Here is a 57,671-nt window from a genome sequence, read left to right as displayed (position 1 = left end):
CCCAACCATGTCTGCCTTCATGCCCAGCATGACCACCACTTCTTCTTCCTACTTTTTGCCACAATACTTTACAAACAACTTCGTCACCGCCATTACCACCCGGACCACCGGCCTCAGGGAAGCCATTGGCACCTGGAATTTGAACAAAGTGAAGTCCAAAAGGAGCACTTCCCGTTTCTAGAATAGGGTTTATAGCTTTCCATTTAAATGTAATATTACCAACACTGCCACCAGCACCACCAATAGCACCAGCGCCACCATTTCCGCCATCGCCACCTGCGTTGCGATCACATTTTGCATCACTACCGGCCTGGCCTCTTCCTCCTCTTCCTCCATGGCCGCCACTTTGGGCCACAAGAAAGACCGTTAACTTATCAAGTCTTGAGATATTGGCATCAATTACGAGATGGTTAATAGAATTGCGTCCACTTCTTCCATTTTCGCCATCGCGTCCATCACGACCACGATCACCGCCACCATATTCAGGTTTATCATCTTGAGAATAATCAACTCCATTTTTACCATTTGCAGCGCGTGCAACGTGTTTTTGCCAATAATAAGTTCCAGGGTTCCCAACATTTTGTAAAACACCTGTGTTCTCATCAAATGTTTGACCAAGATAGGCCTCACCTTTTACGATTAAATTATCTATGACTAGTTTTACACTTTTATTTGAAAATCGCTCAGGTACGAGAAAGTATGATTTATCGTTTAAAATGAGATATTCGAGATGGGCCTTATAAACTTGTTCTTTTTTATCGAGTTCGAAATTGCGAAATGAGAGGATTTGACCAGCAGAAAGCTCAAGGCCATCTGCTAGAATGGCCTGAGAAAATACGAAGAATATTATTGCAAATAGTTTTTCCATATTAAATTTATTCTTTGATTTACCGACTCCAGTTGATCAAGAGCTACTTGAATTTCTACTGGCGCGTCTCTTAAGTCCCTACCGTAATCAATTAAATAGTTTCTTAGTGTCGTCACTTCTTCAACAGACTCATAACCCAGCTTTTGTTGAACAGTGACATCATCACCTTTTAAATGGGGCAAAAACAATCCTAGTAAAGAGCCCATCGCAATCATATTATCTCTTTGCACCATGAATAATCTTGAATTCACGGCAATATCTTGACTAAGGTTAACTACTGCTTGGAAGATTTTTCCTTTATCTAAAGCATTATTTCCAAGATCAACGAGTATTTCTTCTTCAATTTTATCAATCTGACCTAAGTATTTATTCCTTAATTGCTTGGCCTCATCTTCTAAATTTTCGATTCTGACAAACAAACCTTCAAGTTGTTCAGCATAAATATCTAGGGCCCCTCTTACATATTCATTTGATGAATTCAAGCAGCCATAATCAATAATTGGGGCCACAGGAAATTCATTTTTTATATATCGCTCAATTTCCACGAGACTGTTTTCACAGTAATTTGCTGATGCTCCAAATGAAGCAATTAACATGCCAACAAAGATAAGATATTTCATTAAGGTTCTCCCTTTAGATAATTAAAAATTAATGGCCTTAAAGTTCAGTAAGCTGTCAAAAACATAGATCTTTCCTGTCAATTGATCAGACTTTAGACAGTTTTGAACCATGCTTTTATTCACTGGAAGTGTGTACTTGATTCCATCTTCTACGCGCTTGGAAGTAATGCTTGAGCTGTAGCGGAAACCATTACACTTATGTCCTAGAGCACTTATAGGATTCGAAGTTACAAAGGCACCATTATCGTCTACATTTCTAATAACAAATTCGAAAATATTGTATTCTGAATCCAACTCTTTGTAGCTAACTTCAACTTTAAAATTATCTTCTTCAGCACTAGTCATATCAATGCTCTCGATAATTTCAAAAGAGCGCTCTCTAAGAGATGTGCGCTCATTTTCACGAACCATTTTTAATTCATGATTGAACCAAAATTCATAAGTTCCCATTTTTTTGGGACCGATATCGAGAATATTTGCCGTTAGATTTTGAATAGGTGCTTCTGATACGTCTTGGGCATAGTTTTGATACTGGGCCCTATCTTCTTTAGAAACTGTGATTGTATCAAAAAGAATATTCTTTTTATTGCCACCTTTTCTGTCATAGATATTATGAGGAAGGATGCGCTCTACATCTTTAAGACTTAAAATTTCAACGCTAAGAGATCTTTCACCATTACTAATATTTAGCTTTGGATTAGTCCCTGAAGTATCAATAGTGACACCTTTGATCGTAGAACCTTCTATCAAAGTGATTTCAGCAACACGCTCACCACTTGCCCTATCTCTTAATATATTGCCAACCGCTGTTTCAAAGTAGAGTGTTTCAGGATCGTAGAAGAAGTCGAGTCCGCCAGCACTAATTTTCTTAACTCTCTCTAAGGAAACTTCTGTCATAGAAGCTGTTGCGACGAGATTTGTAATATTATCATTGCTAACGCTGCTCTTTCGGCCAGATTCATTACAGGCCACAAGTGCAGTTGATAAAATCAATAATGGAATCAAATTCTTAATCATAGAAATACTCCTTAATAACTAGAAACTATAGTCGTTCAGGAATATTTGTATATTGAAAGGGTACTATTTATAAGGCCGTAAAAGAATTAGACACGAAGATCTTCTTTTATAAAAAGACCTTCGTGGAAAAAGCTATCTAGTTATAACTGTTGAAGTTTTGCAAATTCGGCAAGACCACTAATAACAGATTGGAAGACTTCTCCTCCAGATATTTTATTGGCGCCAAATACATTTCTAAGCATTTCTTGAATATAAGGTGACTGACCCGTCCCCCCTGTAATGTAGACTCTTTGAATATCTTTTGGTTCAAGATCGTTTTGAGTGAATGATTCCAACATTGAATCCTTAATTTTTGCCACCACCTCAGAAATAGATTCTTTGTAATCCCCTTCTGAAATATCTTCGTGGATTTTGATTCCTGGGTGTAAAAATTGGAAATGACCTACAGGCGTTGAACTGAGATCAATTTTGGTTTTTTCAATTTCTCTATAGATTGGGTAGGCCAATTGCTCCTCTACTAAAATAAAGAGTTGTGACAATTGTCTCTTATACTCTTCATTTACGCTGTATGTTTGAATTTCTTTTAAAAAGTCCCAAGTTTCTCTTTCACGTAAAACTGAAATATGAGCGGGTGAACAAAGAATGTTCATAAGTTTTTTAGGAAATTTTAAAAGACCATCATTAAAGGGAATACGATATTCAATGCGAGAGCCAAAGTGTGGAGAAATAAACTCCTTCATCATACGACCATCGAGGGCATCTCCAGCTAAAAAAACACCACTCATCCCCATAACGTCATCTGTAGAATAATTTCTATTGTGAACTTTCAGGATGGTAAAATCAGACGTCCCCCCACCAAAGTCCGCAATCATTACAAGTTCCTCAGTTTCACTTTTAGCAATACTTAAACCGGCGGCAAGAGGCTCTGGGCAAAAGAGAATTTCATCAAAGCCTGCAAGTTTGGCCGCGGCCATCATTCTTTGTTCTGCCAGTTTATCTTTTTCATCATCTAATGAATAACGAGCAGGACGCCCAAGAACGACATTTTTAATATCTTTACCAGTCGCTTTGTCGGCCTGTTTTTTCATATGTTTCAAAAATGTAGAAACAAGTTTTTCGATGGGCATCATCTGTCCGTGAACTTCAGTCCCTTTAAAATTTGATTCGGCCAGAAATTTTTTAATAGATCTAAAAAAGCGTCCTTCTCCGTCATTTTCCTCACGCATTTCAATAGCATGTTTACCAAAATACCATTCACGTAATGTTGGTGTAAAAATGAGGGACTTAAGCATAACGTCTCCGTCATGGTCCATGGGGATTAGTTTAGAAACTCCAGACGCATCAATATGTGCAAGTAAGGAGTTCGAAGTACCAAAGTCGATGGCATAAAATTCTTTCACGGTCGCGCTCCTTACTTTAAGAAAAGAGACCATTATAACAAACTGGACCTTATTAGTAAATCGCGAAGAGATGGTCTTATCGCAAGATTTAAGCTATAATTTGAAAATGTTTATAGATATCATTATCCCCACATACAACCGCTCTAGAACAATTATTAGGGCCATCGAATCTGTTCTTGGCCAGACGTATAAAGACTATAATTTGATTATTGTTGATGATGGTTCCACTGATGACACGAAAGATATCGTTAAACCTTATTTAGAAAAAAAGAATATTCATTACCTCTTCCAAAAAAACAAAGGTGTAAGCGCAGCACGAAATTACGGCATTGAGCATTCATCGAGCGAATGGATCGCATTTTTAGATTCAGACGATGAGTGGCTCTCTCATAAATTAGAAAAACAAAATCAATTTCACTTATTAAATCCCAAGATCAACTTTATTCATAGTAACGAGAACTGGATTAGAAATGGTATGAGAGTGAACGCTCCAAAAAAATTCGATAAAAGCAATGATCGAATTTTAGAGAGATCGCTTGCCACTTGCCTTATATCGCCTTCTACCGTTTTAATGAAAAGAGAATTGGGAAGTCAATTTAACTTTTTCAACGAAGAAATGACGATCTGTGAAGACTATGATCTGTGGCTAAAAATTCTACTCAAAGAAGAAGTCGGCTTTATTTCAGACTACCTCATTAATAAGTATGGTGGTCATGAAGATCAACTTTCAACAATGTATGATGCCATGGACTACTGGCGTGTTAAGTCTCTGATAAATATTTTAAATGAAAAACACACAGATGATGAAGTTAAAAGAAAGCTCATTGAAGATGAAATTGAAAAGAAATCCTCTATCTTGCTTAAAGGGCTTCAAAAACATAATCAAATACAAAGATATAATGAACTTCTGAGCCTTTTAAATGGGCCGAAATAAAGGAATATTTCCCAATCTATAAAGATGTTCATAAATGTTCATTGGAATAAAACTGATTATTCCTTATTGTCTCCAAAAAAAAGGAGAACAAAATGAAAACACTATTGATCACAGTTCTAACACTTGCCTCTCTATCAAGTTTTGCCAATGACAGAGTTGTCAAAAGCGTTGGAGGTTGTACAGATTATCTCTTTGCTTCTGAATACGAACACAAAAGATCGGCCGTAGAAGATTATAGGGCCAATGCTGATAGAAAATGTGCCAATGCAGGCTACTCGAGCTGGACGACGATCTACTCTAAATGGACGCCAGGTATAAACATAAGATTTATGTGTGTACGTGGAAAAGTTCGCTGCCACGATTAAGATAATGATTGGGACCCAAGAATTTGGGCCCCATTCTTCATTTGACGACATCACTTCTCATAATGATAATCTAAGTATTAAAAAAAAGGATCGTTTATGAGTGATATATTAGAACAAATTGATAATGGTATTTTAACTTTAACATTCAATCGTCCCGCAAAGAAAAATTCCATTACATCAGATATGTATGCCACTCTTGCCAAAGCTTTGCGCCAAGGGGCCACGGATCCAAAAATAAAAGTGGCCATCATCCAAGGTCAAGAAGAGGTCTTCACTGCAGGAAATGATCTTGCTGATTTTCTAAAAAATGCAGCGGATTCAACTTCTGCGCCCGCCTGGGATTTTATGTTGGCGTTAATTGAATTTCCAAAACCTCTTATTGCAGCTGTTTCAGGAGTTGCAATTGGAATTGGTACAACACTGCTATTTCATTGTGATCTAGTTTATGCCAGTGACACAGCAAAATTTATGCTTCCATTCGTAAATTTAGGACTATGTCCAGAAGCGGCCTCAAGCTTTTTACTACCTCGACTTATAAGTCACCAACAAGCGGCCAAACTTCTTATGTTCGGCGATATGTTCTGTGCACAAGAGGCCATGAGTCTTGGAATAATTAATGAGATTGTAAAATCAGAAGATGTAAATGCCCACGCCTTGGCCCAGGCCAATCGCCTTCTGGAAAAGCCACTTGTTTCTTTGATGGAAACAAAAAGACTTATAAAATCGCCACTTATTGGCGAGATGAAAAAGGCCATAGATGAAGAGTGTGAAGCATTCGCCTCTTTGCTCAAGGGAGAGGCGCTTAAAGAGGCCGTGGCGGCCTTTGGTGAGAAAAGAAAACCAAGGTTTTCTTAAGGTAAGATAATGTTCATGTTCAGTAAATGTTGGTGTATCATAAGCGAATAATTAATTTTACTGAATATACATGGCAGAAAAATCTCACACTAAAAATGCATTCATAAAATTTGTCTTCTTAATCGTTGGCCTATTTCTCTCTGCCTGGTTTTTTAAACTTACAAATGAAAAGCAAAATTTAAATGCCAGAGCAGGGATTCGAAAACAACTCGAACAATCGGCCGCACAAATAAATTCTGAGTTAAGTGTATCAACTGAAGTCCTTTACTCTCTTTCAAACCTATTAATTACATTCCCCGATTTAAATGCATCACAATTTGATCAATTCACTAGAAATTTAAGCACAAGAAAAGATTCTATCCTAATGGTTGAATGGCAACCAAGAGTTTTGGCCTCTGAGAGACAGGCCTTTATCAAGGATGTCATTTCTAAGGGTGTTAAAGATTTTAGACTTGTTGAACCTGATAAAAATGGAAAATTAATTGATGCAAAAAAAAGGCCCGAGCACTATCCAGTTCTTTACGGGATAACGACTAGAGGACACAAGCTCTCCATAGGTCTCGATCTCGCCTGGTCACCAGAGCGAATGCAATCAAAGTTCGAGTCAAGGGATGCTGGTGCACCTATGGCCTCTAATACATTTCCAGTTATGCACTCTAACACCACTGAAAACTCCGCCCCTGGTTTTGCGATCACCCTTCCCGTGTATAAATTGGGAGTTATTCCCAAAACTCTTGAGCAAAGAAAAGAATTATTAAGAGGCTATCTTGCCTCAGTCATTTATCTCGATGATTTCTTATCTCAACTCAGAAAAGAAATTAAAAGAAATCAATTGGAAATAGAAATTACTGATCTTGCGACTGACGAGCGCATAACAAAAAAAATATTACATAAAGATGACAATCTAAGTGAGATCAAAATCATTGATGTCTACGGTCAAAAATGGAAGCTTGAAGTATTTGCGACAGATTTATTTCTTGCTAGTTATGTGGATATTCCGCAGTATTTCTTTCCTGTCGCCCTCTTTATCTTTACGATAGTTCTGTTTTTCTTTCTTTGGCACAATGAGCGACAAAACAATGAACTGCTAAAGACAAGATCAGAACTGCAAAATGCCCTCATTAAAGCAAATGTTGCCACAGATTCTAAAACGATCTTCTTGGCCAATATGAGTCACGAAATCCGCACTCCCATGAATGCGATTTTAGGATATGCTAACTTAATTAAAAATGAATCTCGCGAGTACACAAGACTTGAGTACATTGAAAGAATGGAAAAAAGTGGTAAGCATCTTTTAAAAATCCTCGAAGATATATTACATGTCTCTAGCCATGAGATAAGTAAGATTCAATTGAAAAAAGATAATTTCAAACTTAAAGAACTAATCTCAGATGTGACGAACATCATGATGACAAAATTTACTAAATCAAATGTTAAGTTTGAATGCTCTATGATAGGTGAAGAGTTAAACTTATATGGCGACCCACTCAGACTAAGACAGATTCTCATAAATCTTTTAAATAACGCATACAAATTCACAAATGAAGGCTTTATCATTCTTACCTGTGAATCAACTAAGGATGAGCGTGGTCAAAACCTTGTGACCTTCACAGTAAAAGATAGCGGAATAGGAATCGATGAAAAATTTATTTCTCATATATTCAATCCTTTTAGCCAGGAGAATGAAACCTATCGCCGAAACCAAGGAGGAGTTGGTCTAGGACTCTCTATTGTCTACAATATTGTTGAGATGATGGGTGGAAAAATTGAGATCAATTCAAAAAAAGGTGAAGGAACGACATTTACACTCAACATTCCTTTTGAAGATGCAAAAGTCAAAAGTGTAGAGACACGCTCAACAACTGAAGCAAAGATAAGTCTTGATAACTTATTAACTGGTAAAAAAATCCTTGCGGCAGAAGATGATGAAGATGCGAGATTTCTTATTGATCACTATTTAAAAGACCATCAACTTGAAATCGACTATGCAAAAAATGGAATCGAACTCTTAGAAAAATTCAAAGAAAAAAGCTACGACTTAATTCTTACAGATATTCAAATGCCCGAGTTAGATGGAATTAGCGCTCTGAAAACTTTGCGTGAAGATGGGGTGACAACTCCTATTGTAATTATGAGTGCTCACGCCTTACCTGAAGAGCACGAACAAGGAATTAAAGCTGGGGCAAATGACTTTATCACGAAGCCAATAAACAAAAAGAAATTGATTACGGCCATAAGAAAGTATCTCGAAGCGTAAAAATTGAATTAAAATTTTTGTGCAATATCTTGAAGCTTATATTTTTTAAGTTCATCTATAAACTGACGATTGGCCTTCTTTAAAATTGACTTCAATTTACATGATGGACTCAACAAACACTTATTAGATTCACTATTAAAGCATTCTACGAGTTCAAACTCTTCAAAATTTAAAACGATTTCACCAACACTTTTTTGGAGGGTGTGAGGATTAAGGGAAACTCCGCCTGTGGGACCAGTTGAAGAGTGAACATAATTAAGTTCAGATAATCTATTCACCACAACACTAAGGTGATTTTTTTTAATATCATAAAACTCAGCAATTTCTTTAATCGTTGCCTTGTCCTTATTCTGTAAAAAAATCAAAACTCTAAGGGCGTAATCTGTCTTCGATGTTAATTTCATTCAAAATCCAATAATTGTTTTTCAAATAATTTATAACACAACTGGTTAAACATGTGAAGATCTACCCCCATTATAGATTAAGATAAGTAGAATCTTCACTGCGCTTAATATTTTGAGACAAACGGGTCACTCAAAATAGACCTTGAAGGAACACCTGCAAGAAAAATCGTTTGCTTCAAGCTCTTTACAATAACAGGATCACCACAGATCATGACAATCGTATTTGAAGCTTCAAAGTTAAATTTTTTAACAAATTCAACGATATCCCCCTTGATAAATCCTTCTCTCTCATCACCTTTTAAAAAAAGAGGATAGTAATCAAACGAATGATTCTTTTGTTCTAATTCTTTTAGGCGCTCACAATAGTAAAGGCCATCAAATGTAAAACTGCCATGAATGAGATTGATTTTTTCAACGATACTCGATTCAAGCGCATCTTGAACAACACCATAAAGTGGAGCAAGACCAGTCCCAACTCCTATTAGTAAAAGATTTTTCCCTTTCATCTCAGTTGTGAGACTACATTCACCATTGGCCTCAGATATTTTGATTTTTTCATTGATTAATTGTTCATCATAAAACCAATTTGACAGTATACCATTGGGCACTTTTCTAATATGAAGCTCAAGCTCTGAATCACCTGTACGGCCAGCGATTGAATATGAACGGCAATGACCATCACCTCTAACGATATTTATAAATTGCCCGGCCGTAAAAGAGAAATCCTGTAGAGGTCGAACTTTTACCACCACAACTGAATCCGAAACTCTTTTCTGATCGACAATAATTGCATCGATGAATAGAGTATTGGCATCTGGTGAAAAGACCTCCATCCTATCAGCAACCTGCTGCTGACATGATAGAAATAAACCCGCTTTCTTTTTTGAATCACTCAATCCTTTTTGTGATTTTCCTTCAATTTCTGACGTTGTTTTAAGAATGCAGGAATGGCAAACTCCACTTTTACAAGAATTCGTAACAGAAACACCAAGACGTAAGAGACAGTCTAAGACCGTCTCTCCTTCTTTCGAAACAAATTCTTTGCCTTCAAAAGTAATAGTCCCCATTTGGTCTATCCTTCTTTGCCTAAAACTTGTCCTCTTACACTTTCTGCAATGGCAGCAACTTCACCAATCAAGTTATCACCAACACCCAATTCTTTTAAAGTTCCACCGAGTAGTTCAATAACAACATCTACGTGAGAATCATTCATTCCCTTATCGACAAGTCTGGCATGGGCATCTTTCATATTTAGACCTGAATATTTATTTGGGCCACCAAAGGCAAAGGTCAAAAAGGCCTTTTGCTTATTGATCTGTTCATCCATGTCCACGTCTGTGAAAAAGTCTTTAATGCGATCGTCTTGTAGCACTTTGCGATAAAAAATATCCACCGCAGCATCAACAGCGCCTTCACCACCTAATTGTTCAAATAGTGTGCTCATATAATCTCCTTTCTTAATTAATATATTTTATATATATTAATTATAAAATGAAAGCAACAAGCTTTTGACCACAATAAGTGGGGCAAATTTAAATGAGATGAAATTTCAGAGATTTTTTCAGAAATAACTGAGATAAGACCACTGTAAACACTTTGTTTTACAGTGATCTTATATTGTGTCTTTAATGCTTTTTGATAATTTCGTAGTATCTTTTTTGAGGATTTCTATTTAGTTGATCTGTGACTTCCTCAATCATAAAATTGTCTTGAGCAAGCTTCTTTTCCTTTTTTCTAAATAAGAAGAACTTCTTTCTATCTTCTAACCTCTCCACAACCTCATCACTAAAAAGAGTTTTGTCATAAGGGATTTTGATTGTCGTATACTTTCCAATTTGTAACTTCTTCGTTTCTTCCTCAGAATGAAACGGATTAAATTCTTTATCCACCTTCTTATAAACCACGATCAGATTGATATTTTTCTGATCTTCTGAAAGTTCTAAGTCTAGAGGTTTAACAGAAAAATCTTGTCTGCTAAGTTCTATAATTTTAGGTCCACCACCAAAGTCCCCTCCAGCGATTGCTGTGGCACTAAAAATTAGCAGAAGATTAATTATAAGTGTCTTCATTGTTCTTCCTTGTAAGAGTATCAGTCGTCATATAAGTGAAAACTCTTTTCCCATTAACGGGATCTCTATATTTTTTTGCTAGTTCCGCTTTTTTAATAAAGGCCTCTTTATCTATTCTAAGCCATTCTTGATAAACACTGTCTGGTAGACAATCAACATAAAGAGCTAGGAAGTTCTCACCATTAACTTCTGAGTTCACTGGCTTAGAATATTTTTTAGAAAGAAGCACTCCTGCACTCTTGATAACTTCAGTATCAAAGTGCAATCTTTCTTTTCCAAGAGAGATCTGTCCATTGCTTTCATACTTAATCGCATTTAGCTTATACATGCGCTCAAGAGTATGAAGACCATGCTCTCCAAATTTGTAGACAATATAGTCTTTTGAAATATTTCCGGCATCAATAAGAAAGTAGATTTCAGAAAAGACTTTGTCAGTAAGAACTTCCCTTTTAATCTCTGCAGAGTAATTGATATCATCAGGCAAAATTGTCGCCTTATTCTTTAAAAGAACTTCTCGTACAACTCTTGGAACCAGTGATAATAATTTTTCTGGATGGGTCTCCCCATATATGACTCTATAGAGCTTGATCAAAGTGATATGCCCTGGGGTATTTTCTTTGCGACAAAGGCGCTGAATTGTCTTTAAATGGACATCACTTCTTCTCGATAAGTTCTTCTGTCCGAGAGCATAATCCTTGAAATTGGATAGATAATTATTCAAGTCGCTTTCGACCTGGTCCTTTAAGTCCCTGTTTTTGCATGTGCTTAAAATATCATTATCCATATTTTTGATATTTCTCACTGAATATTATTTTGAGCAATATTACCTGTAACTATTTCCTGAAGAATCTGTTCAGCAAAGACAAAGGCCAAGATATGTCCAAGAAGGCCCCTATTTCAGAGAAAATGGGGACATTTGTCTTTCAAAATATTTCGATTAAATCGCATTTCTTTAAAAGTCGTCTTTGCTTGGCCATATTCATTGAAAATTAACCAACACCCTTATTAAGGAGATCGAAATGAAAAAGATTTTTATCGCACTTGCAATTACTGTAGCTTCATTGGCAAACGCTAAAACTGTTAACTACGATGTTTATCAAACAGCTAAAACTGTTGAGTCTTCTTCATCAGTGAACTTGAACTACTTTGATTTTAAAATTCAAAATGCTGTAGTTTCTAAGACAACTATCGTTAGACCATGTGGTCATTCAGGTCCAGTTAGAGATAGAGAGCAACCAGGTCTTTGCTCTACATCAGAAGTTAAAACTGTAAAAGTTGCGACAGTACTATTTAGCTACAAACCTTTTGGTGTTGCTGATCGTGATGGTGAAGTAACTAATGGAAAGCAAACTTTCTTCGTAAGCTTTAATATCGAACTTTCACAACTAAGTGACGAAGACATCGCGACGCTAAAGTCTGGAAATAGAAGTGCAAGAAAAGCTCTTGCAAAAGAATTAGTAGACGTTATGGTTTCAAGATACAGAAACAACCACACAATCACTATTTCGACAAAGTAATAAAAACACTAAGTGCTATTATTCAAATTTACATTTGGATGATAGCACCTAGTTCACTTAATTATTTTTTGATTTTTTCAAGTTCTTCAATTTTATCAAAACTATTAGAGACCATTGTTCCAGACGTCGCCGTCCAATTGCCCATCATACCTTTTTGACCTTCAATTTTTGTAATCCACTTCCAAGTTAAGCTTTCAGTATCAAACATACCTACATTTAAAAAAACCGGTTGCTTTGCATCGTATTCTTTTTCTCCACCAGAGATGAGGGCCAATGCAAAATTGTGATTGCCTAGCTTATTCGTTACTTGTGAAATAAAATCTCTGATTTGTGGATTCTTATGCAACTGCTCTACTGCACTTGTATTGTCTAACGACTTAACAATTTTCATATAAGCATCTTTACCTAAGTTCTGTGTGATCTTTTCAATCACAGGCCCTGCTGGAATAACCTTATCCTTGCCGTATAGACTTCCCCAACTTGAAACAAGAGACATATTTACGCTCTTTGCTCCCTCACTGACAACACCATTAAAGTCTGTTGTTGGGAAAATGATTACTTTATTAACAGGTGTTGTAATATCTGGTCTATGATAGACAACATTTGGCCTTGGACCAAGTAGTCCACATGATGCAAAGAAAGTTGAAATCAAAACGAGTGACAATAATTTTCCCATATATCCTCCATAATATATTGAGAGCAGTACGAAATTGTAGCTGCATTTATTCCTGCTGAAATGAATCTCCCCAATTCTAAGGGCTACAATAATTTTTCAATACTTAAGTTTTTATTAATTGAATCTTTCCAAACTACGGAGAGATTAAGTCAACATTACTTTTTCTTAATGTATGCTTCTAAGAAAAAATACCGATAAGAAATCAATGAAGAAAATAATCATATTTATTCTATTCTTATACTCCTGTATTTCATTAGCAGATTGCCGTGGTTGTTGCTCAGGCCATGGTGGAGTTATTTGCCAAGATAACATCACAATGTGTAGAGATGGCTCATCACTATCGAAGCGCTGTGAGAACAAAGGCTGTAACAAGTGTCCAGTTTCAACAGAAGCTCAATATTCACGAAAGCTCTTCAAACATTGGATAGATGAAGATAAAGACTGCCAAAATACACGACATGAAGTGCTTATTGCAAAAAGCTTAATACCTCCCACTTTTAAAACAGTAAAAAAATGTGTCGTTCAATTTGGAAAATGGTTTGACCCCTATTCCGGAAAAACTTTCACAGATGCGAAAGAACTCGACATAGATCATATCATTCCACTCAAATATGCATTTCAAAATGGTGCAAAAAAATGGACGACTGAAAAAAGAGAAGCGTTTGCCAATGATACAGAAAATTTAATTCCTGTATGGAATAAACTTAATAGGGCCAAAGGTTATCAAGGCCCAGATCAATGGCTCCCGCCAAATTCAGAATATCACTGCGACTATTTTAAAAAATGGAAATATATAGAGAACAAATATCAGATAATCTCGCCAACGCGTAACATGGCCTCCATTGATAAAAAACTCGAATCATGTAAATAAATACAAATAATTTCAAAAACTTAGATCCTCACAAAATTCAATACAAAACCTATAGATTCTACAATCCCCCAAGCATTTTTTTTAAATTCAAGTATCCTGTTGCCAATGAATTATCATTTACGATTTGTCCTATTCACGCTGTTAAAACTCACGCTTTGTACATCTGCAAACGCGATCAATTGTTTTGACGAGATCTCACAAAATTTTTCTAAGCAAATTAATATTGCGAACTTCGGGGCCTCACTAGAATTTGAACTATTGCTCAAGAAATCAATTCTTCGTGTAAATGAGAATCTAGGCCCTCTAAAAGTTCCAACTGAATATCAAATAGAATTAGAAGCTGCTATTGAACACACCCAAAATGGAAATGGCCCAAACAATATGATGGGCGTTATTAAAACGGCAGAATTTTACTCTGTCGTAAACAAACAGGGTAAGCTCGTTAAAACTAATCCTAGTTTCACCCATGCCATTGGTGTTCATGAGTATGGCCATGAAGTATTTGCGGTAAATATTGGCCAGTATATCACTCACCCAGAGCTTAAAAAGGCCTATGACATAAGGGATAAATTTGTTTATCACAGGGATAGAATCTATAAGCTTAGAACAAAGATTTCAAGACTACGAAGATCTGGGGTTGAGGATAGTAGAATTAAAAAATCAAAATTTCATCACAATCTTCAAGAGTCCAGTGCCCTTTTAAATCCTATTATGCAAGAATATAATGCTATTGAATTAAAAAGCATAACAACACCCTTTGATGAACTTTTTGCTGACTTCATTGCAGTGATTGGGACAAATGACCCCAAAGCAATTCATAGGGCCTCAGGAAATAGTAGTTCTAAAAAGGGGCGAGATTTTACTTCAAATCTTCCTATACACAATTGGCAGGAAGAATCAGTTCACAGAATGTACGGCCCAGTAAGATCATTCTTATGGAGCCGATATATGAATAATCCAAGCTACAAAGAACATCTAGGCCTTGTTGCCGAGGGTTTAATAAAGGCCATTGCTAAAGAAATAGATGAAATCCTCTTAGAGGGATTAACTTTGACAAGTTCACAAAGAAATATCAGATTAATTGAAAAAATCATTCATGAGATTGAATAAAGATCATTTATCGTAATTTAAAACGGCACTCACAGGGAAGATTATTATAGAGACCCAGTAACAGGGGGAATTGTTTCAACTGAAGTTCGTCTAAAGCGCATGAGAAAATGCTGTAAAGATGGCCGTCGCCATTGCCCGTGGGGCTACAAAAAGAGAAGCTAGGACATTAATTTTAAAAGCAAGTATTTTGCTAAATATGACTTAATAAAATCATCTACATTTGACCCTACTTAATAAAACTTCGGCCTCTTTTTGAGATTAAATATTTGTGAATCCAATCACCGGCCCATTTGAAATGTCGGTAAAAGGGCCTATCGTTAATGAGGTCAAATTTAGTTATTTGATTCAATCGTATCGCATGGAGTGTAGGTTCTCATTCGCGCACCAATAGTCCCTCCCCCCACTCGTCTAAATTTTTCCCAATAAGAATTTGGATTTTGATATAGAAGGCCATTGGATTTATAGAGGCCATCCTTGCCTTTGAGAAGTTCGGCCAATATATCAAAACTGCATCGGATATTATTTCTGTGATCAAGAAGGTCTTCTAAACGACAATTTTCTCCACGCCACTTTCTATCAGCAACATCTTTTTCCATCTGTAAAAGCCCTACGAGCCCATTGTGATCCATCCACCTGTGTTCTCCACATTTAGACTCATCCCAGGCCATTGAGGCAATAATCCAGACCCAGTAGTGCTCTTTTTCATTCTGATTAAACTCAGGCCATCGCTTACAAACACTCGTCATAGCAAGAAGATCATTTTGATAAAAAAGCGAATCTATTCCTTCTTCTTGCAACCTCTCTACGACAAACTCTCCCCACTCTCCATAGTTGCCTTCTTTATCAATAAAATTATTGCATCTGCCGCGAGTACCGCCACTTGAAAAAAGCTTATCAGTAATCCCAAGAAGATCATCTTGGTTATCTTCATAATTTTCATTTGCATATGAAGTATTCATGAATAGAAAAAGGAAAAGAATAATTGTTTGCAGCATTATCTAAGGCCCAGTAACTTAAAATTTACTTCCGTCCTATCAAAAAATTAATGACATGAAAAAATGAAGTTCTTAATCCCTATAGGGATTACATGATAATTAAAAAATTTTTGAATGATCTAAGATGAGCATAGCATAATTTTTATTTGGATTGAGCTGAATCTCATTAGGCCTGAGCGTATTCATCCATCTTAAAAAAAATCAAGAATTCTTGAAGTATGAAATAGTGAAACTTAGTTTTTGTTTTTTACATAAACTAAGAGAAAAGGTGCTTAGATTTATTTGCTATAAGATTTACCAAGATGATTTTAGAAGAAGACGACTTATGAAATAACTTGATTAATAAAATATGCAAAGTTTAGGAGAAAATTATGAAACATTTGTTTTTTGCAGTAATCATTTCGGCCTCATTTAATGTCTTTTCCTCAGACAGCAGCGTAAAAGAAGCTGATTGGGTTATTGAAACGGGAACAATGTTAATTAAAGGTCAAGCTGCGGTAGATTTATATAATAGCTTAGACGCTAATTATACTTTAGATCCACTATCAACAAACTGGGACCAATACAGAACAAAAGAGAATGCCTTTGCAAAATGCAGTGCTAGCTTTTACCGTATTGATCAAGCTGATGGAGATACTGAGTGGATTATGCAAAACGATGCAAAATGCCAGATAACAGCGCCAGTTGAAACTGTCCTTAAACAGTAGGAATATTTCGATCTAGGTCACTGATCTATTTATCAAAGAGGTTCCAACAGACTTTTGCGTAAAAAGATGTTGGAACTTAATTGTTACTTTTTTCATAATCTAAGTAGAAATCAACAACATCTTGTGCAATATCATTTGCAGCACTGTCTTCGCAGCAATTTGAATTAATGAGCATGCCATAACTCTTATCAAGTCCCACCATGGCGTAGGCGAAATTATAACCATTTGAACCAGAATGTGCGAGAAAGGCGCCGGCCCATTTACAAGAGTTCTTCCCCCAGCCACCGTAAGTATAGTCGTCAAGGTTTTCTGTAAATATAAGTTTTCGAATGTGAGGTCTTAGATAATTGCGATTTTCACCATATCCCATAATGAATAATATGAACTTTGCCCAGTCTTCTTGAGTACAGCTTATTACACCAGCTGGCGAATATGCCATTGGATTGTCGGAGAACACAATTTTTGGGTCTTTAGGAATGTATTGTCCGTCTTCAAAATCATGTCCCCATGCCGTCGCAGAATTGCCTTCTTTTCCTGCTGGTCCAAACGAGCAAGAAGTCATACCAAAAGGTTTGAAAAGTTTTTCAGTGATAGCGTCTTCAAAAGGTTTTTGTTCAACATTTTCAATAATATGACCTAATAGAGTGTACCCAACGTTACTATACTCATAGACTTCGCCTGCGGGAGCAATTCTCTCTACTTGATTTAAATACTTCACCATAAGTATTCTGCCTTGCGCGGGAGTTAGATCATCAGAATACATTTTTTCTCTAACGCTTTCGTCGAGGCCATAAACGATTCCAGCAGAGTGCGATAAGAGATGCTTAATTTTAATATCAGAAAATTTATTCGCCTCAAGCTCAGGTATATATGTTGTGATGGAATCCTCAATGTCGAGCTTTCCTTCATCCATCATCTTTAATATGAGAGTGGCCGTAAATGCCTTAGCACATGAACCTAAATGAAATGAGTCTTGAGAAGTAATGGGATCACTCTTATCTATTCGTCTAACACCTTTTGCTGAGTGTAAGATGACTTTATCATTTGCAATGATCATTACAGACATTGCAGGGATTTTGTGTTTTTTTACTATTTCAGATAATTTTTTGTCGAAGTCATTTATTGTCATTATACGTATTGAAAAGTTGAATTAGCCCCAGCTTCAACAAAACTTTTTATCTCACGAGATAATTTTTTAGTTTCATTAACTTTAAGTGTTGGAACTTCGACAATCTGCTCAATTAATGTGAGGTACTGTCTGATTTTAGCAGAATGCTTCCCAAGTACGGTGAGATACTTCAGCAACTGATCTACAGTAAATTTATTAATCTTATAATTAGTAATTTCAGAAATACGACTTGTGGGAATCCCCGTTAAGTCACTCAAGTTTTTTGCTAACATTTTCTTTTCAAGAGAAAATTGAACAAAGTGCTTACATAGTCCCATCTTCACTTTATCTTCAACTGATAAAGATGCTTTATTTGTCACATGAGTTAATTTACTTTTATTTTTCTTTGCATTTGAAATTCTTTTTAAAATGTCTTCATTTGAATAACTCATATTACCACCCTGAATATAATGTAATCGTATGGATCTCGTCTTCTTTGTCATAATGTGTATCAAAAATCATGACAAATACTTTTCCAAAAAACTTCCCCTTTACAGGACAGTCAATTTTCACACTGAACAGAGATCGTTTTCCACTATAATCATCTGGAATTATCATTTCTCCGTCAAGAAGCATGATGAAATCCTCAATATCCTTAACTTTAAAATTAGTCCTCTTTCATAATCTGGCTTCTTTTTAGCCATTATAACTCCTATCGACAGACATCTACCACAAAATTACAAAATTTTGTAATTTTTCGATACACACACAAAATATTAAGCACTTAACAATAGCGCTTACTAAATTTTGTAATTCATATCCTTTACTCATCTCAGAGACTATTTTATAAGAAAATGTGAACTTTAGAAATTTAAGATTTCTTAACAGAGTCTAGTAACTCTTGAGGAGATTTGCGTCATGGCATCTGATTCAAAAAAAGTTAAAACCAGTATTATACTTTGGTCTCAAATTCACTTCTAAGAATTGACTTCACAGACATATCCAAATATTCACCAGCATTTTGCTTATAATGCTTTCTCATAATACCTTCGTGAGTCATGCCCGCTTTTTCCATAACCTTGCCGCTAGGGATGTTTTTCGTTTTATGCTCTGCCCATATTTTATTAACGTTCTCAAAAGAAAATCCGTATTTGATAATCTCTTTCAAGGCTTCGGTGCAATAGCCTTTTCCCCAAAAATCAAAACCTACCCAGTAGCCGACATAGCCTCTATCATGCGTCTCATTGAAGCCAATATTTATACAACCAATTAGCTCTAAAGATTCCTTTAAGCGAATAGCGAAAATATGATTATTATGCTCTTCTTTCTGTTTATCATGGCCCTTTATCCAATCTACTGCCATGTGGGGCTCATAAGGATAAGGAATTGAAGCAGTCATTTCGACAACTCTAACGTCTCCGGCCATTTTTGCAACGAGTTTAGCTTCTTCAATCCTAAAAGAATTTAAAATAAGTCTTTCCGTATTTACTCTCATAACTCAACACCATGTAAGAAGGCTCAGGTACCTATTTAATAACTATTCTCAATTTTAATAGAAACGAGCTCCATAGACAATTCATAATGAGAATAATTGTCGGTAAATTATCCTTTTGGATAATGATGGGGATTTCAATTTTCTTACCTTACAAAATCTGGAATTTTATGAAATGGTTAAAAATTTTTCCATCACAAAGACATGACAAGAAAAATCAAAAAGCTATTGGTGCTTAATTGGATTTTTAAATTTAATACAAGATGAGTAAAAGGCCATAGGCAGAGCTATTAAAAATATCGCATCTCGTGAAAGCAAATCGAAAAAATACCATAGAGCAAACTGGGGTAATAAAAAATATAACAACCACAAACAAAATGATGAGATCGAAAATCCATGACGAACAAGAATCATTTTCTTTGTGCGAATTAGATAAGAATTCATCCAAGCGATAGTCATAATCATAAAACAAGATATGAAGAACAACCTAAAGTGATCTTCTTCTCTAAAAAAAGTAAAATATACCGAACTTCCAAAAATAATAATTAATAAATGAACTAAGAACTTCTTTCTTTCAAATTTTGCTGTAAAAGGTCTCGTTTCATCTTTTAAATTATCAAGGTATTTTTCAGGATTAGAAGCAAATCTCCAACACGAAGATTTCTGAAAATCCTCTAATACAGACTCAAAACTCGGCCCAACAACTTTGCAATCCGTATTTAAAATGACACCATCGTTATCCTTAGCAAAGTTTATAACCATATTTATAAGATCTTTTATATTCGACTCTCTAATATCTACTCGAAAGCTCGCATAACGACAAAGACCTTCTTGTCTATACAGTGACACGTCAGTCTTCTCAGTATCTCCCCAATAAAGAGTATCTGGACCACCCCAATGTTTCTTTTTCTTCAAAAGTTTATCTACTGAACCTGTCTCAATGACATCTGCCTTCCATCCCTTAACTGAGCCTAGAAACGAATCATCACTTGAAGAAATCATCTCTTCATTAGACTCGAAGTCTGCTTTTGAAATTACATTTAATTCATATTGCCAAATTGCCAAGAAAACTCCAGTGTGCAAAGCTCTAGCGAACAAATTGTTATCTAGATTATATTAGTTAATATCCTAGTTCATGAAATTAAACTCTGACTGAGGTTCCAAGCTAAATGATGAGTCAAACTCATTGCCTATGTAAAAAGATGTTAAAGCCTAATACTGACCCTTGAACCCAACTTAAAATAACACCTATCCTTTAACCTTAAGGTTTCAACAGACTTTTACGTATGCACTGATAAAATGCGCTGTTTACGTAAAAAGGTGTTGGAACTTAATCTCATTCAATAAGAACTATGTTTTTGAGTTAATTGGAAAAATACCTTTGGCAACAACAACGACAAGTGCAAACACATTACCAAGACTTATTGTTATAACTGTATTCAAGACAGAGGAATTCAAATTAAAATGAATATAATTCTGTCCATTCAAAATAATTAAAATAAATGTTGCAATTGACCAACCAATTGCAAAATACATAATTCTATTTGCATACAGCTTACGAAGAGCAATAACACTCTCCAGTTCATCATTTCTTAAATTTTCCCTCCGCAATAAAGCAATCTTTGAATCATACTCAATCTTAAAAACTTCTTCCTCCGATAGAGAAGATCTTTCAGAATTCATAGAGTTTTTTAATTTTTTTATTGAAGAAGAAATTAGTTTCTTCTTATTCCTAGGACTCACCAAGGACCTTCTCGAAATAAGATTTGATCAAACTATTCTCGATAAGTGCATAACGAGAATTCTTTCCTTCCGACTCCCAAACGACACTCCATGGAGTGCCTTCCTCATGCGTTAAATCAGAAATGTCCATCCCATCCATATCTGATAGAGATTCATAAACTGCATCTAAAATTTCAGAATCATCAGCATCAATCTCTTCGCCATAACTCAACACATCAGGAAGTTTTGTAATTCTTCGATTTCCATAAATTTTTAATACTTGATAAAGATCTTTGAACACAGGACCGTACTTCCAAGCTTGGACAACCTCATCAACAAGTGGTTGGTTGTCTATTGCTAGTTTATATCCATGAGCAAAATAACAAAGCTTCATAACTTGTATCGGAGTTAAGTATTTTTTTTCATCAATAGATCTATTTAAAAAGTAAATTGCGATATCTAAAACTGAATACATTTAAACCAAGCTTATTTTTTATTATTAGATTTTTTAGCATTATCTCTAATTTTTTTGATAGACATTTTAATACGCAATTTTACATCATTTTTCTTAACTTTGTCAGGAAAATGTTTTTTCAATGATTTATTGCTCAAGACCCAAATCTTTTCCATCTTGCCTGTAGGTCCTAGTTTTAAACCTTTACAAATAATTAAACCTCTTTTCTCCAGTACTGAATAATGCTTATTCAAATGAACATAAAATCGCCACCCTCTCAATACTGCATGATGATATCCTTTCCTTACATCCTTTTTAAAAAAGCTATCAATTAGCTCATTCGCAGTAGCCGCACCAGCTTTGGCCAATGCACGCAATATCAACTTTTCCTTGTCTTCCTGTTTTAACACTTTATCCATAAAAAATGATCTCTATTTAATACACGCTTAGCTTTTCGTAAGCTGTAAAAATTCTTTTAATCAAGTTTTCTAAATCTTTTCGCCCAATTCTCAAATCCTCTATTATAATCAACCGAACAATTAAAACAAATACAGAAGTTCCAACACCTTTTTTCGTAAGCGCTGAATGAAATGCACTTCTTACGTAAAAAGGTGTTGGAGCTTATTTGGTGATTTTCTTTTCATTTACATTTCATCCAAGTATTTTTTTGTTAGTAACGTGGTTTGAATATGGTTGACCGTCAGTTGAATCAAAGTCTTTAAGTCTGAAATATCCTTGTTTTCCCACTTTCTAGTATAGTGGGTTTCATCATTACCCAACCATGCGGCTCTTTTTGCACATTGTTTTGTCGGTTCATTATCAATAAATTCATTTATACATTGCCCAAGCAACTTCGCTCTAATTTCTATTTCTTTTCCAGGGTTTTCAATTATAGCAAAATCTTTGATAAGAAATTCCAGCGACTTTCTATAAGTCGGCCCAGAAGCATGGTTGTAACCATGACTTTCGCATGCCACTGCTTGATTATAAATTTCTGAAAAAGAAGGTGAAATTTCATCTATTTCATGCGGCCAATCTATGTTTTTAGGTAATGAGGGTATTACAAAAGAAAGTTGATGGGTATATTTGTGACGATGTTGACTTGGATCATAACGGTAGTTGTAAACTGCAATGAATGGTTTCTGACAATTATCCCTCCTACAAACATACGTCAAAAACAAAGCATTTTTACGATCATATTGTGGATGTGCCGGAAGTGTATAAGTTGCATGATCAGGTGTTAGTGACATCGAATGCTTACAATATGGGCAGTGATCGATTGAATCTGAATAATACATTGTCATTGCACTACCCTTAGAATGATATGCCTGAACATTTTTTAAAACTGTATTTGACATAAAAAAATCCTTATAAATCTACTTCATTCATAGTAATATTTTCGCCCAGCACTGAACACTGAAAACAAAATTTACTTTGTAAAAAAACAAAAAAGCTCCTACAGAATTTTGCGTAAGCGCTGAATTCAACACACTACTCACATAAGTATTTCATGGAACTTAAATAAATACTTAAAAAATTTAATATCGAACAAAATATAGAGCAATAGCAGGATGAACTCCGACCTGCAACTCTAAATTAAAATCATATTTTTTACCTTCAATATCAGATTCACGACACTTAAAGTATTTTTTTCCATCGCTTCCAATATTAAAAATAAATGAGTAGTTAAATAACTCTTTTGCAACATTCAATGGATCCCGCTCCCTTAATTTGTCTTTAATGATATCTAATAATTCATATCCATAAATATTTGACACCCCCTTCTGAGAGACAGAATCAAGCACAGAAATAATACTATCAATTTCATTGTTACTATAAGCGCATGCCAACTCATTTCGAACCTCACTTATAGTCTCTTCAAAAAAATCACTTAATGCCCTATTTACGTCATATTTTTTCACAGGGATTTCAAAATCATGACGACCTAAAGCTCTTAAAATTAAAATTAAATCTCTTGGCCTATAAAATGTATGATCAAGTAAATATTTAAAAGCGACCTTATTCCCATCAAAACTCCCCTCATCAATCAATGCACTCCATGGGTCTAATTCATTTAAATCTAATGATCTTTTTTTAAAGGCAATTTTGATTCTTTCATTCACTAATTTGAGCAAATTAATCGGATTACCTTTTCCACCTTCATACCAATTCAACCATATACCGTAGCTACTAATAATCTTAGCAGTATCCGCGCCCCCACGATCTTTTATGAATTGAGCGATATCATCTCTTAAAAGTAAAATCACTTTAATATTAGGATAAATTCTTCCAAGAATCCTATTATTAATATCTCTCGTTACCCTTATTAAATTTGTCAAAGACTCCATATTATTTTCATCATTAATACTAAATTTTATATCTAAGTCATCCATAAAAAGCGCATAAGTATTTTGAGTTGAATTATACTTTGAAAACAACTGCTTTATTATATCCTCTAGAACCTCAATCAATTCATAGAAGGGAGCAGGTTTTCTAAAAATCTCGGAAGAATTCTTATAACCAACTCCAAGGTATCTCCTAAGATATTCTGGCTCAATTTTTATTTCTTCTGAGCTTTTAATTGACTCTAACTTTGTGTTATCTATTTCAATCATCTTCCGATTCTTATTGAAAAATTTTACTAACAATTGAACTTCTTCTGTTCCATTAAGGCTTTCATCTTGAACTATTAGAGAAATTAGCTTCGTATAAATTATCCATTTAAACAAAACCTCATGATTAATATTTGCATCAATTGACTCTAGTTTAGTTACTATTTTTTCTAACTCGATGTCACTTCGGGTAATGAAATCACAGAACAACTCCGCATCTTGACTTGATTTCAATGTCAAAAAATTAGCATATGCACTTTTACCAGACCCTTTCCTTCCAATTAATAAAAAAGATTCTCTCCCAAGTTTCTCAAATACATCAAATGGATCAAAGAATACTTCTTCTAACTTTATCTCTGAATTCAATACAACTTCTCCCTCTGATTCAGGACAACCAAATTGCATTCCCTTTGTCGTATATCGTTTCCCATCAAACTTCTTTATAAATTTATTAAACATAAAATTTCCCCAAAGACATACTCGTGAGCTATAAATAAAATCAAATAATAAGAAATAATCAAAAAGGTTCTAACATACATTTACGTAAGCGCTGAATAAAATGTACTACTCAACTAGAAAGCTGTTGAAACTGAATCATTACAAACTTTTATTCGGATAATTGATTCATAATTATTAATCAAGTTTTCTTAACCTCCCCCTCCCAATCCCCAAAACCTCTGCTATAATCAACCTCACAACCAAAACAAAAGATTTCTTAATATGCCCGAACTACCCGACCTAAAGATTAACAACAAATAATCCTCATTAAATTCAGCGAATTATCAGTATTAAAGGCGTTCTTCGCACTTTGTCTTCTTCACTCTATTTCAATAAACTTCACGTTGTTTCACATCTTCGGTGGGATTGGTGGGATTTGAATGATCTGCTCTTCGGTAAATCTCTTCTTCATTGCCTGGTACACCTTCGTGGCTTTTGACATAGCCTGCATCAGATTGCAAATTCCCTAGCTAACTTGGGGAATCACCCAGAATATTAAGTAAACAATGAGTCAAATGCACTGCTTATGCTTCTTATAGAAAATGAAGCTGGTTGAGGCAAGAACGAAAGAAAAGACTAATCAATAAAGTCTGACTCAAAAGGGATATTGTATTTCTTTGAAATATTATATGCTATCTTGTGTGCATTTTTACCATAAGGACTTGATGGCATAAATTGATTACATGGTGGATCAATCCATTGCCCTTCAAACTCTTTTAAGCCTAATAGTTCAATTTTTAATTTTTTATTTTTATCTAAATCAATTATAAGAGTAGTTGAATTTCCATTTTTTAAGTGAATTTTTTTTATGCTATTTTTGTTGATACTAAATGGTTTATAGGTAAAAAAAGAAGATTTTTTGACTAAAAGATCATCTGTTCCTAAACACAATTCCATCAATAAATTATTTAAATAATAAACTGAAAATAAAACATAAGATGGAAGGATGAAAAAAAAGAAAAAATAAAATGATCTTTTTTCATATTTATCAACAGGAACATCTATTCCCTCATTCTTTATTACTATCAATGTCATTAAAAGAAGTCCAACGAAACTTATTTTAATTAGCTTAATCCAGATATTTCCTTTTACTACACTCATACTAAATCCACCTTTACTCGTCGAAATTTCATGACAAATATTTTCTACATATCTGCCATACCTGGAGCTGGCTCAGCATACCCATTTTCTCTAGTATATCCATTGGTCTCTCTATAAATTTTCACTTCACTATACCTATCTGCAGCCAATGACAAACCAATATCAGTTGACATATAACTCATACCAATACCTACGTCTTTGGCGAAAGCATTAAATGAGTAACCTAATGCCGCACTGAAGGTGGTCGTTACACCTCCACCTATACCAGCAACGAATGATTGAACAATATCAACTCTGCCAGTAAAACCGACTTGTCCGACAAGGTTTCCAGTAAAACCAAAAATACTCCCGATAGCCCCTTGAGCAGCAATGGCACCAGTTCCAGTTAAACCTGCAACAAGGGATGCTCCACTACCAATAAATGCACCTGTCGTCATACCGACCATTATACCGCTGTAAAGAATTGAGTTTGTAGCCATGGCGACTATTCCACCAGATATGGCCCCAATACCTCCTCCAAGAGCTGTCCCAATTGCCATTACAGGAAGTGCAATATGCCCACTCGAATCAACAAAATTCAGCGGCTCACCTTTCGCATAACGAAATGGAGAAATCCTCCCTTCCATCATCAATAAAGCTTTTGGATTCAAGTAAATAATCGGATCCAGAGATGCCCATTCTCTAATCTGTGGCAAATACAACCGAGTCTTTGAATGAAGAACTTGGGCCTCATTATCAGTATACTCTAAATAGGGATTTTTATGAAGTCCAGCAAAAGCAAGAGTTATCTGATGATCAAGAATTCTCCCAATTTCCTCATTAAGAATAATTGTTTCAAATGAGCCGAATTTAGAATATTTTCTTATAAAAATTGGTTCTAGGTTCTTATCGAGAACACCAACAAGAGATCCTAGCGAATCTGTCAAAGCGTAATAATAAGAGACATCTCCATTTTCATTTTTAATTACGATCCCCTTAACATCATTATTAATTTTAATATAATGAACAGAAGAACCTCCAATTAAAAAATCATTATCCGTTATCCTAACAAAACACTCTTCATCATCTCCGGTGTTAGAAACCTTACAAGAGGAACGAAACTCACCCAAAGCATTAAAGTTGTTTTCAACAACACTACCATCTGCCCTTGTAAATTGAGTTGGGTTAATCAAATCCCACTTAATGTTTAAATTAAGAATTTTATCAACATGGCCTTTTTTATTTCGATTAAATTGAGATGCTCTTATCGACCTATCCTTTTCAGTGTCCCAACTTCCAACACCTTTTACAAAATATGAAATGCTCTTAACTTTCTTTGAGTCATCATAAAAGTTATCCTTATACGATATGATTAGATCATTGTTTTTTTGTACTACTTTTTCATGAATTCTGTTTGTCAACTTTCCCTTGATCTCTGTAACGTCTCCAAGATATGAAGAATTAATTGAAAAAATGCTCGTACTGTCTTCATATCTTATATCGTCAAAAAATGGTTTAACCGACTCGAGCTGACCATATATAGGATCTAATTTCTCAGTAGAAAAAGAAAAGTCGACATTAAGTCCTGAATAATCAATATGACTTATATCGAGCGAACTTCCTCTATATTTGTGATTGAATAACAATTCATCATTAACACTTACTTCTTTGACTCGCTTAAATGAATCGTACTCATTAGAGATAGCATATCCTTTAAATGCAAGGCTTTTCAACAAATCCTTCTCATATTGAAATTCTTCATTAGCAACAGCATTTCCAACGCCTTCAATCTTTTTAACATTACCATTACTATCAAAATTAACTTTTCCAAAATTAGTAACAAGGGATCTTTTTGCTAGATCATAGAAATAATCATAGCGAATGTTTTCATACTTATTATCACATCCAAAAACTGAAAGATTAACATCTACCTGAATATTTGTTTTTGATTTTTCTCTTTTAACCAATGCTCTCTTTTTTTCAAGCCCATACCCAGAACTCAAGCATTCAACATAGTAATAAAATTCATCTATGTTACTATAGGTTAAGATTCCAACAGACTTTTACGTAAGCGTTGAATTAAATACACTGCTTACGTAAGAAAGTGCTGGAACTTGTATCTCTAAGTGGAAAAGAAATTTGGCTTTTTATAAAAAATTAAGCGTCGAGTGCTTGGTGATAAAGACTATTTTTAGCGGGGGTATTATCCCTGTCGAACTTCTCTCTCAGACTATGAAGGGCTGCCTTGGCCACTTCTACCAAGAACTCATCATTAAATTCACCATAATGAATGGCCGATACGACATCAAGAAACATCCCCTCTTTAGTTCGATACTTTGGCATAACGAGAATATGTCTCATAACGTCAGGACTGAGAGACAAATCTTTTCCAATAGCATCAACAACATATAACAAGCTCAAAAGGCGCTTTCCAAACTTGTTGTCTTTAACTTCAGCAAAAGGCTTTTCAATATTCATTGAGAGAGTTGTTGGCGTAACTCCCAAGTAAGAAGAGAGCACTTTCTTTTTGCACTTCAACTTATCTGCTAAATTGTCTACAATAGTTTTTGTTAATAGTTGTTGCATAGGTGCTCCTAAACATTTTACCTATCGGCAATCCTAGCATGTTATTTAGGTTTTTCATGCCATTTTCTTTAAATCATAGCATATTTTTAGATTTTATGGAGGTTTTTATCTAAATGGCAGTATTGTAAGTCTCTAATATTACATGAGGGATAATGGACGAAGTAAGGTCACGTAGATTTATTAAGCAATATCATAGCTTTAGCCGAACTGATCAGGGCCACATTGATAAGGCCATACAACGTATTTTACAGGACCCAACACTGAATGCATACAAAAGGTATTACCTAACACCTTATAGACAGGAACATCCATCCAATGCTCAACACACTCTATTTTTTGAAGAAATACAGGGGCAAAATATAGTATTTTTTGTTTGGCTTAATGATTACCAATGCCTTCATGATACTACAAAACCCCACAAACAAGATCCATGCCTAGTCGAGTTTACTAGGCTTCGTCAAAACGGAGAACTAGAGACTTTCGACAAAGATTATCACCTTGGTAAACTCACAGCTCTCCCAAAACCTTCATCACCATATTATGTCAAATTTGAAGTAATCGATTATGAGATACACTTTCACATTTTGTCAGATGGAACAGACTTCTACACAATGGGAGTTGGATATCATGACAACCAAAGTGATGATGATATTAATCTGACCATGCATTCGTTTAAGTTGTTTTTGGATAGGTTTGCAGAACACTTAAATGCTAATCAACAAACCTTTGAGTTTCGACTAGAACCAAATGCCTTAAACCAGGAAATGATCAATATACTAACTGACACTCATGACAATACAGAGTGGCAAGTCGATCAAGACAATGAGTTTTTTTATCTAAGATTAATTTGAACGAGCGTCAGCGCTACGCTAAAATTCAAAGAGCTAAACAATATAACAAAGAGGTATCCCATTCCAGAGCTCCCGGAGGCATAATCACGAACTTCTAGAATATCTTTAAAATCAACAGACTAGCGATAAACACTGGCCTTTCACGCTCTCTATCTTTTCATCTTACTTCATTTGAATTCACGATAATTCATGAATATGCCAGCTCGGCTGGCATGGGCTGGCAAGATTTTTAACTATTTAAAAAGGTATCAAATGAACTTAAAACTACTTCCATCAATCACATTTAAAATCGTTTTAGTGGCCCTCGCCTACTTCATTGACTTTGCTTGGCCTCTCCTAAGACCAATCTTGTGCCTTTATTTGATTTGGCTTGGGACAAAAATTGCAAGTCTTGTGATGTAATCTAAAAAGGGGGTCCCTAAAATCTGAGAGTTCCTTTTACAAAAAACATTCCTTCCTCGTATCCAGTTTATACTTACCAAGAAAGAAATTTTGTTCGATAGCATTTAAAAGAAAGTACCTATTAAGTTAGTTAAGATACAAATAAGAATGCAGAAAATATACAAGCGAATATTGAATCTAGTAGTACGTTCAGAAGAAAAAAATCAGTTCAAGTCGTAGTTAATACATATAACTTTACGATTAATTCGTTTAGATTTTTCTCCTATTAAATTTTTCCTAAAACCTTTTTTGCATTATCTTTGCAGGCCATGTCACTTGGTTTACTTTCAATTGCCCTTAGAACTTCTTTCAATTTTGACTTATTCTTCCTTAATTGAGCTTGTAAGTTCTCAATGTCTTTTATCTTCACATTAATAACCTTAACCAGTTTGTCATGTTCCCAGTTCGAAGCATCAGCAGGAAGTATTTGCTTAATTTCATCTAACGAAAAACCTGCTTGCTTTGCATTAACAATGACTTTCAAAAGAATCACGGCATCTTCAGTATAAATTCTATAACCATTTGATTTACGAGTAACTGATTTTAATAAACCTCTCGATTCATAATATCTAATAGCAGAAGGTGCTAATTCACACTTGCTTGCTAGTTCACCTATCTTCATATCTATTCCTTTGTTATCCAAATATCAACTTCGAAAACTTTAGTTTCCAACTTGTGTATGGAGCGTATTTTATACTTGGTTCGAACCATAACTGCTTTTTTAAGATGGACTTTTGATGACTAAATGACAAAAAACCATGTTTCCCGTGATAATTTCCCATACCACTCTGTCCAACCCCTCCAAAAGGGAGATAGTTATTTGTAAAGTGCATAACAACATCGTTTATCGCACCACCTCCAAATGAAACTTCATTTAAAATTTTATCTTGAATTCGTTTATCACTTGTAAAGAGATATAATGCTAATGGCCTAGGTCCTCTTTTTACTTCATTAATAGCATTGTCTATTTCAGAGAACTTCAAAACTGGTAAAATAGGCCCAAAGATTTCTTCTTGCATACATACATCACCCCAATTTACATCCTTAAGAATTGTTGGTGAAATATAACTTTCTTTTTCATCTAAATCCCCGCCATAAAAAATCTTAGCAGGATCAATTAAATTTTTAAGACGATTGAAGTTTTTGTTATTTATAATCCGAATAAAACTTTCACTTTCTTTAGGGGTGGGACCAACTACTAATTGAGTTTGTATTTTAAGTTCTTCAAGAAATTCATTATAAACACTATCGTGGACATATAGATAATCTGGAGCAATACATGTTTGACCAGAGTTGATAAATTTACCCCAAGCAATTCTTTTGGCCGCTAACTTCAAATTTGTATCAGGAAAAACAAAGCAAGGACTTTTTCCACCTAGCTCTAGGAGTGTTGGGGTCAATGTTTGAGCTGCCGCCGTAGCAATAATTTTTCCTACTTGTGTGCTTCCAGTGAAACAAATCTTGCCATATGAATATTTCAGTAGTTCTGTCGTAAGTTCAACACTTCCTTTCATCACATGTAAGTAGGACGAGTCGAAGTTTTGATTTATTATTTTTTCTAAGACATTTGATGTTGTACTTGGTAATTCACTAGGCTTCAAAATAGCGGCATTACCAGCGGCAAGAGCTGCAACGGCAGGGTTTAAAACAAGCTGATAAGGGTAATTCCAAGCTCCAATAATTAATGTCGTTCCAAGTGGTTCATGAATAATTTTACTACTTGCAGGAAAATTGGCGATTCCAGTCTTAACTCTAACTGGCTTGGCCCATTTTTTTAAATTCTTAACGGCAAAATCAATTTCATGATACACAACAGATAACTCTGTTAGATAAGTTTCAAATGCAGATTTTTTTACATCTTTATATATTGCTTCATTCAATTCTTGCTCATTTTCTTTTAATACTTTCTTAAGCTTTAAAAGCAGTTGAATTCTGAATGAAACATTTTTTGAATCACCTTTATCTGCAAATTCTCTTTGTTTTTCAACAATTTCTTTGACTCCTTCCATACATTACCTCAATGACTTTCTTTAATTCTCATAAGTCGTAAAAGCTCTTTAGCTACTGCCTTCCCCGAATTAGGGTTTTGACCAGTTACTATTCTTCCATCTGAAACTGCGTATGAAACAAAAGGGAATAGGGCCTTTTTATATATAGGGTTTAAAGCCTTCAGCTCATCTTCAAGAGAAAATGGTACTGTGTATGTAAGTCCAGCTAGCCATTCTTCTGTATTAGAAAAACCAGTTATTTTTTTATTCTCAATTAGTGGTTTTCCACTAGGTGCCTGTAGGTTTAAAAGCCCTGCGGCACCATGACAAACCGATGTTACATAGCCTTCATTATTATATATTTGCTCAGATATGAGCTTCAAGTCAGGATTATCCTTGAAATCCCACATCGTCCCATGTCCACCAGCAAAATAAATTGCGATGTAATCATCTCCATTTAATTTTGAAACATCTAAAGTTTCATCTAGTAATCTCGTAAACTCAGGATTCTTTAAATGTTTTTTTGCCTCTTTATCTATGTACATCCACCCAAGACTTCTTTCATCTAAAGGAGACTTACCTCCATTTGGGCTTGCAATATCAACTTCAAATCCAGCTTCTTTTACTTCATCATAGAAATGAGTCAACTCCGTTAGCCATAGCCCTGTTTTATCCTCACGATTTGGGTAGTCCTCATGATTAGTGACTATAATTAATATTTTTTTCGATTCGGCTAACTTAAGTTTCATATTAGTTTCCTTAGTACTTGCACATGCACTCATTGTGATAAGAACTAATTGTAAAACAAATAATTTCTTAAATAAATTGATCATATAAGATCCTTTAACGAACTAGTTTTTTTGAACAAGCCACTTTTTGTATAATTTTGTATTTCTGTAAGCATTCATTCTATCTATTATAAATGCTTTCAGCGGTGAAATATTTGGAACTGTTTTTTTCCCTTTTATCATTCTATTGAATTGGTACTTAACCATTGCCATGTTCGCCATTGAAGCTAATGCTTTATTGCTCCATGTGATAGGCCTTAATGAGGGCGTATTATCTTTTGAATTGCCTAATTTCCAATCATTCGGAATCGATGGATTTATTGCTAAAGCAGTTGCAATTCCAACTACATCAACACCAGAGCTTACAACATTTTCAGCGACTTCTTTTCTTCTCACACCACCTGTAACCATTATAGGCATTTTGGCGACAGCTGCGATTTCTTTAGCGAACTCTAGGAAATAGGCCTCTCTCGCAAGTGACCTTTCATCTCTAGCTTTTCCCATCATTGCAGGAGCCTCATAACTTCCCCCCGAGACTTCTACTAAATCAACTTCTAGGTCATTTAATTTTTTAACAACCTCTTTAGCATCTTCAGGACTAAATCCTCCACGCTGAAAGTCTGCGGAATTTAATTTAACAGCAACTGCAAAACTTTTTGAAACTTTTGATCTTACACGCTCTACTACTTCAAATAAAAATCTAGAACGATTCTCAGCGCTTCCTCCCCATTGATCCGTTCGCTTATTTGTTAAAGGAGAAAGAAACTGACTAATGAGATAACCATGTGCTGCATGTATTTCAACTCCTGTGAACCCTGCTTTTTCTGCAAGTGTTGCTGTATTAACAAAGCGCTCAATAACCTCTTCAATTTCTTCTATGGTCATTTCTCTTGGTACTCCAAATGCCTTTGAAGCCGCTCCTAATTGAATTGAGATTGCTGATGGAGCAATTGTTGGTTGTCCCATATTTACTGGCATCTGACGCCCAGGATGATTGATTTGCATCCAAGCCTGAGCACCATTTGATTTTATAATTTCTGCCCACTTCTTAAAACTATCTAAATATTTATCATCTTCTAATACCACTCCAGCAGGACCGGTCATCGCTCTTCTATCAATCATGACATTTCCAGTGATGATTAAACCAGCTCCACCTTTTGCCCATGAATCATAAAGCTTGAACAACTCATCTGCTGGTAGGTGGTTAGAATCGGCAAGATTCTCTTCCATTGCGGCCTTTCCAATACGGTTTGGGATTATGCTTCCATTTGGTAATATTAAATTTTCAAATAACTTCATTTTTTCACCTTTTGTTTATTAAATCTAACCCTACTATACACTTAAAGTTAACTTTAAGGTCAACGTCTAATGCATTCACCATTCATTAATATTTTCATACGCTTAGGCACACACGCATTGGACCTTAGCTAATTATTTAAAAAAAACCTCTATTCATTTGTTAAAAAATTTGGTGTGTACAGTGCTGCCTGAAACTCAGGTTGATAATCATAGCGCACTAATTTCTTTATTTTTAACGACTTGATAAATTTTGAAATCGGACCATTTGACAAATTTAACTGGATGTCTTCACCGCTAGTACTACTTGCTTTCTTTATGGCCCTAACATCACTGTAACCATGAGTTAATCTTCCTTGTATATCTACGTTTATAAAATTTAAGCGAGAAATGGATGTTTCAGATTTTTTGACATCTAACCTTTTACCAACCATAGAGAAATCAAAGATTCCTTCCTCATTATAGTAAGAAAAGCTCATATTATTGTTATCAAGCTCATACTTTATTGGGATTAGCCATTTAGGTAAATTATATCCAAGAACACCACGAACTCTAGCTAGCTCAGTATCAACAGGAAGCTTCAATACGTATCCCCAAAGACTCTTATTATTAAGTTCTCCAACTAGTGAGATGAGTCCAAAGTTTTTTGCTCTTGGAGTTGTTGTTACTATTGAAATTGAAAGCTCATTATATGAACCATTATCACAATAATGATAAGCATAGGAAGTTATAGCAATTAATCCTATGCCGGGTGAAAATGAGATTGGTTTAACAATCTCTTTTACTGAACTTGGAATAAGTTTGCTGATTGTATCCATATCAGCAGTATAAATTGCAGTAATACTACTATTGCTATAGTAGAAATTAGGTGAGTAAGTAACAAATCCAACATCCTTTCGTTCTTTTTCTAAAGTAATGAACCAACTTAAATCTAAATTAGGTTTTTGTTCTTTTACAAATGAAAGAGGTGGATTTGAGCGATACTTATCATAAATTCCGTCCTTAATAATTGGAACTTGAAGATCACCCATTTTGATTTCCGTAAAAATATTACTAGTACTTTCTTTTTCAAAATGTTCATTTAAAGTGCCGGTAGAACTATTTAATAATGCATCATTCAACAAGAAGCTTGGAAAAAATGCTAAAGTAATAACAATAATTACTACCCCTAAAAATATTTTGGCAATTTTTCTATTTTTCAGATTTACTTTACTCATACCTAACTCCTTTGTTTCGATTTATTCTTGAGGAAAAATCCTCATAAAAATTCAATACAAGTTAACTCTACAATTAAAGTTAACTTTAAGGTCAAGATCATTAAAAAAGGATTTTCACATTTAAAATCAATGCATTTGCTTAAATCTCAAATGGAACCGGAAGAAATCCAGATCGGATTTATCAATAAGAAGGTTCCAGCAAACTTTTACGTAAGCACTGAATTAAATGCGCTGCTTACGTAATAAGATGTTGGAACCAATTCGCAGAAGTCGAAACAACGATTTTAATTAATCTAACGATTTCAAGGAACTACTTCTAATAAAGGGTCTTCCAGTTTTTTCTCGCTTACTTTGACTTACCTGAAAAAAAGAATGTTTACTAAAAATAGGTGTTACTTGGGTGTTATGCAAGATGCTGAGCAAGCTTGGCTGAGACTGTTGAAAACTGGAATCCAAAATTCATTACTAAGACCAAACATTTATCCTTTTCATCTTGCATAAATTTCTCATGTTCGCATAAGTCTGGTCGAACAGACTTCATTAGTCCGATTGTCTGGGATAAATCAGACTTATTAAAATAAACATAAGAAAGGTCATGGGCCATATTATTTCTTATTTTAGCTAGTTCTTTGAGAGGAGCAATATACCTTCGACAATCTTCTACATCTATATCTGCTCCTACTTCAACGATATCCTTTAAAAAAGATTTATAAATGTCGACTTTTCTTCCAAAAGTATAATCTTCAATTTTAATTTCATATTTTTTCAATATTTGAATCAGTTTTGCCTCAATAAGTAAAATAATCGAAAGGAATTGTCCGATAAAGATATGTTCTGGCTCTTTTCTGTTTCTAATTTTTTCAAAATCGACTGTCAAAAGTTTTATTAATTCTTCTGCATTTTCCTCTGGCGTTCCCCACTCTTCTCTTATTTTAATTAAACGTTGATTTTTAGTTGTTTTAAATATTTTCTTTAAAAATTTCATCACTACTCAAACTCTCTTTCAACAAAAGACTTACCTAGTATTGGTTCGCCATTGCTCTGTTCACAACCATTTATGCCAGAACAACCATTCTTCTACATTCACCACTCTCAAACTGTGAAAATCGTCGGGGTAGTTGAGTTAAAGATGAGTTGTACTCTCTTGCATTTTCTGCAACAGGAAAATCAACACGATGTTCACTTTTACACTTGTCACAAAGATAAATTTCAACACCAATTCTCATACACTCCTCCTATTAAAAAATGATACACATCCTTAACTGAACTGAGGTTCCAACACCTTTTACGTATGTTATGAATTGAACGAACGACTTACTTAAAATGACATTAGTGCATTTTCTAGACAAAATAAATTTAAATAAATAACTCTATATTTTAATCTTCAATATATTTTTCAACATAACTCTTTGTACCATTCCAATGGAAAATAATTTCTCTTTTCCCAAAAAACCTTTTATATCTTTTGAACACAGGAATATTTTGCTTATCTGATTCACTAGAAAAATCCACAACAGTAATCTTTGCATTCTTACGCACCATACGACTAAGCAATTGCCTAAATTCAAAATCAGCACTAGGTAAAGAATAACCAATAAAAATGACCTCTGAGGCTTCAGATAATTCGACTGCAGAATTTTGCCAAATTTGTTTGTATTGCGGGGAATCTAAATCTTTTATAAATGTAGGCATGACTAAGCTTGAATTCAAATGGCTTGATTTTCTATCTTTTTTAAAGTTTTCTTTACAGTGTCTGCATTCCTGCTGATTCATAAATTGATAAAGGCCTATTTTTTCATTAAAGCCAACATAATTTCGATAACATCTTGGGCAGGCTAACCAATTTAATGAACCATGTATTTTTAATAATTTTACATTATACCCACCTGCTCCTAAAATTTCTAATCCAGGCTTGATCGTATTATCATATTTATTAAATGAACTAACATGACAACAGTAATCAACAACTCCTTTAATTGTAGATTCATCCAAATCAATGTTTTTTTTAATATAATTATCTAACATAATGTCCCAATTCATACTTACAACACTAACCGGGTCAATCATTTTATATCTATTATTGCTACGTTTTTTAGATTCAAAAACTAGATGTTTCGCAAACTTATCAATATAACTTGAATCAATATCTCTTAGTTTTTCATCTAACATTTTTGCAATCAGATAATAAACGTCACTTCGAGCTCTTTTCATTTCATCAAAAGACAACCCTCTGAATGAAGTGTTCTCTGCAATACATCTATCAAGTGGAGTAAAAATATCTTCCAACTCGACTTCACCAAAATGCTCTTCTGAAATAAAAAGATCTTCAGATAAAAACTTTTTAAACCGCTCAAATACTTCTCTATCAAAAAGGTTAGGACTAGAGTCATTCAGTTCAAATATATTTTTAATTAAATCATATTGATTTGGAGCTCCTGCCTCTATCGAAAAACCGGCGCCTAGCACATAAACTTTTTTGTAATTAGGGGAATGCATACATCTCCAAATATTTCAATAATTAATAAAATAAATTATCGGTTTAAAGTTTATATTATCTTGAATCAAGTTTTCTTAACCTCCCCCTCCCAATCCCCAAAACCTCTGCTATAATCAACCTCACAACCAAAACAAAAGATTTCTTAATATGCCCGAACTACCCGAAGTCGAAACAATAAAATCCCAACTCACCCCCTACCTCCCTCTGGAAGTAGACTCCGTCACATACTCCGACGTCTCTGATGGCGTTGTAAAAGACAAAGACTACGCACTCACAAAGGGCGATGTAATCGAGAAGATTTCTCGCCAAGGAAAAGTGCTGCGCTTCTTTTTAAAAAACGATAAGCGCATTATCTCGGGCCTTGGTATGTCAGGCTCGTGGCGAATCTCAAAAACAAAGATCACAGAAAAGCACACCCATGTTCTCATTAAAGGCAAGCACGATAACGAGATCGTGTACTTCGGCTACATTGATCCAAGACGATTTGGGAATATGCACTTTTTTAATCTTGAGAATGAAGCGAAGTGGCTCACACGCCTTGGGCCTGATGTAAGTAGTGATGATTTCAATGTGGATTATCTTTTGCACTTGAAAAAGATTCGTCCTGAAAAAGTATTGAAGCCGTTTTTGTTGGAACAAAATTTCTTTGCGGGTATTGGTAATTATATGGCCAGTGAAATTTGTGCGCGTGCGGGCCTTCGTCCAACGCGCAAAATGAAAACACTGACAAAGGCCGATCTAGAAAATGTCATTAAGGCCACAAAGCTTGTTCTTGATGATACGATTAAAACTGGTGGCACAACTTTCTCTGGGGGCTATCAAGACGCTTATGGCGACAAGGGTGAAGGGGTGAAAAATCTTGTGGTTTTTTATCAGAAGACGTGTCGCATGTGCCAGAAAACGGAAGTGAAAAAGATTGTGTTAGCAACGAGGGGGACATATTACTGCCCCCACTGTCAGAAATAATTTTTCTGCGCCCAATTACAAAGCGCCACAAGAACAGGCCTTACTTCCATGCCCTTCTCACTAAGAGAGTAGCTCACGCGAATGGGAGTGGTGCTTGAAATTTCTTTAACAACAAGCTCATCGCGCTCAAGCTCCTTTAGCTGAGAGCTTAGAACCTTTTGAGAAATTCCCGTCGTATCGCGCAGAAGTTCATTAAAGCCGCGCTTTCCATAAAACAAAAGAAAACCCAAAATTTTAATCTTCCACTTGCCGCCCAGAACGTCGAGGCTCGTGTTTATATTTCTAACACTTATATTTAAATCTTCTTCAGTAAGCATAAAAATCCTAGACAAAATTTTTTCTAAGTTACCTTGAGGTAACCTAGTAACCATTTGGTGGCCATGCACGATTATATCATCGTGTTAGCATCAGGTTAATAGAAACTGCCAAAAAAAGGTTATCAATGAAAGTATTTTTTATGCCTCTCATCACGACTCTTGTTCTGTCTTGTTCAGCGAGAACTCTTGTTACAAACGATTTTGACCCAACTCCATACAAACTGCCCATTAAAGAAAATGCTAGCACTCTTAGTGTTAAAAGGCTTGAGACGGGTAAAAATCTCTCTCGTGAAATGCTTATCATGGATGAGGGACGCTCTGATGTTATCCACTACTCCACTCACTCGGCCTATCTTCTCACCAAAAACGAAAAGAACTATCTTATCGACACGGGCCTTGGTCTAAAAGCGCGTGAGCAGTTTATGGAATTTCCCGCCTATGCGCGCCCTCTTTTTGATTTTGAAGAATCAAAAACAATTAAAGAGCAAATTGGCGATTTACCAATAGAGGCCATTTTCTTTACTCACCTTCACTTTGATCACGCCAGTGGCGCCGAAGACTTTGGGCCAGTCACTATTCACACGCTAAAGAGTGAATTTGAAAATATGAAAAACGACACCAAACAAGTTTTCATAAAATCACAAATGGATGCAGATTTTTTAACATGGAATTTTTTAAATCTTGAAGATAAAAGCTATGGCCCATTTAAAAAGTCTCTCGACTTCTTTGGTGATGGCTCCCTTATAATCGTCTCCCTTCCTGGCCACACTGAGGGCTCATTGGGCTACATTATAAATACAAATGAAGGGCGATTCTTTTTAGTGGGAGACGCCGTATGGACAATCGACCAAGTGATCTCAAATAAAGATAAAAACTTTTTAGCGAAAAAACTCGTTGATGGTCATGCTGAACATACGCGAGAGAGCGTTGAGCTTCTTCATAGAATTTGGATGAGCAATGGGAACTTAAAAGTTATTCCAAGTCACGATCTTAAGGCCAATATGGTGGTGCCTAAATTTTAGTGAACGGGTTCGAAATCACCAGGCTCTTCAATGAAAAAAGATCCGTTTCGAAGAATCTCTTCCACTTCTGCGAGCTGTCCTTTTTCATTGGTGGCCACAAGTACTCTGTCGCCTTCATCAAAAGTTTGTGAGCCATCGGGAATAATCAAAAAATCCCCGCGCTTAATGAAAAGAACTCTTGTGCCATTGATAAGCTTAATATCCACAATACGCTTACCAATGGCATCGTCTCCTGACTTTAAGCGAATCTCTCGAATCCCATACTTTGTACGCTCAAGAGTTTCCATATCGATGGGAAAGTGCTCATCGTGAGAAAGTGGATAGAGAAAATTCAGTTTGCGCGCAAAATACTTAAGCGTCATCCCTTGCACGATGGCCGAGAAGACGACGACAAAAAAGACGATATCAAAAATAAAGTAGACTTCTCTTCCTAGGTGCGTGGCCGCAAAACTCGCAAAAACAATTGGTGTCGCCCCTTTAAGTCCGGCCCATGAGGCGAAAAACTTTTGCGCCAGCGAATACTTTCCCCCAACCATCAACAGATAAACGATCAATGGCCTTGCGATGGCGATAAGAAAGATCGACAACCAAATCCCCTCTTGCCATACAGAAACAAGACGTGACGGAATGGCCAAGAGCCCAAGTAAAATAAAAAGCCCAATTTGTGATAGCCATGCAATCCCATCGTAAAAAGAGATGAGAGCATTTTTATGAACAAACTTTTTATTGGCAATGATTAGACCGAAAAGATAAACAGCAAGTAGTCCGTTTCCTTTTAAAAGTGTTGTGGCCGCGTATGTGAAAAAGAGAAAGGCCATCGTTAGGGCCGGGTATAAACCTTGGAAGTCCAAGTTGATGGAGTTGTTGATTTTCAAAAAGAGCTTTGAAAAAGCATAACCTCCAAGAAGGCCCACGATAATATTTAAAACCAGATCAACCCACAATGTCTCATAGGTAATAGTCTTATCGACTAAACCTAAAAAGATCGTCACGAGAAAATAGGCCATGGGATCGTTACTTCCCGATTCCAATTCAAGAAGGCCTTTAAGTTTTCTATCAAAGCCCGAGTGGCGGTCTTTAAACGCAGCAAAGACAGCGGCCGCATCTGTTGAGGAGAGAATCGCTCCTAATAGAAGGGACTTTAAAAGAGAGATCTTAAAGATGTAATATGAAAACGCCCCAATCAATCCGGCCGTGAGAATAACCCCAAGTGTTGAAAGCAGAACACCTCGGCGGGCCACGGGTTTGATTTCATCAAATTTAGTGTCGAGCGCCCCTGAGAAAATAATCAGGACGATGGCCACGAGACTTAGGGAATGAGTGAGTTCGTAATTTTCAAATTCGATGCCGCCTGGGCCCTCGCCTCCAGCAAACATCCCCACAAGCATGAAGATGATTAGGATGGGAAGACCAAAGCGGCTAGAGCTTTTAGAGATGATGACACTTACAAAGAGAAGGATTGAGCCAATTAATAGTCCTTGGTTTAAAATCGCTTCCATTAAAAGTGTCCCTCCTTGGGCCGTTTATTGATTCAACATCATTTGACTAACAATGGCGTAAACAAGCATTGCTAAAAATAAAACTGCAAAAAAGTATAACCCGATGTTGTTCCCTTTTTTTTCAGGGCCTTTATTATTTTCCACGATAATTCTCCTTAGAATTTATTAAACGATTTAAAAAAGTGTAATCAGCTTAATAAATAAGGAGGACTCGGACCTGTTGGGTATTCGAAGAAATTTGTTCTTGCTCTGAATACGGGTTCAAAATAATCGAGCTGACAAAGAAGCTCGGCTCTAAATTCAAGAAGCCCTAAAAAAGGTAAATGAAGAGAATCAACTGAAACAGAGTTTTCAAAACTCTCCTTCTCTCCATTTCTAAAGTGAGAGAAGACGCTCTTGTATTCAACTTGAATTTTAGCTTCGCGAGATACTTCGTTTGCACTAGGAGTCCCTGGCACACAGAGTGTCAGAAGAAGCAAAAGAGCGTATAAAAAGCGAGGCCATAACTTCATCGTCATGGCCAAAATTATACGTGATAATCGTAAATTACAAAAGTAAAGAATTAGAAGAGGAAGCGTAATTGTGTGTAAATCGTGTCATGAGCACGATAAGCACTCCAATAAGAATTCTCTTGAGGTGACTTGAAAAGCTCCGCTCCCACCTTAAGATCGGCCTGTGGAGCAAAACGATATTGAGTCTCAAGCTTTAAGATATTGTCTTTTCTAGCGATATCGTACTTTAAGTCCGCCGCAATATTAAAATTGTCAGTTATAAAGTAGCGGATCTTCCCACCGAAGGCCTGCTTCCATTTAATGGCATCACTATAGAAGTCATCGTTTCCACGCTTATTATCACTAAGAAGCTGGATATAACTAAAAAGGATATCGTAGTTCGTGCGGTCAATATAGGCCGTTGAGTGAAAGTAGCTCTCGCGATCATAGGCCGGTGCGATCGAGAAGTAATCAGAACTAAAAGTTCTGTTGCTCTCTTTCATCTTCACAGGATCAATAATCTCAAAGTCCTTTCCTAAACGAGCGTTGGGATCAGTAATATCAAGGCCTGTCACCGTCTTCACATCGCCAAAGTCCTGACGAATCTGCACACCATAAATCATGTGGTGGTTCACAATCGGGTTGGCCGTAACATTAATATTGTAATCACCTTCTGGCGTTTGATTTAAAACGGCATCGGCGTTGGCCCTGATTTTATTTTCAGGCTTATAGATAATAAAACTTGAAAGCTCTCCGCCGTCCCAGCCATAGGCCTGACGAATCCCAAGACTTTTCTTGAAAACGATATCCGAGATTTCAGGCATATTGATATTGTAAACGATAGGCACTCGCTTACCTTCAATAACAGTATATTCTGGCGGTCTTCTCACCCACTCAGAGTTCGACGTGATCTTGCCGTCCTTCACATCAATACCAGGGTTCAACGGTGGTATATAAAGATATGAGAAAAACAGCGAGAGCTTAAAGTGCTGATCAAACTTTCTCTCAGCATAAAGGCCCACAAGTCCTTCCTGCTTTTCAGAAAGAAGCTGCATCCCTTGTTGAGCGTTCATATTTCCTAGCATCCAGTAGTGCTCGTTGATATTCCAATCAAGAAGCTTCCTTCCCACCACAAAGCGGCGGTCTGAATCTGAATACTCAAGATTCGCCTCGGAAATCGAGTAATTGATATCGTTAGTGTCGTTGAAAAAGAAGCGCAGATCGGCATCGAGAGTGCCGCGCATATGCTTAAAGTCGCCCTGCCCTCTTAAAGAAACTCCGGCCCACTCATTAAAGTTGTTTTGATAACCTGGGCTGTTCAGGCGGTGAAATTTTTCGAAAGATACACTGCCATTCATATCACCGTTAGGCAAAGTTAGTGCCCAACTATTTGGAATTGCGATTAGAGTTGCAAGTAGTATCGAATATTTCTTTATCATTAAAACCATAGTAGCTTTCCAACGGCAAAATGCACTTTATTTTTGCGCACCATGTAATTAAGTTACATTTCCTTAACTTTACTTCCTATTTGGTGACAAATTTAATATGGTTTTCTAACACAAATCAACACGATAAACCAACCAAGTTGGCTTAAATATGCGAAAATTAAACAATATCATGTTAATCCTTGCCATGACCTTGCTTGCAAGTTGTGGATATTTGAAGGACACACCTGTAGAAGACTCTAACGTCTACAGAAGCCCCCAACTTGGGAGCGACTGTACGATTGATCCGGCCAAGATCGGCCAAATATTTGTAGAAAACGTCCAAGAACAAATTGAGTGTATCGAATCAAAGCTCGCTCAATTTCGTTACGTGAAAACACAAAACCGCGACGTTCTAACTGAAGGTGAGCTTTCTCAGTTCGTAAAAAAATTCTTCGACAAAAATAGTGAGACGATCATTCAAGGTCTAAGCCTTGTGTTCGAACTTAATATGCTTCTTCTGCGCGATGAGGCCGGACAAATCTCAAGAGATAATATCACTCCTCTATTCAAGCTTCTTTCAAGCGTGAATAAAGAGGCCATCATTATATACCAAGTTTTTAGTGATATGAGTGATAAGAAAAAGCGCGCCGATTTTTGGAAAAACCGCGAACTTCTTATTCAGGCCATCGAACGCTTCTCAGCGGAAACATTAAAGATCATTGAAATTGGTCACAAAGTTCCAAAGAAAATTAATCTTAAACAATTTATCCTAGACCTTCAGTCAAAGCTTTCTGGAAAGAATGTTGATGAAAAAGTCATCGACTCACTTCTGTTTATTAAAAAGCTTTTCCTAGGCGGAACAAAAGAAGAGATCACATCACTTGAGCTTATTGACCTTGTTTCAAAGGCCCCAGGAATTTTGATCGCGGCCTTCGATGCCGTTCTTATCGCCGATAGCGACTTTAGCGATAAGTGGGAATATCATGACTACCTTATTGATAAGGCCGACAATATTGAAAACGCTCTTTATAAGCACAAAGACGAAGAGTATATCTTTGATATTGATGACCTCTTCAATATCGCTGAGCAGATCGATCTAGATGAAGTGACGCTAAAAAGCGGAAGCTTCAAGCTGCGCGATTATGAAAAGCTCATTGAAAGTTTCAAAAAAGACCTCATTGGTGGCGACAAAAGAAAATTTCTTTTCAAAGACCTTAAAACGATTTTTACTTACCTGCGTTTAGGTATCAAGTCTCTTCAGCGCTACAACCAGATTGAAGAGATCACAAAAGATCTAACGAAAAAAGAAGAAGACGATGTTAATACGGCTCGTGAAAAGATTTATTCACTAGCAAAGCACTTTCCGAGTGAGGCCAAAACTCTTATTCGTAATGAAGTGACTATTCCTTCTGAGCTTGCAGTTCTTAATTTTATTGAGACTCTTAATAAAGAAACAAAGACATTTAACTTCGACATGGAAGTAGTCAATGCTCTGTTTTCTATCAAACAACTTGCCCTTGGTGGCTCACGTGAGCTTATTACAAGAAAAGAAGTTTTCGATGCTCTAAGTAAGACTAAAGAGCTAGCAGAGATTTACTTTGATATTCGCTACCTTCTTCCAAGAAAAGAAGAGGCCATGCAAAAGCGCATCCTCCTAGAAGGACAGCTGGTTAAGATTGAATCTCTTCTTCTTAAAACTGATGTGGACTTCCCTGTGCTTGCAGCAAGTGAAGCGAAGAAAATCATCGAGTTCTTCTTTGAAAAAGAAGACCAAAGCAAATTCACAGAGGCCCTTGTGGCCTTCAAGAAAAATATTCTGGGCGGCGATCAAGAAACGTACACATTTAAAGAATTCCAAAGTGCTCTTAACTATATCAACGTATTGATTGATGGACTTAACCTTACTGATGGTATTAAGGACTTCTTCAAAAAATACGAAAATGATGAAATCTCTGAGCACCAAGATGAACTTCTTTCAACTGTTGTAGAGTTCACAGGAAAGCTTGATCAGAACCTAGAAAAAGGCCGTGTCTTTAATAAAGATGTGGATATTGTAAGCTTCTTACAAGAGACACAAAATCTAACAAATCTTAAAGACGAAGACCTTGATCTTATTGCAGATGTCTTCCCAGTAAAGGCGCTTCTTGTTGGTGGAGCACCTGATAATCTTTCTAAGGAAGATGCGAAAAAACTTATCTCTAAAGCACGCGCTATAGTAAAACTTCTGATTGAGGCCATTACTTTAAAGCGCGATAAGTATGAGACGAAACTTGATTTCAATGTAAAAGTTTACGAAATTGGTAGAGGACTAAATGATCTTATGGAGAAGATTGCTCCTGAGACAAATATCATTAAAGTGACTTCTATTCTTAGACTTCTTGAGCGTTTTACTGAAGTGAAGTTTACTCGCTTTAAAAGAACAATCATTGATCTTAAAGAAAGGCTTATTGAACTTAAACCGAGAGAAGAGCTGACTTATAACGCAAAAGAGCCAGACCTTCCTTCAAATCATGAAGACCTTGATTCTATCTTCACAAAGAAAGATATCGACACTGTCATGAATACGTTCTTTGAGGCCTTCGAGATCATGATCTTCACTGATGCGACTTATGATCATATGAAAGATCAACTTGAGCCAAAGGCAAAGAAAGCTTCTAAGAGTGGTAGAAGTCAAACGGCCGAAAGCTTTGGTGGTCGCGCCCTTGATTTCTTAGAGAATAAAGCTGAAGAATTGAATCTACCTGATATTTTTGGCAAGAAAAATATCGTAGAAACAATCTTAAATGAGCTTAAGACAGTGAACTTCCCTAACCTTCCTGTGTACAAGAAGCTTAGAGAAGGCTACATGCCAGAGCTTAAAGAAAATTTCACAAAGCTTGCAACAAACTACCGCTACTTCAGAGATCAAGATTCAGGAATGCAACATTATACATTCAAGATTCTTCGCAATAAGTACGGGTTTGAAGAGCTTTCTATGATTCGTTGGGGTCTAGGAAAAGTTCTTGTGGCCTATGGCCCTTATGTAAGCAATCCAAACGATGCCAAAGGCAACTCAATTACGATGGAACAACTTGGAGATTTCCTTGTTGGTATTCGTTCTATCTTAGAAGAGTTCAACCTATGGACTAGCAACTTCCAATTCTTCTCAAGAAACACTCTCCTTCTTGGTGACCTATTCCAGAGTCAATCAAATGGAGATATGCAACTCAATCAAGAAGAAGGAACGGAGTACGTTGCTCTTATTTTACAAGCAGTAGTGCTTGCCAACAAAGTCATGGACAGAATGAAAGACATTTGTCCATTTGTCGAAAAATCTGATGGCGACTATCGTATTGATCCTGTTTGCCACAGAGAGAACTTCTTTGATGTAGTTTTCAAAGATTTAAAATTTAACAACTTCTTCCCTCAACTGCAGAGGTACTCAACAGATAACTCAAAAGAGCAAAATATCGAGTTCATTCGCAGTATTGAAGGTTTTGCCAGAGACATTCCTATTGAAGAACCAATGAGAATTAGAGATTACACTCTTGTCATTGGGGCCATGCTCAATATCGAATCAACATTCCTACGTTTTGATCGCAATCAAGACAATGTTATCGACAGAGATGAGCTTGATAGGGCCTTTGAGGTTTACCGCAACGTTATTCTAATGCTTGCTCCAGACCTTAGAGATGGAAATGAAAAGTACGCACGAGTCGTTTTCTTTCATATGATTAAGTATATGACGATCCCATGTTCGAAAGTGACGATTTTCAAACACCATAATCTGTTCTGGTTCTATTACCGCAATACTGAAGCACAGCGAGTTAACATCGGCTCTCTTTTGTATTATCTTGTTAACGGTGCCACTTGCTCCGATGACGAGGGTGAAGAACCGGAGGAATAAAATGTCAGTCGATGTAAATATCAATCAATCAGTTGCCATTCTTGTAGATGGCAACAATATCGAGCGCTCGCTCCATACTGTAACAAAAAGCGAAAACACCATGATTAACTTTGACGTGCTTATCCCACGTCTTTTAGATAATCGTGGACTCAACAGGCTCATTTATTTTAGAGAAGGAAAAAATATTTCCTCTAAACTAAAAGAGCGTCTACACTTTTACTTTCACGGATCAGTTATTCCATGTCACAAAAGTGCCGATATCCCATTAACCATTAAGGCCACTCAACTTGCCAGTAAGGTCGATACCATTATCATCCTCTCTGGTGATAGTGACTATATCGAACTTGTACGCCACTTAAAAAGTGAAGGTGTAAGAGTTGAGATTGCGGCCATCGAAGATACGACCTCTCACCTTCTTGTTGAAGAGGCCGATTATTTTCACCCCATTATTTCTGAAGATGTTTTTGAATTAACAGGTCAGCCAAAAAAACAAAGACCTAAAACGCCGTATAAAAAAACTCGCTAGAATACAATATTCGCAACAGGCCCACCAAAGGGGTCTGTTGTTGGAGTATCGTAAGCATTAGTCATATCACTTCCATCTAAAACTAAACGCATCGAAGTCTCTTTGCCCGTGTTGTTGGTATTGCCATCCCCCTCCTGAATAGAAAGAACGCCAAGATACTCCATCACAGTATAGGCATTAGAACTTAGAGGGACGATAATATTATCAAAATAGATTGTAACAATCCCAGTGTTCGCATTTAACTCAAAGCCGATACGCTCTGGTGCTTCATCCAGTGATGTCAAACTCTGACTGTAAACAATGGCGTTATCGATAACAATGATGACTGTAATATTTGAATTATTCACAACAATCTGAAACAAAACACCCTTATTAGTAATGAACTCTGAAACACCACAAATCTGGCCAAAAATACTATCTGTTGGGGCCGCATCGATATATGAAATATCACACTCAAATGCCTTTACGCCTGAAGTGAAATCGAGTTTTTGATTGTCCGTGCCTGAAAAATTTGTGGGAATCCCATAGTTAAATTTTTGAGCACCTGTCATTGTATAAGTAGCGGCCAAGTAAGTGCTATCCATTTGAAGAGCATAACCAGAGTATGTTGCATATTCTTCATCCGTAGCGTCTAGGCGATAGCCGTATGTTTCTACTACGGGGTTATCTGAAGAACTCTCATCACCATAACTTGCATTGGCCTTAATAAGATCATTCAATTCCACATTCATCTGATTTTTACATGAAGAAAAAAGAAGTGATAAAAAAATAAAGGCCATGAGCTTTTTCATAAAAATCCCTTCGGACTAGATTGCCTTTATTTAAACATCAAATCTGTTTATACGAAGTACTCATGCTGAACTTTTTTAAACTATCCCCGCATTATCAAGAATAAAGCACTGGAAAGCACAAAAATTATGAATGATGCTCCAAAAGATATAAACCACATGTCACAAGCGAATGGTTGACACTATGATTTTGGATGGCCGTGTGAAGAGTCTTAGCACTCATCGCATGAACTTCAATTTCTTCGAGCGGGTCGAGTTCTTGATCGTGAGTTTTGATACAATTTTTTGCGTGATAGAAGTAACACTTGTTTGTCATAAATGCGGGATTAACATTCATCTCCCCGAGATAAGTCCATTGATTGGAAGTCATGCCCGTCTCTTCCCTAAGCTCCCTCATTCCAGCAAGCATTGGGTCTTCGCCGCTATGGATAACTCCTGCAGGAAATTCGAAACTAAACTCAGCGGTGCCATGGCGAAATTGCTTTACCATGACAAAATGGCCATCAGTATCTGTGGCCACCACATTCACCCAATTGGGACACTGGAGGACATCGAAAGTAAACTCTTTAGTGCCATCAGCGTTTTGCCTTCTTTTTTGAAAGTAGCGAAACACCGTGGCCTTCAGAACTTCTTTAACTTCAATATCCTTCCACTTACCTAACATTTAGAACTCTATGTGAAGAACGCCCTTATTTGAGTCATACTTCTCAATAAGGCGCTGATTGAAAGAGTCTTTAAGCTGGATATACTTTTGAAAATTTTCAAGTCCAATCTTTTTTTGAAATTCAGTTTCATAACGTTCGCGAATTTTCTTTTGGAAAGCTTCTTCGTCTTCTGTTGGGTTGTAAGAGTAATTCTCACCGTGCTTTCTTACCATCTCTTCATGAAAGGCCTCAAAGGCCTCATAAGAATCTTTTTCAAAACCTTCACGCATCTTAAAGTAATCTTCTACATGCTCTTTAGTAAGGCCCATGTCATTGATAAAAATATCTTGGACTTCTTCTTGCCAGTGCGTTTCAATTTCTTCAAACGTGGCCTCTAGTTCGATTATTTGCTCTTCAGTAAGTGAAGTGCTCTCAGAGATGGCCTTAACATCTTCTTTTGTAAGTAGACTTGGTGATTTCACAGAATCATCATTTTTATCAAATGAGCTTTCTACTTTTTTAGAGATGGTATCTGGAGAAGTTGAATTAAGAGATTGATTGGCATAGAAAAAATAAACAATTCCAGCAAGGATAAAAATCGTGCTGAAAATAATAGCAGCTCTTTTCATTAAGAATTTCCATTTAATTGGGGCAAGAAGGCCTCAAAAATTACGTTGCGCCCTTTTTTAAGGCAGAATAAATAATCTTTTTCTTTATCAATAGTCCAATGAACTATCGGCTTATTAAATATGTACTTCGCAAGAAAACTTTGGATCGTAGGTCTATCGAAAAACTCTAATCCAAAATAATCTGGTCTTACCATTGGAGTGGCAAGGAGATAGCGCAGAAGAATTTTTCTGTGAAATAAAATATTCGCTCCTTCGAAGCTGCCACTAAGAAGTCCCAAAAGAGAATCAGGGTAGTGACGACGAAGCCAAGTCAAAGGCATAGGATTAAAAGACTGGATTGCAAATTCACCGTCGTAATTTGCAAGCTCTTCCATCAAAATCTTCGCCATATGATCTTCGCGCGTGTAGCACTTAAGCTCAATCACAAGGGGAACTTTGCCTTTCACTAATCTTAGTAGATCCTGAAAAGAGGGAATCCTCTCCTGAGAGTCTTTAAGCCTCAGCTCTTGAAGCTCTTTTAGCGTTAAGTCTTCACAGGCCCTTAAATCCCCAGTCATGCGCTCCAATGAGTAATCATGGAACACAAAAAGCTTCCCATCTTTTGATAAGTGAAGATCAAATTCAATGGGAAGATTTTTTTCCATGGCCAATGAAAATGCACCTAGACTATTTTCTGGCACATTTTCATTGTGAAGGCCTCTATGGGCAATTGGTGTATTTAAGATAAATTGTGATGATCTCAACGTTTCATATTCTCCATCTGAAGATCAACCGTCACTTCTTTGTGAGCACGAAGCATTTGAAAACATGCTTGAAGATCGTCGATATTTTTACTTTGAACACGAATTTTCTCATCCATATAACTTGAAGTAACTTTGATACCTGAGTCTTTGATGATCTTATTAATCTTCTTTCCCATATCCTTATCGATGCCGGCCTTAAGATCAAGCATCTGCTTAAGTTTTTGGTTTCCACTTGGCTCAATTTCACCTGGTTCAATACTTCTCATCCCGATATCACGCTTGGCCATTTGTGCACGCAAGATATCAAGGGCCGCTTTGATTTTATAATCATCGTCAGCACGAATCTCTAATTGTTTCTCGCCTTTAAATTCTATCGTTGTATCTGAACCTTTAAAGTCATAGCGACCAGCAATAACTTTTTGGGCCATGTTCACCACGTTTTTCATTTCACCCATATCGAGCTTTGAAACTAAATCAAATGATGGCATTACACTCTCCTTCTCTAATCTAAACAGGATACCGCAAACACAAATCAATGGGAAGTTTGTCAGGCCCTATAACGCAAATTCTGTGGCGTTTGACGCTTTGCCAACAACCTCGTCATGGGTGATAAGCACCAATGATCCCTGATATTGAGACAAAAAGCTGCAAAGCCCCTGTCTGCCGACAATATCCAAGTGATTTTCAGGCTCATCCAAAATCAAAATATCAAATTGGGCCACACTTAAAAAGGCCAGCCACAACTTTACCCTTTGACCAAAGGAGAGCGCCTTATTTTTAACTAAGGATTCATAATCTCCACCCCATGAACAAAATAGAGTGACCACTTGTGTGAAGCTCTCTTTATCTAGGTCAAAAAATTCGTTCAACAGACTTTCGTCATTTTGAATAAGCTGAGTGGCCTTAACGATTTTTAAATTATCAACACTTTTAACTTCTCCAGAGTAAATTTCCCCCTCCCCTATAAGACATTGAACGAGAGTACTCTTTCCTGAACCATTGGCCCCTTTAATCCAAAGTTTTTGACCACGCTCAAGGGAGATTTCCTCGATGGGGTGAACTTGCGTGGGAAAACTCATGATCTTTTTTCCATGAAGCAACAAGCGCCCCCCTTTTTGTAGGGATACTGCTTGTAGTTTTGGATTTAAAATCTTTTGCGTCTTTAGAGATGACAATTCGTCACTCGTATTTGAAATTCTATTTTTAAGGCGATTCATTTGCGCCCTTATACTATTGGGCCTAAAGCTCCCACTTGCCGATCCTTCATCTCTTTTACAAATTCGCCCATTCTTTGCAATTGAGCGACTCTCTTTAAAATGATCTCTTTTATCTTGAAGTCGCTTCTTTGTTTCAAGAGCGTGATCTAATTTCTTAATCTCATCACGCAGAAGCTCTTTTTTATGAATGAGTTTTTTGCGTTCTAATTTTTTATATTCAAAAAATGCAGTGGCATTACCACTAAAAGAAGAGATCTTGTAGTTTTCAATGACCCATAGTTTTGAAAAAAGTCCATCAATAAACTCCACATCGTGAGAGATACAAATAATTGTCCCCCGATAGTTTTCAATAAATTGCGATAACATTTTCTTGCCCTCTAAATCTAAATGATTAGAGGGCTCGTCAAGAAGAACAACTTCACTTTCATGAAACTCGCATCGTTTTAAATACAAACGCATCAGCTCGCCTCCACTTAATGTGGAAAGTGGCCTTGTGGGTTCATACTTAAGATTTTCCAAGAGTCGCCAGAACTTTTCTTCAAGAATTGTTCCTCCGAGTTCTTCATATCTTGAGTAGTCATCAACGATTGCATGGCCTTCATAAATGGCATGGTAAAGTGCGCCCACTTCTGTGTTTTTTGGAAAAAATAAAAATTGAATATCTTTGTCATTTGTCAGCTCCTGCTTATGGTAATAGCGGGAGTCTGGAAGATTGGTCTGAAGGTTTGAACAATCAATTCCTTCTCGTTCACCAAATAAAATATTTAAAAGAGTTGATTTACCTGTGCCATTAGCACCTATAAGAGCAATTCTTTCGTTTCTTCCAAACTCCAAATTTACATTTTCTAAAAGGGTTTTTGTGCCCCTTTGCACGTTGTCTATCTTCAAAAAATACGTCATTTCTGACCTCGTAGTTTTGATTCATAATAAAATCCTCCTTATTCAATAATAAAAATACGTTCACATCATTCTCCTTGTTAGAAATGTGCCTTAATAAAAAAAAGGCCGGTTACTAGAACCGGCCTTCATTATGAATTACTGTAATCGTGGTATTTAGACGAGTGACAGTACTGCCGATTCATTATTTAAAATGTCTTTTACAATAATTGAATTCATGTCAGTACCTCCCAGATGGGTTTATTCTTTGTCATCCTAAACGGATTTAGGATTTTTTGCAACTACAATGTTTTTAGAAACATTATAAGATCTTTTTTCTGTTCAACACTTAAGATCTCTTCGCCATTTTCGCCAATAAACGCCTTGGCGTGTCCTTTATTGCTCATTCCTTCACGACGTGTATCGAAAAGAGCATCTTTATCTTTTTTCCATGCTTTAGGAATTTTATCACCTGTCGGATAACCCACACACTCATCATCAAAATCAGTCTCTGGATTATTGGCAGGACCTTGATAGAACGTCTTCACACGCTTATCTGGGTGAGTAAGAAGTTCGCAAAGATTTGGAATTGCATTGTTGTGAAAATAAGGCCAGCGCGACCAAATTCCCACAAGTGGCGGTGGCACATAACCTTTTTGAGGAACGACAACTGTCTTCATCCATTTTGAAATGGAAAGCTTGTTAAGTGCATCAGCAAAGGCCTTTGTTCCTTCATAGCGACCTGGATCAGTTCCAACATCTTTCACAGGTGTTTTTTCGTGATAGATCACTTTCGTTGTCGCGAGTTTTTGTTCATGAGTAAGAAGATGAGAATAGTTACTCGACCATGCTTTCACATATTCACCGTGACACTTCAAACACTGATTTTTGTAGATTGCTTCTCCACGCTTTGCTTTAGCAAGATCAATTTTACTTGCTGGAAAAAAGTCCCAGTACTTTGGGGCCTCAGTTGCAAAAGCGGCAACAGTAAGCTCTTTAATCGTCTCTTGATTATCTTTCATCCACTGCTCAAGCTCCTTGAGATCAGTTCCTCTTCCAATTTCATTCCAAAGAAAATTCGTAAGAATAGGGTTACCTTGCACAATAGATCCATCAGAGAGCCAACGCGTTTTATACTTTAAGTTCCACCATACCATTGGTTTTGAATCAGCAATCTTTGTCTTAAGAGCATTAGGTCTTGGAGAGAATTCAAAGAAGCGGCTTTTTGTTGCATATTCATCTGTCTTTCTTTTTGAAAGTGAAAGTGCAACTTGTGGCAGTGATGTATCAAGGCCCAAGGCCTGTGGCGTTTTTGCACCAACCGATGGAAGATTTCTTTTTGTTCTTCTAAACATCGCAACTTCTTCTGGCGTGGCCCCAGTGAATTCACCAAAAAGATGAGAAGGAATCAGCGGAACAAATTTTTTCGCCATTACAAAGTATCTGTTGGCGCGCGGTCTTTTATTAGTAAGACCCATCACGCTGCGACCAAATAAAGAGGCCGAGTGACAAGTGGCACATGAATAAGTAAGCCCACGGCCCCACTTTGTTTCAATAATACTGGCACCCATGTAGTAATCAGGTTTGTGCCCATCAGGATAAGGAATATTGTAAATGCCTGTGGCATTTTCATCGTTATACTTGTTAAGGCCTAGCCACTCGTACATGCTTTTTTCATCATGAAAGCCAGAAAGTTTTTGACCAATCTTCGCGAGATATTTCTTTAGACCTTTGTCTTCACCATCGTTGAAAAAGTTTTTCATCGGATCATAAGGAATAAGAAGTCCCGTCACAGTCACGGGATAGCGAAGAGCGTGGATAAGACCATCTCTTTTAATTTGTTCAAACTCTTCTTCTTCGAGATTGTAGATATTGGCCCTCGTCTCACCTTTTTCAATTGAGGCCTCGGTTGACCAATCGGCATTGTCAAAATTTGAATAGCAATACGTGCTTAAAAATAAGGATGCAAAAAAGATAATCTTTTGCATAGCAGCTCCCAGTGTGTTTTTGATTCGTGTTTCCCACTTTATTCATACCTTGAGCGCTTTTGTTTGGCCAAAACTATCCCCTTAAAAAAGTTGACAGTTATGGCCCTAATTTTGTGATTTTAAGTTGTTAGTATGCGATTAATAGACCAGAAGTCTCGCCTCGGTGAAATCCTCCATGGCATAGCGCACACCTTCACGGCCAAGCCCAGAATCTTTAACGCCACCATAAGGCATATGGTCCATACGAAAACCGGGAACGTTGTTGATGATAATGCCACCAACTTCAATTTTTTCGTGGGCCATTTTGACATGAGAAAAATCGTTGGTGAACACACCACACTGTAGTCCAAAATCAGAATCGTTCACTAAATTAATGGCCTCACTAAATTGAGAAAAAGAACTAATCGTCGCCACTGGGCCAAAAACCTCTTGGGCATAAACTTTCATTTCTTTATTCACAGAACTTAGAAGTGTTGGGGCGTATAAACTTTTTTGTTCATCGAGAACTTTCCCCCCAACTTCACACTTTGCACCCATGGCAATGGCCTCGTCAACCCACTCTTTAATTCTCTTCACATGAACAGCATCGATGATCGGGCCCACAGTGACGTTCATCTCATTGGGGTCACCTACTTTTAGAGTTTGTATTTTTGCAACGAGCATTTGAGTGAATTCTTTCTCTCTTTTTTTATGAACAAAAATTCTCTGAGTTGAAATACAAATTTGCCCAGCATAAAGATAGGCGCCATTGGCAATTATGGCACAGGCCTCTTCTAGATTTGCATCTTCATCTACGATCACGGCCGCATTGCCACCAAGCTCAAGAACGACTTTTTTCTTATGGGCCTTATCTTTTAAGGCCCAACCAACCACGGGACTTCCTGTGAAAGAAAAAACTTTGGTGCGAGAATCGCGAACAAGTTTCTCGCTAAGTTCATTATTGGCGACCACGACATTCAATGCACCAGGGGGATAACCCGCAAGAGCAGAAAGTTTAGCAATATACAGAGCGCTTAAAGGCGTATAAGGCGAAGGCTTCAAAATAATTGGGGCCCCTACAGCGAAGGCCGGACCAATTTTATGAACGGAGAGATTAAGAGGAAAATTGAAAGGTGAAATTCCAATCACTGGACCTTTAGCAAAACGCTTAACGACGCCAGTTTTTCCCGTGCCATTAGCGAAATCAAGATTGACGACTTCCCCATGGGAGCGGCGTGATTCTTCCATTGCAAAAGTGAGAGTTTGAATTGTTCTTTCCAACTCGACTTGGGCATAAGAGCGAGGCTTTCCAGCTTCAGCAACAATAATATCAACAAGAGTATTGCGATGTTCTTTAATGAGTGAAATGAATTTTTCGAGATGAGAGTAACAATCCCCTGCGCTCCAATTTTTCATGATCTGAAAGGCGCTCTCACTAGAGCTTAGGGCCAATTCAATTTCGGATTCATTGGCAAGCGAAACACTTGCGATTTCTTCCTTAGAATACTTATTTAATACTGTGATCGCATCGCTATGTGATTTACAAAATTCGTTATTAATAAAAGAAGAAGTCAGTGACTTTAACTCAAATGGATTCATGCTTTTTCCTCGCAAATAGACTTAACTAGTGTAGCGAAAAAAAGGCCCGCTGGGAAATTTATCGCGCTTGAATTTTTGGTTTTAGATACTTCTTTTTATTTTTATTAATCTTCCCTTCAAGTTCTTCATAGTCAGACAAAAATTTTATTTCTCCATTATAAAAAAGCTCACGATCACACAAAGAGCAAAGCTCCAATTCCACCATGAAACCAGCAATGAAGCGATAGAGAAAGGCCTTCTTTAAGCGCGCTTTATTCTCACCATGCTTAAACTTCCAATCAATCTCTTTAATAGAACAAACATCACACACGAAGATTCCCCTTCCTCTCTTTATGAAGAAATTGTAAAGAGATTCTGAGGATTTCTTAATGATTACACGATATCAAAAGTTTGATGATTTTAATCAGTATTTATGGAGCTTGAGATTTAGAGAACTTAGCAAATATAAGCCAATGAAATTGGGCGAAATTACCAAATGTTTTCACTTTCCTTCTGCACTCTTGAGCCTAGAGACCTAAGTAGTGGCAAACTACGGCATAGAAAACGTTTTTCACCGAGACAAAACAGATCGATCAAACATAGATAACAAAGAGTCACAGGCACTGATCCCGTTTTGAAAACACGGAATAATTTTGTTTTATATAACTTAGCGTTTTTACCATTAGTGAATCTCCAATCACGCTTTTCTGCTTTACAAAAATCACACATGTCTCCCTCCTTTTCTATCTCCTTTTGTCGGTAAATATTGTTTAAACTTGAGCTTTTTCTAGCAACTTAGCTATTAAACGATGATTTATCTAAATCATGTCAATTGCTCCTTTGTGTAAACAAAATCTAGGATTAAACTAACAAAGCGAGGGAGTTTGAAATATGAAATCGATCTTAATAGTAGAGGATGAAAAAGGAATTCATGATGTACTCGAGTATTATCTCGAAAACCTCGACGTTAAACTCTCTTTCGCCGAATCTTTCACTGAAGCAAAAAACAAAATCAACAACAATAACTTTGATCTTATTCTTTCCGATGTCCACCTCTATCCAGATGGTAGTGGTATCGACTTACTTACTGATACAAAAACAATTTTACCGACTACGCCCTTTGTGATCATGACTTCTTTTCTTTCGGCCCTTGATGCTAAAAGGGCCTATCACTTAGGGGCCGATGAATTTGTTGCAAAACCTATTAATCAAGACGAGCTTAGAAATAAGATCATGACTCTCTTGGGTGCAAGTGAAGAGAGTTACAAACAAAAAGAGATGGAGGACATTCTTTTTTGTGAAGTTCCTATCCGCTCTTTTATCTCAGGAAAAACTGCTCCCTTTGATATTTATATTCGTATTCGCCCAGGAAAATATATTAAAGTTGCAAATAAAGGCGACAATTATAATTACGAGATCCTTAAAAAATTTGAAGAAAAAGGAATCGATTTTCTGCATGCTCTGATTGATGAATTTCAGGCCTATACTCTTTTAAATTTAAAAATATGTAAAACGATTGCTAGTAATGAAAATATCAATGCGGAGAAGAAAAAGAATTTTCTCATTCATACCAGTAATATTTTGCAGGAAAATATTTTTAAAGTGAATCTCGATGATAAAACCATAAAATACGTCAACTTCTATGCTCACAATATGGTTAATATTATCGCAAGCTCCAAAGAATACTTAGACCTTGCAGATCACTTAAGAATTGAGAGCCCTGATATTTACAATTATTCACTACTCGCCGCTCTTTATGCTCTCTATATGACAGAACATTTAAAATGGGAAAGTGACGAG

Annotated in this window: 60 protein-coding genes and 1 pseudogene (1 of these 61 running past the window's edge); 16 read left to right on the top strand and 45 right to left on the bottom strand. The window is 36.4% G+C overall.

The annotated features are described in order from the left end of the window. The 4 genes from M899_RS14120 to M899_RS14105 form a co-directional block, all read right to left on the bottom strand. Positions 1–868, bottom strand: partial view of a hypothetical protein gene (locus tag M899_RS14120; RefSeq protein ID WP_021272214.1) — the 5' portion only. 80 nt of this gene lie to the left of the window's left edge; only the first 868 of its 948 coding nucleotides appear in the window; it begins with the start codon at positions 866–868; its stop codon lies beyond the left edge, outside the window. Then, positions 847–1,488 carry a hypothetical protein gene (locus M899_RS14115; RefSeq protein WP_021272121.1) on the bottom strand — a complete coding sequence of 214 codons (642 nt, stop codon included), beginning with the start codon at positions 1,486–1,488 and terminating at the stop codon, positions 847–849. Before M899_RS14115 ends, M899_RS14120 begins: the two co-directional genes overlap by 22 nt. Before the next feature lie 21 nt (positions 1,489–1,509). Then, a complete protein-coding gene (locus M899_RS14110; RefSeq protein WP_021272196.1) occupies positions 1,510–2,505 on the bottom strand; it encodes a hypothetical protein in 996 nt (331 codons plus the stop codon). 140 nt (positions 2,506–2,645) lie between these two features. Continuing rightward, positions 2,646–3,905: an Hsp70 family protein gene (locus tag M899_RS14105; protein ID WP_021272206.1), complete on the bottom strand. Its 1,260-nt coding sequence runs from the start codon at positions 3,903–3,905 to the stop codon at positions 2,646–2,648. Positions 3,906–4,011: 106 nt separating this feature from the next. Here M899_RS14105 and M899_RS14100 point away from each other — a divergent pair, with 106 nt between their 5' ends. The 4 genes from M899_RS14100 to M899_RS17955 all read left to right on the top strand — a co-directional run bounded on the left by M899_RS14100 (position 4,012) and on the right by M899_RS17955 (position 8,316). Next, positions 4,012–4,839: a glycosyltransferase family 2 protein gene (locus M899_RS14100; RefSeq protein ID WP_021272198.1), complete on the top strand. Its 828-nt coding sequence runs from the start codon at positions 4,012–4,014 to the stop codon at positions 4,837–4,839. A gap of 92 nt (positions 4,840–4,931) precedes the next feature. Next, positions 4,932–5,204 (top strand): hypothetical protein, encoded by a 273-nt coding sequence (locus M899_RS14095; RefSeq protein ID WP_021272183.1) that lies wholly within the window; start codon positions 4,932–4,934, stop codon positions 5,202–5,204. Positions 5,205–5,300: 96 nt separating this feature from the next. Then, a complete protein-coding gene (locus M899_RS14090; RefSeq protein ID WP_021272107.1) occupies positions 5,301–6,059 on the top strand; it encodes an enoyl-CoA hydratase in 759 nt (252 codons plus the stop codon). 70 nt (positions 6,060–6,129) lie between these two features. Then, complete coding sequence (locus M899_RS17955) at positions 6,130–8,316, top strand: ATP-binding protein (RefSeq protein WP_021272141.1); 2,187 nt, start codon at positions 6,130–6,132, stop codon at positions 8,314–8,316. An 8-nt stretch (positions 8,317–8,324) separates the two neighbouring features. On the opposite strand, the gene M899_RS14080 is transcribed toward M899_RS17955, so the two are convergent. The 5 genes from M899_RS14080 to M899_RS14060 form a co-directional block, all read right to left on the bottom strand. After that, a complete protein-coding gene (locus M899_RS14080) occupies positions 8,325–8,720 on the bottom strand; it encodes an RrF2 family transcriptional regulator (protein WP_021272231.1) in 396 nt (131 codons plus the stop codon). Between the two features lie 104 nt (positions 8,721–8,824). Beyond that, entirely contained in the window at positions 8,825–9,787 is a 963-nt protein-coding gene (locus tag M899_RS14075; RefSeq protein WP_021272164.1) for a 2Fe-2S iron-sulfur cluster-binding protein, read from the bottom strand. Between the two features lie 5 nt (positions 9,788–9,792). After that, positions 9,793–10,164, bottom strand: coding sequence for a group I truncated hemoglobin (locus M899_RS14070; RefSeq protein ID WP_021272233.1), 372 nt, complete (start codon positions 10,162–10,164; stop codon positions 9,793–9,795). Between the two features lie 181 nt (positions 10,165–10,345). Then, positions 10,346–10,789 carry a hypothetical protein gene (locus M899_RS14065; protein ID WP_021272167.1) on the bottom strand — a complete coding sequence of 148 codons (444 nt, stop codon included), beginning with the start codon at positions 10,787–10,789 and terminating at the stop codon, positions 10,346–10,348. Then, positions 10,770–11,510 carry a hypothetical protein gene (locus M899_RS14060; protein WP_021272126.1) on the bottom strand — a complete coding sequence of 247 codons (741 nt, stop codon included), beginning with the start codon at positions 11,508–11,510 and terminating at the stop codon, positions 10,770–10,772. Before M899_RS14060 ends, M899_RS14065 begins: the two co-directional genes overlap by 20 nt. A gap of 298 nt (positions 11,511–11,808) precedes the next feature. On the opposite strand from M899_RS14060, the gene M899_RS14055 reads away from it, so the two are divergent. Beyond that, positions 11,809–12,306, top strand: coding sequence for a hypothetical protein (locus M899_RS14055; protein WP_021272102.1), 498 nt, complete (start codon positions 11,809–11,811; stop codon positions 12,304–12,306). Positions 12,307–12,367: 61 nt separating this feature from the next. Here M899_RS14055 and M899_RS14050 read toward each other — a convergent pair whose 3' ends face one another. Then, positions 12,368–12,982 (bottom strand): hypothetical protein, encoded by a 615-nt coding sequence (locus M899_RS14050; RefSeq protein WP_021272208.1) that lies wholly within the window; start codon positions 12,980–12,982, stop codon positions 12,368–12,370. A 205-nt stretch (positions 12,983–13,187) separates the two neighbouring features. Between M899_RS14050 and M899_RS14045 the strand changes: the two genes are divergently transcribed. The 3 genes and pseudogenes from M899_RS14045 to M899_RS18800 form a co-directional block, all read left to right on the top strand. After that, complete coding sequence (locus M899_RS14045) at positions 13,188–13,853, top strand: HNH endonuclease family protein (RefSeq protein WP_196801776.1); 666 nt, start codon at positions 13,188–13,190, stop codon at positions 13,851–13,853. A gap of 105 nt (positions 13,854–13,958) precedes the next feature. Next, on the top strand, positions 13,959–14,963 hold the full coding sequence (locus M899_RS14040) for a hypothetical protein (protein ID WP_021272202.1): 1,005 nt from the start codon (positions 13,959–13,961) through the stop codon (positions 14,961–14,963). Between the two features lie 42 nt (positions 14,964–15,005). Beyond that, positions 15,006–15,125 (top strand): annotated as a pseudogene (locus M899_RS18800) (DUF5522 domain-containing protein); the annotation flags it as partial. A gap of 170 nt (positions 15,126–15,295) precedes the next feature. Here M899_RS18800 and M899_RS14035 read toward each other — a convergent pair. Further along, positions 15,296–15,922: a hypothetical protein gene (locus M899_RS14035; RefSeq protein ID WP_155897223.1), complete on the bottom strand. Its 627-nt coding sequence runs from the start codon at positions 15,920–15,922 to the stop codon at positions 15,296–15,298. A 407-nt stretch (positions 15,923–16,329) separates the two neighbouring features. Here M899_RS14035 and M899_RS14030 point away from each other — a divergent pair, with 407 nt between their 5' ends. After that, positions 16,330–16,665, top strand: a complete 336-nt coding sequence (locus M899_RS14030; protein WP_021272243.1) for a hypothetical protein — start codon at positions 16,330–16,332, stop codon at positions 16,663–16,665. A 76-nt stretch (positions 16,666–16,741) separates the two neighbouring features. On the opposite strand, the gene M899_RS14025 is transcribed toward M899_RS14030, so the two are convergent. The 13 genes from M899_RS14025 to M899_RS13965 form a co-directional block, all read right to left on the bottom strand. Continuing rightward, positions 16,742–17,794 (bottom strand): serine hydrolase domain-containing protein, encoded by a 1,053-nt coding sequence (locus M899_RS14025; RefSeq protein ID WP_021272136.1) that lies wholly within the window; start codon positions 17,792–17,794, stop codon positions 16,742–16,744. Further along, a complete protein-coding gene (locus M899_RS14020; protein WP_021272250.1) occupies positions 17,794–18,225 on the bottom strand; it encodes an XRE family transcriptional regulator in 432 nt (143 codons plus the stop codon). Before M899_RS14020 ends, M899_RS14025 begins: the two co-directional genes overlap by 1 nt. A 1-nt stretch (position 18,226) precedes the next feature. Next, the gene (locus M899_RS14015; RefSeq protein ID WP_021272189.1) at positions 18,227–18,409 is read right to left on the bottom strand and encodes a hypothetical protein; all 183 of its coding nucleotides are present in this window, start codon (positions 18,407–18,409) and stop codon (positions 18,227–18,229) included. A gap of 316 nt (positions 18,410–18,725) precedes the next feature. Beyond that, positions 18,726–19,268, bottom strand: coding sequence for a GNAT family N-acetyltransferase (locus tag M899_RS14010; protein ID WP_021272103.1), 543 nt, complete (start codon positions 19,266–19,268; stop codon positions 18,726–18,728). A 222-nt stretch (positions 19,269–19,490) separates the two neighbouring features. Further along, positions 19,491–20,330: a hypothetical protein gene (locus M899_RS14005; RefSeq protein WP_021272216.1), complete on the bottom strand. Its 840-nt coding sequence runs from the start codon at positions 20,328–20,330 to the stop codon at positions 19,491–19,493. A 285-nt stretch (positions 20,331–20,615) separates the two neighbouring features. Beyond that, positions 20,616–20,948: a hypothetical protein gene (locus tag M899_RS14000; RefSeq protein ID WP_155897221.1), complete on the bottom strand. Its 333-nt coding sequence runs from the start codon at positions 20,946–20,948 to the stop codon at positions 20,616–20,618. Positions 20,949–20,997: 49 nt separating this feature from the next. Then, complete coding sequence (locus M899_RS13995; protein ID WP_021272138.1) at positions 20,998–21,462, bottom strand: Panacea domain-containing protein; 465 nt, start codon at positions 21,460–21,462, stop codon at positions 20,998–21,000. Between the two features lie 11 nt (positions 21,463–21,473). Beyond that, on the bottom strand, positions 21,474–21,860 hold the full coding sequence (locus M899_RS13990; protein ID WP_021272228.1) for a hypothetical protein: 387 nt from the start codon (positions 21,858–21,860) through the stop codon (positions 21,474–21,476). Positions 21,861–22,085: 225 nt separating this feature from the next. Beyond that, positions 22,086–22,799: a DUF4145 domain-containing protein gene (locus tag M899_RS13985; RefSeq protein ID WP_021272134.1), complete on the bottom strand. Its 714-nt coding sequence runs from the start codon at positions 22,797–22,799 to the stop codon at positions 22,086–22,088. A 180-nt stretch (positions 22,800–22,979) separates the two neighbouring features. Beyond that, positions 22,980–24,512 carry a P-loop ATPase, Sll1717 family gene (locus tag M899_RS13980; RefSeq protein WP_021272215.1) on the bottom strand — a complete coding sequence of 511 codons (1,533 nt, stop codon included), beginning with the start codon at positions 24,510–24,512 and terminating at the stop codon, positions 22,980–22,982. A gap of 615 nt (positions 24,513–25,127) precedes the next feature. Further along, positions 25,128–25,652, bottom strand: a complete 525-nt coding sequence (locus M899_RS13975; RefSeq protein WP_021272116.1) for a hypothetical protein — start codon at positions 25,650–25,652, stop codon at positions 25,128–25,130. Between the two features lie 44 nt (positions 25,653–25,696). Beyond that, complete coding sequence (locus M899_RS13970; protein ID WP_021272249.1) at positions 25,697–27,634, bottom strand: RHS repeat domain-containing protein; 1,938 nt, start codon at positions 27,632–27,634, stop codon at positions 25,697–25,699. Between the two features lie 154 nt (positions 27,635–27,788). Next, positions 27,789–28,217: a hypothetical protein gene (locus M899_RS13965; protein WP_021272174.1), complete on the bottom strand. Its 429-nt coding sequence runs from the start codon at positions 28,215–28,217 to the stop codon at positions 27,789–27,791. 152 nt (positions 28,218–28,369) lie between these two features. On the opposite strand from M899_RS13965, the gene M899_RS13960 reads away from it, so the two are divergent. Then, entirely contained in the window at positions 28,370–29,068 is a 699-nt protein-coding gene (locus M899_RS13960) for a hypothetical protein (RefSeq protein ID WP_021272095.1), read from the top strand. 252 nt (positions 29,069–29,320) lie between these two features. Next, positions 29,321–29,470, top strand: a complete 150-nt coding sequence (locus M899_RS18445; protein ID WP_021272247.1) for a hypothetical protein — start codon at positions 29,321–29,323, stop codon at positions 29,468–29,470. A gap of 265 nt (positions 29,471–29,735) precedes the next feature. On the opposite strand, the gene M899_RS13955 is transcribed toward M899_RS18445, so the two are convergent. The 8 genes from M899_RS13955 to M899_RS13925 all read right to left on the bottom strand — a co-directional run bounded on the left by M899_RS13955 (position 29,736) and on the right by M899_RS13925 (position 37,294). Next, complete coding sequence (locus M899_RS13955; RefSeq protein WP_021272114.1) at positions 29,736–30,131, bottom strand: MerR family transcriptional regulator; 396 nt, start codon at positions 30,129–30,131, stop codon at positions 29,736–29,738. A gap of 13 nt (positions 30,132–30,144) precedes the next feature. Beyond that, on the bottom strand, positions 30,145–31,518 hold the full coding sequence (locus M899_RS13950) for an aldehyde dehydrogenase family protein (protein ID WP_021272186.1): 1,374 nt from the start codon (positions 31,516–31,518) through the stop codon (positions 30,145–30,147). A gap of 8 nt (positions 31,519–31,526) precedes the next feature. Continuing rightward, positions 31,527–32,246 (bottom strand): type 1 glutamine amidotransferase domain-containing protein, encoded by a 720-nt coding sequence (locus M899_RS13945; RefSeq protein ID WP_196801775.1) that lies wholly within the window; start codon positions 32,244–32,246, stop codon positions 31,527–31,529. 102 nt (positions 32,247–32,348) lie between these two features. Further along, positions 32,349–33,584, bottom strand: coding sequence for an NADH:flavin oxidoreductase/NADH oxidase family protein (locus M899_RS13940; protein ID WP_021272221.1), 1,236 nt, complete (start codon positions 33,582–33,584; stop codon positions 32,349–32,351). A gap of 149 nt (positions 33,585–33,733) precedes the next feature. After that, complete coding sequence (locus tag M899_RS13935) at positions 33,734–34,798, bottom strand: hypothetical protein (RefSeq protein WP_021272175.1); 1,065 nt, start codon at positions 34,796–34,798, stop codon at positions 33,734–33,736. Positions 34,799–35,201: 403 nt separating this feature from the next. Further along, positions 35,202–35,783, bottom strand: a complete 582-nt coding sequence (locus M899_RS13930) for a hypothetical protein (protein ID WP_052610357.1) — start codon at positions 35,781–35,783, stop codon at positions 35,202–35,204. A 70-nt stretch (positions 35,784–35,853) separates the two neighbouring features. After that, on the bottom strand, positions 35,854–36,024 hold the full coding sequence (locus M899_RS18440; protein ID WP_021272171.1) for a hypothetical protein: 171 nt from the start codon (positions 36,022–36,024) through the stop codon (positions 35,854–35,856). Between the two features lie 151 nt (positions 36,025–36,175). Continuing rightward, positions 36,176–37,294 carry a hypothetical protein gene (locus M899_RS13925; RefSeq protein WP_021272238.1) on the bottom strand — a complete coding sequence of 373 codons (1,119 nt, stop codon included), beginning with the start codon at positions 37,292–37,294 and terminating at the stop codon, positions 36,176–36,178. A 148-nt stretch (positions 37,295–37,442) separates the two neighbouring features. On the opposite strand from M899_RS13925, the gene M899_RS13920 reads away from it, so the two are divergent. Further along, positions 37,443–38,261: an Fpg/Nei family DNA glycosylase gene (locus M899_RS13920; protein WP_021272113.1), complete on the top strand. Its 819-nt coding sequence runs from the start codon at positions 37,443–37,445 to the stop codon at positions 38,259–38,261. On the opposite strand, the gene M899_RS13915 is transcribed toward M899_RS13920, so the two are convergent. Continuing rightward, a complete protein-coding gene (locus tag M899_RS13915) occupies positions 38,252–38,578 on the bottom strand; it encodes a winged helix-turn-helix transcriptional regulator (RefSeq protein ID WP_021272244.1) in 327 nt (108 codons plus the stop codon). The two genes, M899_RS13920 and M899_RS13915, sit on opposite strands and share 10 nt — an antisense overlap. 125 nt (positions 38,579–38,703) lie before the next feature. Here M899_RS13915 and M899_RS13910 point away from each other — a divergent pair, with 125 nt between their 5' ends. Next, positions 38,704–39,600, top strand: a complete 897-nt coding sequence (locus M899_RS13910; RefSeq protein WP_021272120.1) for an MBL fold metallo-hydrolase — start codon at positions 38,704–38,706, stop codon at positions 39,598–39,600. Here the strand turns inward: M899_RS13910 and M899_RS13905 are convergent. The 3 genes from M899_RS13905 to M899_RS13895 all read right to left on the bottom strand — a co-directional run bounded on the left by M899_RS13905 (position 39,597) and on the right by M899_RS13895 (position 43,038). After that, positions 39,597–41,099 (bottom strand): potassium/proton antiporter, encoded by a 1,503-nt coding sequence (locus M899_RS13905; protein WP_021272184.1) that lies wholly within the window; start codon positions 41,097–41,099, stop codon positions 39,597–39,599. The genes M899_RS13910 and M899_RS13905 overlap by 4 nt on opposite strands. A gap of 188 nt (positions 41,100–41,287) precedes the next feature. Further along, positions 41,288–41,617, bottom strand: a complete 330-nt coding sequence (locus M899_RS13900; RefSeq protein WP_155897220.1) for a hypothetical protein — start codon at positions 41,615–41,617, stop codon at positions 41,288–41,290. A gap of 44 nt (positions 41,618–41,661) precedes the next feature. Continuing rightward, complete coding sequence (locus M899_RS13895) at positions 41,662–43,038, bottom strand: hypothetical protein (RefSeq protein WP_021272246.1); 1,377 nt, start codon at positions 43,036–43,038, stop codon at positions 41,662–41,664. 148 nt (positions 43,039–43,186) lie between these two features. Here M899_RS13895 and M899_RS13890 point away from each other — a divergent pair, with 148 nt between their 5' ends. Then, positions 43,187–46,903, top strand: coding sequence for a hypothetical protein (locus M899_RS13890; protein ID WP_034729592.1), 3,717 nt, complete (start codon positions 43,187–43,189; stop codon positions 46,901–46,903). A 1-nt stretch (position 46,904) separates the two neighbouring features. Beyond that, entirely contained in the window at positions 46,905–47,429 is a 525-nt protein-coding gene (locus M899_RS13885; RefSeq protein ID WP_021272210.1) for an NYN domain-containing protein, read from the top strand. Here the strand turns inward: M899_RS13885 and M899_RS13880 are convergent. From M899_RS13880 to M899_RS13840, 9 genes are all read right to left on the bottom strand, one after another. Further along, positions 47,426–48,220 carry a hypothetical protein gene (locus M899_RS13880; protein WP_021272143.1) on the bottom strand — a complete coding sequence of 265 codons (795 nt, stop codon included), beginning with the start codon at positions 48,218–48,220 and terminating at the stop codon, positions 47,426–47,428. The genes M899_RS13885 and M899_RS13880 overlap by 4 nt on opposite strands. A gap of 124 nt (positions 48,221–48,344) precedes the next feature. Beyond that, a complete protein-coding gene (locus tag M899_RS13875; protein WP_021272160.1) occupies positions 48,345–48,881 on the bottom strand; it encodes an NUDIX hydrolase in 537 nt (178 codons plus the stop codon). Further along, positions 48,882–49,490 carry a hypothetical protein gene (locus M899_RS13870; protein ID WP_021272207.1) on the bottom strand — a complete coding sequence of 203 codons (609 nt, stop codon included), beginning with the start codon at positions 49,488–49,490 and terminating at the stop codon, positions 48,882–48,884. Then, a complete protein-coding gene (locus M899_RS13865) occupies positions 49,490–50,233 on the bottom strand; it encodes a glycerophosphodiester phosphodiesterase family protein (RefSeq protein WP_021272125.1) in 744 nt (247 codons plus the stop codon). The genes M899_RS13870 and M899_RS13865 overlap by 1 nt, the downstream gene beginning before the upstream one ends. Beyond that, complete coding sequence (locus tag M899_RS13860) at positions 50,230–50,721, bottom strand: YajQ family cyclic di-GMP-binding protein (RefSeq protein WP_021272217.1); 492 nt, start codon at positions 50,719–50,721, stop codon at positions 50,230–50,232. The genes M899_RS13865 and M899_RS13860 overlap by 4 nt, the downstream gene beginning before the upstream one ends. A 66-nt stretch (positions 50,722–50,787) precedes the next feature. After that, the gene (locus M899_RS13855) at positions 50,788–52,350 is read right to left on the bottom strand and encodes an ATP-binding cassette domain-containing protein (RefSeq protein ID WP_021272132.1); all 1,563 of its coding nucleotides are present in this window, start codon (positions 52,348–52,350) and stop codon (positions 50,788–50,790) included. 278 nt (positions 52,351–52,628) lie between these two features. After that, the gene (locus M899_RS13850; RefSeq protein ID WP_021272232.1) at positions 52,629–54,314 is read right to left on the bottom strand and encodes a c-type cytochrome; all 1,686 of its coding nucleotides are present in this window, start codon (positions 54,312–54,314) and stop codon (positions 52,629–52,631) included. 138 nt (positions 54,315–54,452) lie between these two features. Beyond that, the gene (locus tag M899_RS13845; RefSeq protein WP_021272106.1) at positions 54,453–55,892 is read right to left on the bottom strand and encodes an aldehyde dehydrogenase family protein; all 1,440 of its coding nucleotides are present in this window, start codon (positions 55,890–55,892) and stop codon (positions 54,453–54,455) included. Between the two features lie 58 nt (positions 55,893–55,950). After that, a complete protein-coding gene (locus tag M899_RS13840; protein ID WP_021272222.1) occupies positions 55,951–56,202 on the bottom strand; it encodes a hypothetical protein in 252 nt (83 codons plus the stop codon). Between the two features lie 560 nt (positions 56,203–56,762). On the opposite strand from M899_RS13840, the gene M899_RS13830 reads away from it, so the two are divergent. Beyond that, positions 56,763–57,671: response regulator (locus M899_RS13830; RefSeq protein ID WP_021272251.1), on the top strand; the 909-nt coding region annotated here is incomplete at its 3' end.

The sequence above is a fragment of the Bacteriovorax sp. BSW11_IV genome (assembly GCF_000447755.1).
Lineage (GTDB): Bacteria > Bdellovibrionota > Bacteriovoracia > Bacteriovoracales > Bacteriovoracaceae > BSW11-IV.
This window is presented reverse-complemented; position numbering and strand designations above follow the sequence as displayed.

What these genes read in the sequence shown, in the direction of transcription:
- M899_RS13995 (WP_021272138.1), bottom strand. Translation starts at nt 21,462, where the DNA reads ATGTATTCAGTTTTAGATATCGCAATTTACTTTTTAAATAGATCTATT.
- M899_RS13920 (WP_021272113.1), top strand. Translation starts at nt 37,443, where the DNA reads ATGCCCGAACTACCCGAAGTCGAAACAATAAAATCCCAACTCACCCCC.
- M899_RS13870 (WP_021272207.1), bottom strand. Translation starts at nt 49,490, where the DNA reads ATGAAAAGAGCTGCTATTATTTTCAGCACGATTTTTATCCTTGCTGGA.
- M899_RS14055 (WP_021272102.1), top strand. Translation starts at nt 11,809, where the DNA reads ATGAAAAAGATTTTTATCGCACTTGCAATTACTGTAGCTTCATTGGCA.
- M899_RS14065 (WP_021272167.1), bottom strand. Translation starts at nt 10,789, where the DNA reads ATGAAGACACTTATAATTAATCTTCTGCTAATTTTTAGTGCCACAGCA.
- M899_RS13960 (WP_021272095.1), top strand. Translation starts at nt 28,370, where the DNA reads ATGGACGAAGTAAGGTCACGTAGATTTATTAAGCAATATCATAGCTTT.
- M899_RS13990 (WP_021272228.1), bottom strand. Translation starts at nt 21,860, where the DNA reads ATGGATAAAGTGTTAAAACAGGAAGACAAGGAAAAGTTGATATTGCGT.
- M899_RS14040 (WP_021272202.1), top strand. Translation starts at nt 13,959, where the DNA reads ATGAATTATCATTTACGATTTGTCCTATTCACGCTGTTAAAACTCACG.
- M899_RS13880 (WP_021272143.1), bottom strand. Translation starts at nt 48,220, where the DNA reads ATGAAAAAGCTCATGGCCTTTATTTTTTTATCACTTCTTTTTTCTTCA.
- M899_RS14115 (WP_021272121.1), bottom strand. Translation starts at nt 1,488, where the DNA reads ATGAAATATCTTATCTTTGTTGGCATGTTAATTGCTTCATTTGGAGCA.
- M899_RS13850 (WP_021272232.1), bottom strand. Translation starts at nt 54,314, where the DNA reads ATGCAAAAGATTATCTTTTTTGCATCCTTATTTTTAAGCACGTATTGC.
- M899_RS14075 (WP_021272164.1), bottom strand. Translation starts at nt 9,787, where the DNA reads ATGGGGACTATTACTTTTGAAGGCAAAGAATTTGTTTCGAAAGAAGGA.
- M899_RS14000 (WP_155897221.1), bottom strand. Translation starts at nt 20,948, where the DNA reads ATGAATTCTGAAAGATCTTCTCTATCGGAGGAAGAAGTTTTTAAGATT.
- M899_RS13945 (WP_196801775.1), bottom strand. Translation starts at nt 32,246, where the DNA reads ATGAAACTTAAGTTAGCCGAATCGAAAAAAATATTAATTATAGTCACT.
- M899_RS14020 (WP_021272250.1), bottom strand. Translation starts at nt 18,225, where the DNA reads ATGAGTTATTCAAATGAAGACATTTTAAAAAGAATTTCAAATGCAAAG.
- M899_RS14015 (WP_021272189.1), bottom strand. Translation starts at nt 18,409, where the DNA reads ATGCTTCTTGACGGAGAAATGATAATTCCAGATGATTATAGTGGAAAA.
- M899_RS13955 (WP_021272114.1), bottom strand. Translation starts at nt 30,131, where the DNA reads ATGAAGATAGGTGAACTAGCAAGCAAGTGTGAATTAGCACCTTCTGCT.
- M899_RS13845 (WP_021272106.1), bottom strand. Translation starts at nt 55,892, where the DNA reads ATGAATCCATTTGAGTTAAAGTCACTGACTTCTTCTTTTATTAATAAC.
- M899_RS14025 (WP_021272136.1), bottom strand. Translation starts at nt 17,794, where the DNA reads ATGACAATAAATGACTTCGACAAAAAATTATCTGAAATAGTAAAAAAA.
- M899_RS13855 (WP_021272132.1), bottom strand. Translation starts at nt 52,350, where the DNA reads ATGACGTATTTTTTGAAGATAGACAACGTGCAAAGGGGCACAAAAACC.
- M899_RS14110 (WP_021272196.1), bottom strand. Translation starts at nt 2,505, where the DNA reads ATGATTAAGAATTTGATTCCATTATTGATTTTATCAACTGCACTTGTG.
- M899_RS13915 (WP_021272244.1), bottom strand. Translation starts at nt 38,578, where the DNA reads ATGCTTACTGAAGAAGATTTAAATATAAGTGTTAGAAATATAAACACG.
- M899_RS14095 (WP_021272183.1), top strand. Translation starts at nt 4,932, where the DNA reads ATGAAAACACTATTGATCACAGTTCTAACACTTGCCTCTCTATCAAGT.
- M899_RS13895 (WP_021272246.1), bottom strand. Translation starts at nt 43,038, where the DNA reads ATGGTTTTAATGATAAAGAAATATTCGATACTACTTGCAACTCTAATC.
- M899_RS13890 (WP_034729592.1), top strand. Translation starts at nt 43,187, where the DNA reads ATGCGAAAATTAAACAATATCATGTTAATCCTTGCCATGACCTTGCTT.
- M899_RS13980 (WP_021272215.1), bottom strand. Translation starts at nt 24,512, where the DNA reads ATGTTTAATAAATTTATAAAGAAGTTTGATGGGAAACGATATACGACA.
- M899_RS13950 (WP_021272186.1), bottom strand. Translation starts at nt 31,518, where the DNA reads ATGGAAGGAGTCAAAGAAATTGTTGAAAAACAAAGAGAATTTGCAGAT.
- M899_RS13965 (WP_021272174.1), bottom strand. Translation starts at nt 28,217, where the DNA reads ATGCAACAACTATTAACAAAAACTATTGTAGACAATTTAGCAGATAAG.
- M899_RS13940 (WP_021272221.1), bottom strand. Translation starts at nt 33,584, where the DNA reads ATGAAGTTATTTGAAAATTTAATATTACCAAATGGAAGCATAATCCCA.
- M899_RS13910 (WP_021272120.1), top strand. Translation starts at nt 38,704, where the DNA reads ATGAAAGTATTTTTTATGCCTCTCATCACGACTCTTGTTCTGTCTTGT.
- M899_RS14070 (WP_021272233.1), bottom strand. Translation starts at nt 10,164, where the DNA reads ATGAGCACACTATTTGAACAATTAGGTGGTGAAGGCGCTGTTGATGCT.
- M899_RS18440 (WP_021272171.1), bottom strand. Translation starts at nt 36,024, where the DNA reads ATGAGAATTGGTGTTGAAATTTATCTTTGTGACAAGTGTAAAAGTGAA.
- M899_RS13900 (WP_155897220.1), bottom strand. Translation starts at nt 41,617, where the DNA reads ATGACGATGAAGTTATGGCCTCGCTTTTTATACGCTCTTTTGCTTCTT.
- M899_RS13985 (WP_021272134.1), bottom strand. Translation starts at nt 22,799, where the DNA reads ATGTCAAATACAGTTTTAAAAAATGTTCAGGCATATCATTCTAAGGGT.
- M899_RS18445 (WP_021272247.1), top strand. Translation starts at nt 29,321, where the DNA reads ATGAACTTAAAACTACTTCCATCAATCACATTTAAAATCGTTTTAGTG.
- M899_RS14100 (WP_021272198.1), top strand. Translation starts at nt 4,012, where the DNA reads ATGTTTATAGATATCATTATCCCCACATACAACCGCTCTAGAACAATT.
- M899_RS14080 (WP_021272231.1), bottom strand. Translation starts at nt 8,720, where the DNA reads ATGAAATTAACATCGAAGACAGATTACGCCCTTAGAGTTTTGATTTTT.
- M899_RS13905 (WP_021272184.1), bottom strand. Translation starts at nt 41,099, where the DNA reads ATGGAAGCGATTTTAAACCAAGGACTATTAATTGGCTCAATCCTTCTC.
- M899_RS14050 (WP_021272208.1), bottom strand. Translation starts at nt 12,982, where the DNA reads ATGGGAAAATTATTGTCACTCGTTTTGATTTCAACTTTCTTTGCATCA.
- M899_RS14010 (WP_021272103.1), bottom strand. Translation starts at nt 19,268, where the DNA reads ATGAGAGTAAATACGGAAAGACTTATTTTAAATTCTTTTAGGATTGAA.
- M899_RS14045 (WP_196801776.1), top strand. Translation starts at nt 13,188, where the DNA reads ATGAAGAAAATAATCATATTTATTCTATTCTTATACTCCTGTATTTCA.
- M899_RS13975 (WP_021272116.1), bottom strand. Translation starts at nt 25,652, where the DNA reads ATGAGTGTAGTAAAAGGAAATATCTGGATTAAGCTAATTAAAATAAGT.
- M899_RS14035 (WP_155897223.1), bottom strand. Translation starts at nt 15,922, where the DNA reads ATGAATACTTCATATGCAAATGAAAATTATGAAGATAACCAAGATGAT.
- M899_RS13925 (WP_021272238.1), bottom strand. Translation starts at nt 37,294, where the DNA reads ATGCATTCCCCTAATTACAAAAAAGTTTATGTGCTAGGCGCCGGTTTT.
- M899_RS17955 (WP_021272141.1), top strand. Translation starts at nt 6,130, where the DNA reads ATGGCAGAAAAATCTCACACTAAAAATGCATTCATAAAATTTGTCTTC.
- M899_RS13885 (WP_021272210.1), top strand. Translation starts at nt 46,905, where the DNA reads ATGTCAGTCGATGTAAATATCAATCAATCAGTTGCCATTCTTGTAGAT.
- M899_RS14030 (WP_021272243.1), top strand. Translation starts at nt 16,330, where the DNA reads ATGAAACATTTGTTTTTTGCAGTAATCATTTCGGCCTCATTTAATGTC.
- M899_RS13860 (WP_021272217.1), bottom strand. Translation starts at nt 50,721, where the DNA reads ATGCCATCATTTGATTTAGTTTCAAAGCTCGATATGGGTGAAATGAAA.
- M899_RS13930 (WP_052610357.1), bottom strand. Translation starts at nt 35,783, where the DNA reads ATGAAATTTTTAAAGAAAATATTTAAAACAACTAAAAATCAACGTTTA.
- M899_RS13935 (WP_021272175.1), bottom strand. Translation starts at nt 34,798, where the DNA reads ATGAGTAAAGTAAATCTGAAAAATAGAAAAATTGCCAAAATATTTTTA.
- M899_RS14090 (WP_021272107.1), top strand. Translation starts at nt 5,301, where the DNA reads ATGAGTGATATATTAGAACAAATTGATAATGGTATTTTAACTTTAACA.
- M899_RS13875 (WP_021272160.1), bottom strand. Translation starts at nt 48,881, where the DNA reads ATGTTAGGTAAGTGGAAGGATATTGAAGTTAAAGAAGTTCTGAAGGCC.